This window comes from Afipia sp. GW822-FHT03D08 (assembly GCF_058801645.1).
This window is the reverse complement of sequence record NZ_JBXANK010000002.1, coordinates 800,145-857,352: the sequence shown is the minus strand read 5'-3', so window position 1 is coordinate 857,352 and position 57,208 is coordinate 800,145. Positions and strand designations below refer to the sequence as shown.

Genomic DNA, 57,208 nt, shown 5'->3' with positions numbered 1-57,208 from the left:
GCCTTGGCCCGCTTTTGTGCGGCCTTCGAATGCAGGGCATGCAGCAATCGCAGATTTTCTCATTACCCGCGCCGCCGTTGCGGGCATATCGAGCAACTACGACACGCTGATCGAGCGACGCGCTTGGGACTACGGCGCGGACTTCCGCGGCTCGCTCGACGGAGACGAAGCCACCGCCGATTCCATCCGTCAGGCACCCTTGTTGAAATTCCATGGCTGCTCCCACCGTGATCGGCAAGCCACGGTCTGGGCGCCTTCACAGCTCGACGATCCAACCATTTCGGGGCGCATTGCGCGAAGCAAAGTTTGGATGGCTGCCAACCTTCGGCAGAAGGACCTGCTCGTCGTCGGCTTCTGGTCTGACTGGCAATACCTCAACGCCGTTATCGGCGAAGCGCTGATCGACGTGCAGCCGTTGTCCGTGACTGTCATCGACCTCTCGCCGACAAACGCGCTCGAGCAGAAGGCCCCACAACTCTGGGAGATCGCGCACGCACAAAACGTGACGTTCGAACATGTTCAAGAGTCAGGGGCTGCGGCGCTCGACGAGCTGCGTCGAGCTTTCTCATCGAACTACCTGCGTCAGGTCCTGGACGCCGGACGAGCCGCCTTCGAGCAAGCTACCGGAGCTCAGTGTAACCCGGCTTGGCTAGACGTCGGAAATTTCGACAGCGAGGCCCTTTATGGTCTGAGGCGGGATGCCGAAGGCGTCTCGGCGGCAGAGCCGGCCAAGCTCCTGCGTCCAGCAAATCCAGAAGCCCTCGGCTTTTTCCACTTGCTGCTCCGTCAGGCTGGCGCCGTTCAACGCGCCGATGGTTATCATCTGAACGGCCGGAGCATCCGAGTCCTCAACGGGGCGCAATCCATTATCGGGACGCTACGTGGGAAGTTCCTCGAGCCGCCTGCCGCGATGCAGTCCGACATTGTCGTCGCGGTAGGCGCGACCGACTTGGGCGTGCCGGACAATGTCGTGCGCAGCGGACGCACCGGTGACGTCATTCGTCCAGACCCGGCAGGTGAATGGTACGACCTACCTGGGGCAAGAGCTGCGTTGGGCATCTGATGGACATCTTCACCCAAACCGAAATCCTCCTTCGCGACGCACAGTATGAAACCTGGACGTGGACCGGCTCGGCCGGCCCGGTGACCTGTTTCGAAAACGCGGCGCTGATGGGATTCGTCCACGTCTTCGACAGTGCAGACGCTCTCCTCGGCGCCTGGAAGGAGAACCAGAAAATCGCGCTCGCTCGGCATGCCACTTCGTTGCGCGGCGCCGGAGTAAAGGCGTGGAACGTGTATTCGGTCTTCCTGACCCCGGATCAGGATGCGCGCCGAGGGCGCGAGATCGAGCGCATCGAAGAGGATTTCTCTTTGACCCGAAAGATCGCGAGGGCCTCCATCACCACACCTGATGACGTTGAGAAGGCGCTGCTACCGCTACTGTCGATACGCTCCAAGCCGTTGCTCGGCGCGTCCAACTTCGAAACAAGACTGCGGACCAGGCTGAAGGACATCCCTCCGGATGCCGTTACCGCGTTTCTCAGCGAAACCACGCCGGCAGAGATCGCTCGCATCTTAGGGGCGACGTCATGAGGCTTGATTTCATCGAAGTATGCGGCTTTCGTGGCTTCAGGGATCTCGTCCGGATCAATTTCGGACGGGGCTTCACCGTCATCACCGGTCGCAACGGCGTGGGCAAGAGCACGCTGTGTGATGCGGTCGAGTTCGCGATCACAGGCTCGATCGACAAGTACGCCGTCGAAAAGGCCGCGAAGGAGAGCCTCAGCGACTACCTTTGGTGGCGCGGCGAAGGTGTTCCCAAAGCCCACTACGTGACAGCCTCTTTCATCGACGACAGCGGGAACCCATTCACCATCACGCGGACGCGGGAACGTGGCTCCGATCGCTCAGCGGAGGATATCCACGCCGCGCTTTGCCGTGGACCTGCACCAGACGACGCACTTCGGCAGCTCACCCGGACGTCGATCATCCGCGACGAATGGATCGCCGCGCTCAGCCTGGATCTCACTGAAACGGAGCGATTTGATCTCGTGCGCTCGGCGCTCGGTGCATTGGAAGGATCGGAAGCCGGTAGCAGAGCCAAGGAAATCGTGACTGCCGCCGAAGCCGCGCACACTAAAGACGAGGCCGCCTATGAGGCTGCCCGCTCGCGACTGGCCGACAGACTGACGCAGCAGTCCGAGACACAAGCCGCGTTCAGCCGATCAGGTGATGCGTCCGGCGCGCTTCAGGTGATCGCCGCCGCGGCGCCGGATGCGCCCACCGAGCTGACGGCACGTCTGGCTGCAGGTCGAAGCGCGCTCGCAAACGGACGAGCCAGATTGGGTCGGATGGGCGAAGCGCTTCAACTCGGTCGAGAGGTCGCGGCGGCGCAGGCGCTCTACAACGCTCCCGAGGCTGTGGCGAACCGCGAGGCCGCATCGGCAGCGCACGAAGCAGCGCAGCGCGAGCATGAGGCCGCACAGAAAGCCGTCTCGGAAGCCGAACTACGTCTCTCGCGGGAAGAAGAGATGGACGCGATGGCGACGTCGCTGAGTCTCCTCGTTGAACATGGCGAGCGCCTCGGGTTACACGACGATCATTGCCCGCTATGCGCAGCCCATCGAACATCGGACGAATTCGCTGCCGGTCTGGCCGCCGCGCGTCAACGGATTACAAAATTGGCGTCGGGCGTTCAGGCCGCCCGTGATGCTCTCGCCACCGCGAAACTGAACGCGCGACAACCCAGCCTCACGTTGCAGACAGCCACCGCCGTGATCCAAGCTCATGCGGACGAGCTGCGGCGTCTGCGCGACCAGGAAGCGGCGCACGTGGATTTCTACGATCAGTGGGGGCTCGATCACCGCTTCATCCCGGATCCTGACAGGCTGGAGCAGGCCATTTCTCCAGAACGCGACCGGTTGATCGACCTCGAGCGCGCGCTACTCGTGCTGGAGGCCTCGCAAGCGGTCTCGCGAATGTCGTCGATCGAAAGCAACATCTCGGCGCTGCGCGCTGAAATCGAAAAGCTGGCGCAGTCGGTCAGCCAGTCCCAAAATGCCGTCACAGCGGCCCGCGAAATCGAACGCTCTGTCCGACGTGTCAGCGCGGAAATCATCGACGAGCGCCTCGCTCAGATCAGTCCTCTGCTCAATGAGCTCTATCAACGCCTGCGACCGCACGCCGACTGGCGGACAATCGACTACAGCATCCGCGGTGACGTCCGACGTTTCCTGAGCCTCAAGGTCGGCGACGGGTTGAACCCGCAATTCGTCTTTAGCAGCGGCCAGCGTCGCGCCGCCGGTCTCGCCTTCCTTCTTTCGGTCCATCTTGCGCGGGCGTGGACACCGCTTAGGTCCCTTCTACTCGACGATCCCGTTCAGCACATCGACGATTTCAGAGCCCTTCACCTGGTCGAAGTGCTCGCCGCTCTGCGCTTGGACGGGCGCCAGATAATCTGCGCCGTCGAAGACCCCGCGCTGGCCGATCTGCTGTGCCGGCGCTTGGTGAGCACCTCGACGGAGGGAGGCCGGCGTCTCGACATCGACCTTGGTCCGCTCGGCGCCACAAGCGTGGTCATCGACCAGGAAATCAATCCGATGCCGGTCGGTGTTTTACGTGGTGTAGCCACTGCATGACGACTGAGAGCGCGCAGATCGAGCTTCCAGCGCCACGCGAACGCCGTGCGCACGGACCCTGGAGCGATCTGGCGCTCCACACCATCGGCTGGCGCGCGTTTCAGGATCTTTGTTCGCAGGTATGCGAGGTCGTGCTCGGCCGACCCGTAGAGATCTTCCGTGAAGCACAGGACGGCGGCCAGGACGCGGTCTTCCTCATCCCCTCGGGAACGGCCGCAACGCCCATCGGCACCGTCCAGTGCAAGCATACGTCCGATGCCATGAAGGCCTTGAAGCTCAGCGATCTCACCGCCGAGCTTGAGAATGTCGACGAACTGGTCAAAGCCGGTCAGGCGGACACCTACGCCTTTATGACGAACATGAGCGTAGATGCGCCTGTCGCGGCGGCGATGCGCGCCAGGCTTCGGGTGCTCGGCGTGCGCAGGCCGCACATTCTTGGTCGCCAGTATATTGTCCGGGTCATCAGAACCAGCGCCCGCCTGCGGGCCCTCGTCCCACAGGTCTACGGCCTGGGAGACCTCACGTCGATCGTTGATGAGCGTCTGAGCGAGCAGAGCCGGGCGCTCCTTGACAGTTGGATTCCAAAGCTCCGCACTTATGTGCCCACAAAAGCGCATCGCGACGCCGTCAACGCCATTTCCAACCACGGCGTGGTGCTGCTGTTGGGCAATCCATCAAGCGGCAAATCAGCGATCGGCGCGATCGTCTCGACGATCGCTTCGGAAAACCCGGACAACACCGTTCTAGCTTTGACCAGTCCGCGCGATTTCGAGGCCGGCTGGAATCCGAACGATCCGGGCCGCTTCTTCTGGATTGATGACGCCTTCGGCTCGAATGTGCTACGCGACGACTATGTGCAGGACTGGGCGTCGGCTTTCTCGAAGCTGCGGGCCGCGATCAAGCACGGCAACCGATTCCTCCTCACCTCCCGCAAGCATATCTATGAAGCGGCGCGGCGTCGGCTCGGACAACGCAACCTTGCCCAATTTGTCGATGGCAGCGCCGTCGTCGATGTCGGCGAGCTGACCTTCGAAGAGAAGGCGCAGATCCTCTATAACCATGTGAATTTCGGCGAGCAGAGCCAGAGCTGGCGATCAAGCGTCAAGCCACACCTGGCCGCAGTCGCCGCCGTACACGACTTTCTTCCTGGGATTGCGGAACGTCTTGGCGATCCGAACTTCACCAAGGGGCTCGCGCCTCGCGAAAGCTCCCTCGTTCGCTTCATGGAAGAACCGACAGAGCATTTGATCGATACGGTCAATGCCCTGGATGATCAGCTTCAAGCCGCGCTCATCTTGGTTTACGTCCATCAAGCCGGCTTCGATCCCAGCGACCACGATGTGTTGGCCGCGCAGGCGGTCGCGGAGCTGACGGGGTACAGCCTCGCTAAGGTCCAGGATTGTTTCGCCGAGCTGAAGGGCTCGTTCCTGAAACTTTCCGGATCAAAATGGACCTTCGCCCATCCGACGATATCCGACGCGCTGACGGAGATCCTGCGTCAGAAGCCGCATATGATGGCGGCGCTCATACGGGGCGCGACGATCGACACCATTCTCAACAGTTTCACGTGCGAGGGCTCGCCTCTGATTCGAGACGCACTTGTCATTCCGGCGACGCTCGACGATGCTCTGGTCGGTCGGCTCGGCCACACCCCCGATGAATGGCACCGCAATTGGATGCTGTTCCAGTTTTTGTCTTATCGCGCTAGCGATGAAGTATTAGCGAAGGCAATCGAGCAGTTTTCGGGTCTACTTCAGCGCTCATGCTGGCAAACTGAACTCGCCGGCAGCGATCCCCGATTGGCTACCCACGCCCGCGCCCATCGTATGGGTGTTCTGCCCGATGACCTTCGCATGGAGGCGGCCGATAGTCTCGAGTCCTCTGCGCTTGTGGATCTCGATGCTTCCTTCTTTGAGGAAGAGGAAATGCTCGCTCTCATTCCGCCGCTCCGTCTTGTCGGCTTAGGAATCTCGCTGCGGGCGAAGATTTTACCATCGCTTGAAGAGCGTATCGACGAAATTGCCACGGATGCTGACCTGGACGAAGAACCTGAGAGCCACTTCAAGAAGCTTCTTGGTGTACTTGATTGCCTGGAGGCGATTGGCATCGATGCGGACGCTGCGGCCTTAGTCAACGACGCGCGCAGTCAGGTGAAGCAATCTATCGAAGCTCTTGAAGAGCGCAAGCGTGAGCGGGATGAAGACACCGAAGACGAAACTGATTGGACGCACATCGTGACGCAGAGGAAAGAGGAGATTTTACCCTCTTCTACGGTTATGACGAAGCGTTCGGTGTTCGACGATGTTGACAAATAGCTAAGACTTGCACCGATCAAGAGGCCCGATTGAGGTCTTTTCTGAAAGGACAGGTCCCATAGGAAAGAAACTTGTGCTCGAATTTTGCAAATAAATTATAGAGGTCGTCAATCGAAGTGATGCGTTTATGAGCGACAATGAGATGTTAAAGAGAATTTCAACCTGGACGCCGCTTGTTTCGGGTGTCGCGTTGGCGACGCTTACTGTGTTCAATGTTGGGTACTTCTCAAAGATTGGAATTCATTTTCTCGGAGTCGTCGATTTTAGCAATGTTGTGTATTCGTTCGGTCTTGCTTTTGGTGTAGTGGGGATGCTTTTTCTTTTGATCGGATTCGATACGTTTGACTACGTACGCAAACCAATTGATTTCGAGAAGGCGTTTCCCTTTACGTTGGCGCTTAAAGTAATTGCAGCGATTGTCTTTCTTTCATTCTTGCTCGGGCTGGTCTTCGATTGGCAATATCTGAGAACTGACATTTATGGAGCGATAGCTTCATTCTTCACAGCTTTTTGTATTGGGCTTCATGGGTATGTTCGTTTAAGAGCGTCAGGAAATTTATTGCCAAGCGACTACATCCTGGCTTTTGCTACAGCCCTTATTGCTCTTCTATTTTCTGGTCGTGCTGTCGCTGAAGGCCAAATTGTGTATCGGTTGACGTACAACGTCACGACAACAGACAGGTCTTTAAATGACGTTCGGCTCGTAAGATCTTCTTCAATGGGCTTTATTATTGCTGAAGGAAGAAAAATACTTTTCATTCCAGCGTCACAAGTTAAGCAAATAGAGTCCAGAACGCCGGCCAATTGAAAAAGGGCATTGCGGTAGAGCTTCGGACAGAACGTCGCGATGTCCTTTTGAGAATGGATGAGGGCCGTGCGGATACTCAGGAATCTCAATGTCCAACGTCGGGAGGTCAGTTAACGACGGAGGCGTCATCGATATCGCCTGAGATTATGACTATGTGGGAGATACGATAGACATCAATCAATTTAAAAGTGTCAGGCTGCTGACAAGGAAAGTCGCCAATGGCGTCAGGCCCGGCTAGGGAAATGGAAGGACGCCCAATCCGTCTGGAAGTTCTCAAAGCGAGATAGTTGGCGGTCTATCCAATATATTCCTCTTCTGCGCGTGCGGGCGGCAAAGCCGGTCAGTTACTATGCCAAGGCCGACGTGATGCGAACAATTGGTCGACTGGAGTTGAGAAGGAACCGCCGGGGCGGTTGGCGGGTTGCTGATGCCGGGTCAGGCCAGGTCATCAGCCGTGATATGGAATTTAAGTAGGCGGCGAGCATTGAGAGGGCTTTCTTTGCCGATCAGGATGAGCGCTGCCTTGGCATTGTCGGCAATCGTTCCGTACGCGGGATCTTGCTGTCGAATTCCGTGAAAGCCCAATGCCGCGCCAATGACACGGCGAAGTCGCAACCCTTCTAGATTTTTGAACATGTTGTAATAGTCATCGACCGACAGGGTTGCGAGCAGCTTGGTGTCCGTCTGGCTCCAGCCGTGATTGAAGCCGATGCTGTGGAGGATTTCCTCCGGCGAGCGCTCCTCGCGAAACGTTTTCAGCTTCTCTGCAAACGCATGAAGTACGTCCGGGTCTTGGATGTTCTCGGTAAACGGATGCGACGCGAGGTCGTAAAAGTTATAATCCTCGTCCTGCCTTCGCTTGATAAAATGCGCCAGCACATATTTGGCGGCCCGTTCCCGTCCGAGGGTCTTCAGCAGACTCACGGCGCCGTTCAACTCAGACGGGGTCACGAATTTCGCGTGAAACTGCATCGCGCTGACCAGGGCGCGGACGATATCGCGGGTGTTGTCTTTGAATGACTCGTGGAAAAGCGCCCATGCGTCAGCGAAGGACTTTGTCGAGTCCATCTGCTTCAGTCGCTCATTCATTTCCTCGGCATTGCGCTTGATAAGGTCTTCGTCGAAAAAGCCACATTTGACACCGTCGAACAAAGCCAAATCGAAAGCGTCAGTTGAGGAATAACCGTAGTTATCGAGAAGCGTATCCCACTTGTGCTGTTCCGGCTGCTCGTCTGCATCATCAAACACACCGGCCATTTGGTCATCGCGGCGGGCCAAGATGAAGTCGATGAGGGCGTTGTCATCCGCCGCAGTCCTGGAGAAGTAGGCCCAGCCCAACAGTGTGAGGGTGGAGGCTGCCTGTTCGGCGACCTTTTCGTGATAGCCGTTCAGTACCGGCAGCACATCGGCGAACAATCGCTCAATCTTTTTGATGACGCGGATATTGGACACGCCTAGGGAAATGCACCGTTGAGAGAGCAGATGCGTCGTGGGTGCATCCTTGTCCAGCGCAATTCTGACGCTCTCCTCTTCGGTCGGAGCAAAGAGGAGCGACAGGTCGATGACCTTCTCCTGGTAGCGGGCAAGGTCTTTGGCGTCTGTGTCGGTTAATGCCTCATCGTTGAGGATCATAACGACCTTACATCCGCGGCGTTCGGTCAGGTATGACACAAGGCCAAGGACGTCGATGATCCGCAGATTGCTACCGCGGCGTTCCAGATCATCAATGCACACGATACGGTCGCGCACGGCGAGGAACGAAATCGCCTCCAGCGTGGCGGAAGCTCCTTTAAATCGCGAGATGACCGATATGAGCTGCGTGCCAAACGACTTCACGACGAAATCGGTGTTGGTCTGCAGCGTCTTCAACGAAGGCTCGATGCCAACATCCTTCGTGTCGATAGTGTTCTCGTAGATGGAATATTTTAGCTCGTTGAGATTCTGCAGGCCGAAGAGTGAGACATAGGCATACTTCTTGAGGCCGATGGTGGCCTTCGTCTGTTCAAGAAGCTTGTTCCAAAGATAGGTCTTGCCGACGCCCCATGCGCCCCTAAGAGCGAGCACCTCAGGCTTGGAAGATTCCAGGAAGCGGACAATCTCACGGGTTACCCGGTCGGTCGCCGTGCGTTCGATGTCGGTCAAGATTGGCCCCCGCTAGCCTTAAGCGGGCAAACACTAGCCGAACATGACCAAAACGGTATAGTGGAGCGTCCTGCCCAAGCGAGCACATCGCACAGGAAAGTCCGAAGTCGGAAAACGGTCACGGGGTTATCCGACATAGGCTATCCGGTCGGGGGCAAAACGACCGGGATGGGACGAGGCCACCGGTGTGCAACAACGGAGCCGATGAGGGGGCGCCAGGAGCAGCTTTGACCGTTTGTCCTTGCCGTCGCCCCCAAGTCGCCAAAACAAAAGGCCCCTTATCGGGGCCTTTGGAGTTTCAGCTTAATCGACGTAGCTGACGTGGGACTTGGTCTGCAGGAAGTTGTCCGCATCCGGGTTGGTCTTGGACTGGTGGAAGCCGGTAAACAGGCCCCCGGTGATGCGACTGCAAGGCTGAGTACAAAAGCTATGGTGGTTTCTTCTCGTTGATTTATATCCGCCTTAGGGCGTGATGGAATCATGACCCAAGCTTAGATTGCCGTCACTACGGCTTAAGCCACTGAAAACATGCGGATGACGTCCATGAAGCAGACGGACAGAGAGGGTGTGAACGCCGTTGAGGGCATTGTCCTTCGAGAATTGAAGTGGGTGTTTAGAGAGCAGCCGATTTCGGACTGGGGTATCGATGCCCATGTCGAGGTGACAAACCAGGACGAACCCATCGGCAGGCTGCTCGCCCTGCAGATCAAGAGCGGCAAGTCGTTCTTCCGGAAGCGCGGCAACAATTACGTATTCTACGGGGAGGGCCGCCACCTTCGCTATTGGCGCAACCATTCCCTTCCAGTGACCATAGTGCTGCATGACCCTGATACCGGTCTGACGCTTTGGCAGCGCGTCGAAGAGAGCCTGATCAAGTTTGGCAAAAACGACCGGTGGTCAATCGAGATACCGCCCGACCAAATCCTTAACGCCGACGCGAAAGAGGGCTTGGAGAAAGGCGTCTCGGACATCACCGCGCTTCGCAAGCTGAGGCTAACCTTCGATCTTCCGTTGATGAGGGAGTTCGCTTCGAAAGACGAGGTATATCTCGTTATTGATGAGTGGGTGAACAAGAGCCTCGGCTTTCGCGATGTAAGCGTCTTTTTCGACGCAGATAACATCGACGATGGCGAGCCCGACCATGTAATCGGCATGTGGTACCCGACCCATAGCATCGGCGAGTACATGGCCAACGTCTGGCCGTGGCTGTCATACGAGTACATCGACGAGGTGCCTGAATGCTCCGGGTACGAAGAGGTCGAAGCGCACAAAATCAATGTTGTGCTGAACGACATCGGCAAGGCTTTTCTGACGCTCGAAGATTATTATGCGAACGGTGCGGAGGTGATTGAACCCGAATATCCTGAGTCTGAGCTGGAATATGATGCGGACGCTGAAGAGTATTATGCCTGGATCGAGGAAGAGGAGCGGAAGGAAAAGGCTGGCGAGAAACCCCCGCTCGATCCCAAGGACGCCCCGTTTTGACGTAGTGTGGTGGGAAGCCGCTGATTCGTTAGGGATACCGTGAGCGACGCGTCCGAACAATCGATCGAGGAATTGTTGGCCACGTCAACGGCGCCGGCCATCATCCCATTTGAGCTGAAAGGCTTCGCTGACGAGGAGACAGCGAGAGCATTAGCCAATCGCACGACAACCTTCATCAGATTCATCGGCACCCGGATGAATCTGGAGAATCTGGTCGGCGTTACTGTCGCATATGACTACGCCAAGGCCCTGACTGAGATCGACCGCGGGTATGAAACCCGGCATGTCCTCACGCCTTCAACCGAGATCGCGCATGGGGTCGCGATGGCGCCCGGCGTATTCCGTGATGGCGTGCTCAAGACCTACCTGGCCTTCAACGCGAATGTCCTGATGCATCTGATGGAGGGGGAGGGCGAGAACTTCTCCCAGGTCTATTACCAACTCGCACACGAGTGCGGTCACGTCCACGACCGCACTGCATTCGATGTCGCGATACCGGGCCTTCTCCAGCGCCCTTATGACTTTGGGAATGAATTGGCCCGCATTAAGTTTAGTTTGGGCTGGGGAAGCTGGGGTGAGTACGCAGCGACCAGACTGAGCGCGTCGTTCTATCCTGAGCAGATCGTCCATTTCGAGGAGACATTCTTCGCCGCACTGGAAGGCCTCGATGAGCGCATTGATGCAGCGATGGATGCTTTCTGGTATGATGGCGATGGATGGAAATGCTTCAGGGCGGTCACTGGCGAGTACGACCGGTTTTTCACATTCACCTCTTATCTCATCGGACACATAAGTGGACTAGACGGTGAAGTTGACCGAGCGCCGAAGTTCAAAGAGTTCTTCCAGTCCGGCAACTGGCTCGCGCAATACCTCATTGAGTTGGACAAGGTGCTTGAGAGCATCTGGAGCAATTACGGGGATTGGAAGAGCTTCGAAGAGTTCAACGGGATAGGCGAGCTGATCGTGTTGATTGCAACTACGCACGGCGTTCACCTAACGGAAGATGGACTCGCCATCTACTGACCTGTTGCCAACATCAGCGGTGCTGTGCGCATAATCGGTTGTGCCTGCAAAAGCCGCCCGCAAGCCCGGACGTACGTTCGATTATCTCCCTGCATATTCTGACCAGGCCGCGAAGCTCTGCCGCCTTGGCGCCACGAATGCAGAAATTGGCGACTTCTTCGAGAAGGACGAGCGCACCATCAACAGATGGAAGACAGACCATCCCGAGTGTTGTCAGGCCCTAAAAGCAGGGAAGCGATTATTCTTCCAAAATGAGTGAAGGCCGCTGCACTGCCGCGCGGGTTCGCTTCCGAAATAAGCTCACGAATGAAATTCCATAACATCGGATGTGCGATCATGACCGGCTAATCCGCATTTCATGACATTCGATGGGCGAATCCTAATTCGGTTCAATGCTCTGCATCTTTGCTAAGAGGATGTCATTGTAAGCAGGTCCGTCTTTGCCTGCGTGGACTCTTCGATGGCAATTTGGGCATAGAGAAATAACAAATGCAGGATCGTCGGGCCCGCCGTCACTAACGCGCCGAATATGATGGGGCTCAAGATAGGGGCTACCGTTCTTCCGGATAAATGGCGCTGGAGAGTTGCATCCCTCACAGTTTGCGCCGGCGCGCATAAGCACGTAGTTTCGAACATCTCGGCTTCGTTGGTAAACATTTCGAGTGCCGGCAACTTGAGTTGGCGGAAAGATGCCGGCAGAAGCTTTCGCCAGGGCGCGAAGCTGCTCTAGGTCATTTTTGTCATCCAGAGGTGCATCCTCCGTGGCTTCGAATATCGCACCAAGTGGTCGAAGTTCAAAAACGATTGCATCACGTTCATTGTTCTCGCGATCGGGTGCTCGCTCAATGTGGTGTTTTTCGTAGACCATCTCGCTTACGAATCGGAGGCCTTCAGTGGTTTTGCGAAAAAGCAGCAGACCCTTTCCTTCGGCCGCATGTGTAGCAATCGCTAAATTTCCGCGCTGCAGCGCCATATCGCCGACTTGTCCTTCGCCGAAATACTCAAATGCGCCGTCAGCCCGCATGCGATCGGCATAGCCGTGTTCTAAACCTTCTTCGCCGGTAATGATGAACACGACTGGGTGCTGTGACGGTGTGATGATTCCCCCTTGCTGCTGACCACCAAATTTCGCATGGATATCGGCGCGCCGATTGTACACCTTATCTTCTTCGAAACCCCAGCTCATGAACCCGCCCCCCTACCATTCACCAGTAGAATGTTACTCAAGCAGCAGAGGTGAGCAATGGCCGAGAGGAACATTCCATAGGATCGGATCATATCCGCTTAGAAAATCGCTGTGCGGCGGTGATCCGATTGGAGAACAGATCAATGTTACGCTGGTAGATCTCGTCGCGTAAGAACTTGAGCTCATCAGCTTGGCTTGCTTCCGGAACATCGACATACCAAGCTTTGGGGCGGCCGTTGGACCCATCATTCCAGCGATACTTTCGCTTTTTCAGTATCTCACGGAGATCGAAAGGAGATTGCTCAGCCCATATACGTACCGTAGGCTTGCGAGCGGATTCGAGTAGCAGCGCAAGTGCCGTACTCTCACTCCCATTTGGCTTCATCGACATAATTTCTAGCAGTGCTTTGCAATCGTCGGCTGCTCGATGTGAATGATGAAAGTAACCGCATCCTGCCAAGAGATAGGCTAGCCGGGATCCTTCAAAACCCAGCTTGCGCCATTCGACCTGGGTTGCCGAGCAGGCCCAGTTCTTGTGCTCAAAGGTCGACCAATAGCGTTCGCTAAATTGGCGATCGAAGGCTGCATTGTGAGCGATGATGATCGCTGCGTCTGCGACGAAGCTGTTGACGTCATCGGCTGAAATTCTATGGCCGGCGACGAGTTCGTCAGTAATCCCTGTTAGCTCTACAATTTCGGATGGTATCGGCGTAGACGGCTCATTAAACGCCTCGAAAACATCGGTGATATGGGTGATTTCACCGGAGGGGAGATAGGCGAATTTCACCATCCCCAATTCAATAATCTCGTCCTTACTCGTGTCGAGACCGGTCGTCTCAACGTCGAGCGCCACGCCAACCCTAGTGTTTTCACTTTTATCGGGGACGCTCATCTCGCGTGGTTTTAGCCGGCGAAGGACGCGATAGTCCGGGCAGAGCGAGAGCTTTTCCGCCATGGCGTCGAGTTCGGAGTTTGATACAGTCATGGTTGTAGCGGTCCGGAATAAAGCACGTCGACTATGCGGGATGCCCATCATATTGAACTGGACGACGGATTTTTCCAAGGTTTGCCGGAATATTTTCGGGTAGGTTGGCTGGCAAGCACACTACGGGTCCGTTGATGCTGCCTTCTTCAATAGAGTGGAAGCGAATTCGCACGCAGGTTATTCAGCGGGATAACTTCAAATGCGTGGAGTGCGGGACTGTCGCGAAAAGCGCAGATATCGATGTGCATCATCTGCTGCCGAGGTCCGCAGGTGGTACTGACGATCCATCAAACTTGGTCACCCTCTGCGATGGTTGCCATGCGGCTCATCATCCAAAACTCGCAGGCGGGCTTGCTCGGCGCGCAATCGAGCGCTGGGCTGTTCGGTTGGCGCGTTGGCTGGACCGTGACGGAGAGGTGGTCGCAGAGAGTCAGGCCTTTGGTGCTGGGCTTCGCTTGTTCGGCCTCGATCGGTTCAAAGAAGGCCAGCTACCGATCATCCAGGCGGCTTTAGCCCGACAATCGTTGTTGGTTGTAAGTCCCACGGGCTTCGGCAAGACCTTATGTTTTCAGCTGCCTGCTGTTTTGCGGCAGAGCATTAGTGTTGTCGTCTCGCCGCTAAAGGTCTTGATGGGAGAGCAGGTTTCCTCGCTTCTTCGACGTAAGATTCCGGCAAGCTTCATCAATAGTGATCTCGATTCGGGCGAGAAGCGCCTGCGGTATCAACTTCTCTCACAAGGCAGCTTTAAGCTTCTTTATGCCGCGCCGGAGCGCTTCTTTGTACGAAGTGGAGCCGAGCAACAGGTGCTGCGCGCGATGCGCCCAAGTTTCTTGGTGATTGATGAGGCCCATTGTGTCGATCAATGGGGGCGAGATTTTCGGCCCGAATACGGGCGACTTAAGGAAGTGAGAGAGGCGCTGGGATCTCCTCCGATCCTGGCATTCACCGCAACCGCCGGAACAGAGATGCAGCAGCGCATTCTGCATTCTCTCGGAATTCCTGATGCGCGGGTGTTTGTCCGCGGCGTCGATCGGCCCAATATTGCGCTGCTGCGCTGGCAGGCGCCTGCCAAAGAAAGATCGGCGATCATCGCAGCTCTTTGCCGGCTTGCTCTTCCCGGGAGCGGCAAGTTGATGATTTTCGTGCCAACTCGCAAGATTGGTGAAGCTCTGCAGGCCCATCTCGCTCGTGAAGGGCTTGAGACGCCGTTCTATCATTCGCAGCTCGGTAATAGCTGGGAGCGAGAGCAATTGCTTAAGCGTTTTGTCGGCGACAGCAGACCTGTCGTTGACCGTATTATTTGCACGAGTGCTTTCGGAATGGGTCTCGACGTACCGAATGTGCGTATGGTTGTTCATTGGCAGCACCCCGGTTCGATCGAGGATTATCTCCAGGAGTTTGGCCGTGCTGGTCGCGATGGAGCGCCGTCTGTCGCCGTCCTGCTACAGGGAGGGGAGGTAAAAGAAGATATCGGCCTGTTGCGTTACATGGCCCAACGAGCAATCAACGGATCCAAGTTGAGCGATGAAGCGGCCATCGTGGCACTGCGGCACAAGCATGAGCAGATCGCCGTCATGGCCAGTATGGCGCGTAAGAGTGCCTGCTTCCGCAAAGCGTTGGTTGGCTATTTCGAGGGACCCGAGAAGGTGACGCGAAGGAGCATATCAACGCGCATTATGGAATGGGTCTTTGCCGACGCTAGGCGTAATCAGAGCCGAGTGGCTTGCTGTGATGGCTGCCATCAGGTCGAGATCGTCAAGAAAGGGAGATTGAACTTCATTCGCAAAGTGCTGGCTTCATAGCGGGGATAGAGAACTCGCGGCACCTTCCATTTTCTAGGTCGACGAAGCCCGCGTCCGGCGCGCGGGGGAGTTTTTTGTTCCATAACATCGGATGGGCGGCTCCGATCAAAACCCCAAGGTGCGGCATTGCCCAGACCAGGCCAAAGGCAGTGTCTTTGGAATCCGGGCCAGCGTGATGGTTGGCGGTTGATCACCCGTCAGAATGGCCTCGGTAATGGAAGGCGCCAGAAACGCATAGCGCAGCTCCTGCCGAACGACTTTCGGATGGAGTTTGACCGACGTGGCTATCGCCTCGACGCTGTCGAATTTGCCCAACTTTAGATCCCGCAGCCAGGCATGCGCACGAACAATTGCCTGCAAAAGCTTTGGATCTGGCTGATCGGCATAGTTCGAGGATGGCGCCAGTGCGGGACCGTTCTTCACTGAGGCTTGCCACGGAATCTCGATGGTTTGTGCATTGTCTGATTGCAGGCGGATCATGATCTTCTTGGGATGCACGACGACGTCAGCAACGGAATCCACGACAAGATGTCTGAGCTGATCATCGGGAGTCTGCACGTCCAGTGCGAGGTGCTCCCGGATCGCCGTGATGACCAGGTTCTCGATGGCCTGTGCTGGAATCCGGGCAACGGAGCCGGCTTGAGTTTTTCTGCCGCGCATAAGAGCGCGTGAAATATAGAACCGATAACGAATGCCGTTCTTGACCGTAAAGCTCGGGCTCATTCGGTTGCCACGATCATCGAGAATCTTGCCGGTGAGAAGCGCCCCGCTGGTTGATCGACGGGTTTGTGTGGTGACGCGGTTTTCGGCGAGCAGTGTCTGCACCTGATCGAAGCTCTTTTGATCGAGAATTGACTTGTGCTCAGCCGGATACCATTTGCCATCATGATGGACCTCGCCGAGGTAGACGCGGTTCTTCAGAAGATGGGCGAGGGGACCATAGGTGAAGGGGATGCCGCCACGAAATTTCGGGACCTTGGTGTCGCGCCGTTTGGTGACGATGCCGCGCTGGTCGAGATTCTGGACTAGGCGGCTGAAGGATTTCAGAGCGATATATTGCCTGAAGATGGTGCGGACGGTTTCGGCTTCCTTCAGATTTATAACGAGTTTCTTTTCTTTGGCCTCGTAGCCGAGGGGAACAGTCCCGCCGGTCCATTTGCCTTTGCGGCGGGAAGCGGCGACTTTGTCCCGGACGCGCTCGGACGCCAGTTCTCGCTCGAACTGGGCAAAGGACAGCAGCACATTCAATGTCAGCCGTCCCATAGACGAGGTGGTGTTGAACTGTTGGGTCACAGCGACGAATGAGATTGACTTCCGATCGAAGGTCTCGACCAGCTTGGCGAAGTCAGCGAGAGATCGGGTCAGGCGGTCAATCTTGTAGACGACAATGACGTCGATCAGACCGGCCTCGATGTCTGCCAGAAGCTGCTTCAGGGCAGGGCGATCGAGATTGCCGCCGGAGAACGCCGGATCATCATAAGGCTGAGGTAGAACACGCCATCCCTGTGAGGCCTGACTCTTGATATAGGCCTCACATGCTTCCCGTTGAGCATCGAGCGAATTGAACTCAAGTTCAAGACCGTGCTCAGTGGATTTACGGGTGTAGATGGCGCAGCGAACCGGTTTCATATTACTTGCGGCCACGGCAGGCTCCCTTTCTAACCCTTTTTGCCTGGACCGTCTTGCTTGCTTCTTTGCTTGCCGTCCGCAGCCCAAAGAACTTCGGGCCATTCCACCGCGTGCCGGTGATCCGATTGGCGATCTCCGAGAGGCTGGTGAAGACCTCCCCTTGGTAGGCGAAACCCTTGGCCAACACTGTGACCCTATGCGTTTGTTCGTTCCAAACCCGCACCAGTTCCGAACCGGGTTTAATCCGCTGCGGCATCTCAAGAGGGCCAGTCTTTCCGGAAGCTACCGATCGTACCAGTTGGCCGAGTAGCTTCTTCGCCTCCCCAGAAAAGCCGCCATAGGCTTTGTCCTGTACGCGCTGGGCAATACTCCGCCGCAGCAGGTCTGGCCCAAATGCCCGGGGAGGTTCGGACCGGATTAGCTCCCGATATCTGATCCGCAAGTTGGCAATAGACATGGAGCCGATCTGTTTTAGCTCGGCTTCCACCCTGGGATCGATTGGTCGCCCATTCGATGGGGAACGGGTGTGCATCACCTCGAGCCTGCAGGCTTGCCAATCCGGTAGCGGCGCTCGCCACCAACCTTGTCAGAGATCAGATTGAGCTTCAGTTTCTTGCGGACGACTCCCGCAAAGAATCCTCGCACTGAATGTTGCTGCCACTCGGTGGCTTTCATGATAGTGGCGATGGTGGTGCCGGACGGCGCGCGGAGCATGTCGAGGACCCTGTCCTGTTTGGACACGGCCGCATCTGGCGTCTTCAGAGTTACCGGCTTCTTCGGCGCGACAGGCGGCGGAGCCTTCAAAGCTGGTTTGGTCGATCGCTTTGGTGCCGGTCGGGATTTACGCGCCGTCTTGCGAGGTGGCTTACGATTGCTGGTGGGCATTCTGGTTCTCCTGCATGCATGACAGCATCCTGTGCCGCCACTGCTGCAAGCCCGTCGGTTGCCGACGGGCGGAGAATCCATGGATTCGAAGGGATCGATCTTATTTGAGCGACAACCGGTTGAGCAGTGAAGCCGCATCCTGCAAACGGCCGGTCTCATAGACGATCTGTTCGAGATCCATCGAGACTCTCACGCCTTCACTAATGCTTCCAGCGAGCGCGCAGGCTTCAGCAGCTTTGGCGATCCGAGTGGCCTCGCCGAGGCGAATGCCGATCTCGGTGAGGATCAGTCCAATTGCCTGTTCTGTGATTTTGCGGTCCATCATCTGCCTCCATTTACGGTGACAGTGACGCTCCACGTGTGAGGGAAGTCGAGCGGAAACGCAGCAATCTAGTGGCTCATATCAGCCGATCCGGATCATAAAATGATCAGGAAAACCCCTAAGCTGCGCGGCTTGGGACGCCACGGCCGCCAAAGCAGTGTTTGAGCAACTTCACGGGATCGAGGTCACAGGACCAACGATGCCTTGCAAGAATTGCGACTATCTTGATCAGCATGCGTTGCACGCACCCAACCACCTGAACTTGATGAATTCGCATGAGCCATCTTAGATACGATCTAATTTATTGTATTTGCGACAGAATTGCCGCCACGCTAACTGTTCACCCATTGATTGGAAGCGCGCGATTGCGTCGCTACGGGCTTATCGATGAGTGTGCGTACATTAGACCTTGCCGCTCTATACTCTTCGGAACGTGGACGTCTGCACCGGCTGATTAAGCGCATCGTCGGCAACCGCACCATCGCCGAGGACTTGACGCAGGATACTTATATCAAGCTCCACGCCCACCCTGTTGGCGCAGCCGATCGCGGCCTGCTGTTTCGGACCGCTCAAAACCTAGCACTGGATCATCTTCGCGGGCAGCGCGTGCGAGATGGTTATGCCCGGGCGGCCCAGATCGAACAGGATGCCGTCGATGAACACGCTCCCGAGCATGTTCTTGCGATGCGGGAGGAGTTGGAGGCGCTTCTGGCGGCGCTTGCGACGCTGCCCAAACGCACGCAGCAGATATTCCTGCTGAGCAAACTGGACGGCATGAGCCATCCCCAGATCGCCAAAGCACTCGGCATCTCCGTCAGCACAGTTGAAAAAGATATGGTCCGTGCGATTTCCTTCTGCCGTACTTGGCAGAGAAATCGTGATACGGAATGAGGGATTCCGGCGTTAGAATCGTTCTCTTACTGTCGGGTCTATAACGACGGGACGAGCGCGGTTCTCAGATGAACTCCGATTCAGAGAAGATACCGGATACCGAGAAACGGGAGCGCGAAGCTACCGCATGGTTCGTGCGTCTGAATGAGCCCGATGTCGCTGACCAAGAGCGCCGCGAGTTCCGGCGCTGGCTCGCTGAAGACCCCGCTCACCATCAAGCGTTCAACGACGTCAAGAGCCTTTGGAATAACCTGGATGCGCCCGCGGCAATCCTGGGCGAAGGAGGCTGGCACCGGCAAGGGTTGAAAAAGCCGAGGCCACTGTCTGCCCGGGGCGGGGCTGTCGGATCAGCTTTGGCCGCCTGCCTTCTGGTTGCGATTGGAGGGCTGATCTGGCGCGATCCGGGGTTTTTCGATCGCCTCCGGGCGGATCATGCGACGAGGCCCGGCGAACGGCGCAACGTCAGTTTGGCCGACGGCTCGCAGGTTTATCTCGATGGCGATACAGCCGTTACCGTCAAGTTTACGGCAGACGGAAGGTCAATCGAATTGCTGCGCGGGCGTGCGTGGTTCGATGTCGTCCACAATCCCAAGTCACCCTTCTCCGTGCACTCAGGTGTGGTTGAAACGCGTGTTCTCGGCACCGCTTTCTCCGTCGATCAAGAGCAGGGAGAAGTCGGCGTCACGGTCGAGCGCGGGCTGGTGGCCGTGTCGCGTTCGGGTGCCGACCGCGTTCAGGTTCCTGCCGGTAAGCATCTGTCCGTCGGAGGGGGGCGCATCGGACCGGTGGTTGAAGCCGACCCGGAGACTGCGCTTGCGTGGCGCAGGGGGCTGATCATCCTCGATCAGGCGCCGCTCGGCAGAGTGATCGACGAACTCGCGCGCATGCAGCCCGGCCGCGTGATGATGACTGACAACTCCCTGCGGCAGTTGAAGCTGACTGGCGTTTTCAAGGCGGATGATCCCGACGCTATCGTCGAGGCGTTGCGTTCTGCGCTTGGATTGCGAACCGTCACGGTTCCCGGTCTTGCTACGCTGGTTTTCCGCTGACATGGCCTGAGATTTTTTTTACGGGGTTCGCTCGTCTGAATCGTTGTCTGCATGTGGCCGTTAAGCATTTCGGCCGCTGAGTGGACTGAGGTTCGATGACGACGATCAAAAAGAGAGCGGATATCGCTCGGAGAAGCATCCCGGTTACGGTGCTGTTGATGGCATTCGCAGCAGTGCCGCAAGCGGTTGCGCAAACCGGTACTCAGCTGCGCGGAGCGCAGGCGGATCGCAGCTTCGCCTTCAATATTCCCTCGAAATCTTTGCTTGCTGCGCTTGCCGATTTTACAGCCGCAACGAACATTCAGGTCATCCGGCCCAGTTCTGAGGCTGTCACCGGCAAGTCGTCACCAGTATCCGGCAATCTCAGTGCAAATGCTGCACTTGGCAGGATTCTGGCTGGCACCGGGCTGACCTATCGCTTCACCAACGCCCGGACGGTGACGATTCAGCGATCCCAGGGTGAGACGTCAAATTTTGCGGTGTCCGATGGTTCGGTCGTGCTTGATCCGGTTGACGTATCGAGCGTAGGCGCTACGGCCGCCGATGCGCCGTATCTGACGCCGGGATCGGTGTCGAACATTTCCCGCCAGGAGTTGGATCGCATACCTCCGATATCGACGAGCGATGTTTTCCGCACGACGCCTGGCGTCATTTCGGCGGGAGGCCGCTCGGGCGTGTCCATCAATCCGAACATCCGTGGATTGCAGGGAATGGGGCGCGTCAATACGACCGTGGATGGCGCGAGGCAAACATCGAGCTCATACCGCGGTTACAGCGGCACCCGCGACGAGGTGTTCGTCGACCCGGACATGATCGGCGGCGTTGATATTTCCAAAGGTCCGAGCGACGGCGTAGGCACCGGCACCATCGGCGGTGCAATCAATTTTCGCACGCTTGAGGCCAGGGACATCGTCAAGGAAGGCAACGACTCGGGCATTCGTCTCAAGGCCAGCACAGGTTCGAACACGGTGACGCCCCGCGCTCCGGTTCAGTCGCCTGCGTCGGTCATCAACATGGCCAGCGAGGCACGCCCGGGTTTTCTCAATGGCGATATGTTTTCGGGAAATGTTGCCGTTGCATCTATCAAGGAACACTACGAGTTCGTCGCAGCGTATTCGAAACGCCAGCAAGGCAACTATTTCGTGGGCACGAATGTTCCGCCCGGCATTGTTTTCAGAAGGGGCGACTTCACATGGGACAGCAATAACGCCAATGCCCGCGTCCCGGCCGGGGGCGAAGCATTCAACACCTCGGAAAACGCCGACTCGTTTCTGGCAAAGGGCAAGATCAAATGGGGCGATGGGCAATCGCTCGAACTGAGCTATCTTTATTTCGGATCGATCTACGGAGAAATCAGCGAGTTCAACATCGCGCCATCCGGATTGCTGGATAATTACGGTCAAGTTGCGCTTCTGCGAACCCGTGTCGATACTTACACGGCCAAATACCGGCATAATCCATCTGACAATCCCTACCTCAATTTTCGCGCGAACCTGTGGTTCACCGATCTGAAGACTGATTTCAACACTGCTTTGCGAGGTGTTCGCACCCTTGGCGGCGATATCGGCAATGCATCGACATTCGCCACCCCGCTGGGTGAATTGGTCTGGGACAACGGCACCGAGATCGTCCGTGAAAGTGCGTTCGCCGATCAATATCCCACAACGATCACGGGAGCTGGCGGATGGATGACACTCGGCCCGACAGGCGAGCGGCTGTTGAGCGGCACGTTCAGCAAGGCGGCTCTCAAGCCGGTCGATTGGCTGACTGTGTCGGCGGGGGGCCGCTTCGATTATTACGATTCAGAGGGCGGGGGGTATCTTGCGAAATATCCTGAACGGTCCGGAAGCCGCTTCAGCCCCAATGCGGGCATCGTGCTGAGTCCCCTGGAAGGGCTCCAATTCTATGGACAATACAAGGAGGGCTACCGCCCTCCCAGCTTGCGCGAAAGCCACTGGCACTACGAAGGCCTTTTGGTCAACAATCCCAATCTGCGCCCCGAGATATCCAAGAACAAGGAAGTCGGCGTCAACCTGCTGCGCAAGGACGTATTCACAACCGGCGACAAGCTGCGCGCTAAACTGTCTTTCTTCGATAATCATTATGACGACTACATTTTCCGCGGCCTTCGCTCGTCGAGGGGCGGCCAGAATGTCTATCACTGGATCAACATGGACAGCGCCAACTATCGCGGGTTCGAGGTTTCCGGCGGATACGATGCTGGCGTGGCCTTCGTAGAAGGCGCCTACACGAACTATGATCGTGTCGAATATTGTCCGACTCCGACCACGTGCTCGGGACCGTCTGGTCTTAGAACGAACATCGGAGCCCCCCTCCAGACGCCGCAGCAGGCCGATTACGCCACGAACTATATCCCGCCGACCACATCGGGCAGTGTCACCGCGGGCGTGCGTCTTTTCGATCAGAGCATGACCATCGGCGGCAGGATGCACTTTGCATCGACCCGCTTTGGAAGCGTCTGGAATGGAGGCAGGGGCCAGATCGGCTACACGATGTCGCCTCCCGGCTATACGGTCTACGATGCTTTCGCCAGCTATAAGTTTTCGGACGACAGTGTTTTCAATCTCAGCATCGAGAACATCACAGACGAATACTATTTTGGCGCGATGACCGCGCTAGGGATGCCGTCGCCCGGTCGAACCGCGCGGCTGTCGTATACAACCACGCTGGGCGGCGCGAGACTGGTGTTACCCGATGTGCATTTGGGGAATGCATCGCACGGTGCGCCCGGAAGCGACTGGACGGGTCTTTATGCCGGCGGTTATCTTGGATACGGGCTCGGCCATGTCAGCGGATTCACAACCGCTTTGAACGGTGCTGTCACCCCCGTCGCGGCGTCGGAGTCCGCGGATATCGACCTCAATAACGTCACCAAGGGTCTTCAGGTCGGATTCAACTATCAGTTCGCAAGCGGCCTTGTGATCGGCATGGAGGCCGAACATACCTGGCTGAAACATGGCGAAACGCAGAAATCTCTTGCGATCGAAGGTGGCGCGGCGCTCATGGCTGGCGGATGGATGCAGGCCAGCACGCAATACGGCATGGACTGGATGATGGCATTGCGCGGCCGGGCAGGATTTGCGTTCGACCGGCTACTTGTTTTTGGAACGGGTGGTGTCGCCTGGCTGAAGGAAACCCAGGAGCGAGCGCAGTTTCAATCCAATTTTTCCACTTTGGCCCAGCCCGGCGGAACGAGCACGAGCGGACCAGAATTCAGCGAACGGACTTCTGTCATGCGGCAGGGTTGGACCGCGGGCGGAGGCGTCGAATATGCGCTCCTCAACAACTGGTCGCTAAAGGGCGAGTACTCGTACTCAGATTTCGGCGAGGACAATTTTCTCTTTCCCAGAGCGCGAGCTGGCGTGACGCAGTCTTATCAATATCAGGAGATCGTCGATTACCGACCAAACCCTCGGGGCGGTCCGCCCATACCGGTTTACGGACCAATGATTACAGTTCCCGGGAGTTATAGCACGGTCAATGGCCGCAAGGCCTCCAACCGTCTGGATATGCACGCGTTCAAGATCGGACTGAATTATCGGTTTTGATGCAAATTTTATGAGGGTATCTGCGAGCTTGCACACGCCTAATTTGAATGAGCGATTGATTTGCCGAAAGGTGTTTTAGTTGGAGCGATGGTGACAATCGAGTTCATTGCTATTCTTCATTGCCGTAGAGGCGCGATGGCAGTCGAGCAGAAACGCAGCAATCTAGTGGCTCATATCAGTCGTTCCTGATCATAAAATGATCAGGAAACACACCGAACCTACCCGGTTTACCTGGCCGAACGCTTTGACGCGGCTTTGGGAGAGCCTTTACCGCCGACGTAATCCTTAAACAGCTTCACGGGATCGGCGCCGAGGGCGCGGGCGATGGCCGTGAACTCGATGATGTCAAGGCGGCGCTCGCCGTTCTCATATTTGGCGACAAAGGATTGCGGGCGGCCGAGCTTCTTGGCCAAGGCTAGCTGGCGGATGTCCGCCGCCTTCCGCGCTGCGACAAGCTGGTCGATTAGCCGGGCATATTCCGCAGATTTGAGGGTCTTTTGCATGCGCCGCCAGAGCCGTGAATCGGCGGCGCATAATTTGATCCCAGAAACGGATTATCCCAAAATAGGATTATATTAACGGAGACTCACCATAGTAGCGCCCGACAGTCGGAGGTGCCGTGGACTTCTGCGCGGCGGGAAGCGATGTGCTGAGCCACCCACGCCGAGCCATCCTAAAGCGGCGGAAGGGACGTCGAACGCAAACTTGGAGAAGGTCCCATGAATATCGCAATCAAGGCGGCCTTGGGCTGCGCGCTTGGATTCATTGTCGTCGGAGCTCTGGTTGGCGGTGGTCGAAGCGCGGCCCCGCCCGTGCCGAGCGTACCTCTGCCATCTGACCAGACACGGTTCATAATGGCGATTACCCAGGCGCGATCCAAATTCAACGCGGCTCCCAATGAACTGGCCGCGGGTGGGTTCCGCAATACAAGACAGCAGGCGATCTGCAGCGCATTGAACGGTCAGAGCGCATCAGGTTGGATCGGCAAAGTCGCTCATCTCTCCACCAATGGCGATGGCAAGGGCGTAATCACGCTTGAACTTGCGCCGGGTTTGCAAGTTTCAACATGGAACAACGCTATATCGGACTATTCTGATAAGACCCTGATTGATCCGGATACGCAGTTCTTTAAATCTCTCGCCGCCATGAAACGCGGTGACACGGTGCGGTTTTCAGGAGGGTTCTTTCCCTCGAACGTGGATTGCGTGGGCGAACAGAGCGTAACCTTGGCAGGCTCGATGAAGAGCCCCGTCTTTACGATGCGGTTCTCATCAATCCGGAAGCTTTGATTACGGCAGTGGCGCTATATCTTTGCGCGCGCTGCTAGCTAATAGCTGTTTCCTCGACTCTGGCTTGTTTGAAGCGGTCGCCGAAGATCCGAACGGTCGAAGCTTTGAAATCTGACACGCGGGACACAGAGCTGTTGACCATTTCGGCGCGAGTCACCCTACCCAAGATAAAGTCGTATCATAGCCACCCTTGTATGAGAGTGCTTGGCTGAGGCTATCGACCTGATCATCGTGTTTGCCTTGCGGAAAAGTGAGAAGCTCGGCTTCGAGCTGAGCAAGGAATGGCGCTATCCGGGGAAACAGCACCAGCCCTGCTTCGAACTTGGCTTGATGCACGAACAGACGGCCCTGCTTATCCCGCTCGATGGGTACAGGTCTCACGCTGTAGATATCGCTTTGTTTAAGTTCCTGAGCCAGAGCGATCCCGGTTGATGCATCCTCGACCAGTATTTTGTGCGGATCGTATCGCTGCGCGAGCGCAATCGCCGTGGCGCGCAATTGAGGATACTCGTATCGCCCTCGCGTCACGTCCAGCAGATAAAAGTGCTTATCAACCAAAAGCCACGTGGTGCAGACCGACCAGTCATTCTGGCTGCCGACTTTTGCTGCAGTATCCCAGCTTTGAATGACTTTGGTTCGATATGTGCGCTCCGGCGGTTGATCATAGTATCGGATCCATTCGCGGTGGATCATCGCGCCGCCGTCAGGGACGGGCGACTGCTGATACTGGGCACTAAAAATGGCAGAGCCCATTTCAGTGCGGAGTTTTTCCAGTGTGGCGAGGGTCTCGTAGCGCGGATGGAGCGCTTCGCCGACCCGGCGCTTATGAAACTTGTCATCGCCGATCGGAATCGTCTCATCGGCCTCGGCGATCGCGGGTAAGCTCAGTACGGTCCAGTCCTTGGAATTATCAACGAGGAACCCTGTCAGGTCATGAAGGTGAACTCGTTGCATCACCAGAATAATGATGCCGGTCGCCTTGTTGTCGAGTCGCGACAGCAGAGTGTTTGTGAACCATTGATTGAGGGAATTACGCAGTGTGTCTGATTGCGCGTCGACCGGCTTCTGCGGGTCGTCAAGAATGATCATGTCGCCGCCAAGACCCGTCAGTGTGGCCGAAACGGAAGTCGAGCGACGAAAACCCCGCTTCGTGGTGAAAACGTCAGAATCGGCGATCCGATCGACACGCATGCTCGGAAACGCTTTGCGGTACCAATCAGATTTTACGATTGCCCGAAAATCTGCCGCATGCTTGGCCGAAAGATCGTTGCTGTAGCTAACGCCAAAAATCTTCATCCGTGGATCATGTCCGAGCAGGAAAGCCGGGAGTATCACCGACACCGTGAGCGACTTTAAGTATCGCGGTGGCATGTTGATGATCAGACGATTGACCTTGCCGTCTCGAATAAGCTGGAGCTGGTGAGCAATCGCCTTGATGTGCCAGTTCGGGATGTACTGAGCACCCGGATTGAGCATCAGAAAGCAACGGTGGAGGAAGCTCTCAAAGTCGCTGCGCAGGATGGAATCTAGAAGGTCTTGATCCTTCATCGCGCTTTCTCCTCTCTACCTAGCGAGGATTGGAAATTGCGTAGGTAGGCGTCGAGCACTGCCTTGTCGTCGCGACTTATCTCGGACTCGTTACCTCCGTCGGAAGTAATCGCGGCCAACTGATTTAACAGGAAGGTTGCGCTCTTGATATTGCCCTTTAAAGAGTCCTCCACCACCTTATGGAAGATGCCCTCCATGACTGTGATCTTGCGAGCCTTGCCATCCCGTCGCATTGTGATTTTGCTGTTGAGCAATTCGCGCAGGATAGTGTCACGGTTTTTGGCTCCCTTCGGGCGGCCTTTCGGATTGCCGCTTTGACCAGGCTTGAATCGACGGGAGCGAGGCGGTTTTCCGTAGCCGACGTCGTCATCGCTCGACTCCAGCCGCACACGTTTCCGGATGACCCGTTTGACTTTCGGTATCGATGCCATCATCAAATCCTTACGCGCTTGAGAGCAGGGGAGGCGGACCGCTCGGCGGCCACCTCGTCGAAGGTCTGGCCGGTGGCCAGCAGAATCGCGTCACGTTTGGTGAACTCCTGCCAGCGTCGGATGGCCACATCGACGTAGAGCGGGTCGATTTCAATGCCGTAGCCGCGCCGACCGACCTTTTCCGCGGCTAGAATGGTCGTGCCGGATCCCATGAAAGGATCGAGCACGATGTCGCCACGACGCGAACAGTCCCGCATTGCGTCGGCAACCAGGGCGACGGGCTTGACGGTCGGATGTACCGTCAATTCGGCAAGCCTGTCTTTGCGGAACGTATTGACGCCAGCGTACTCCCAGACGTTTGATCGGGAGCGGCCAAATTTGCCGAGTTCGATATTGTTCTGGTGGCGTCCGGTGCCGTTCTTGAATACAAGGATCAGCTCATGCTGGGAGCGGTAGAAACTGCCTTGCCCGGCATTGGTTTTGACCCAAGCGATGATATTCTTGAGCTCAGTGAAGGCATCTTCGCCGGCCGTAAGGCACTCACGAAGGTGCCGCCAATCCATGCAGCAGAAGACGATTGAACCGTCTTCTAAATAGCGAGCCGCTAAGCGCATCCAGCTGACAAGGAATTCCTTGAACTCGGCTCGGGACATCTCACCGGATGCGAAAGAAAACTCACGGTGCTTGATCTTGCCGCGCCCTTGAACCGAGCTAACTCGAACATTGTAAGGCGGATCGGAAAATACCATGAAGGCGCGGGCGGTGCCCATCAGCCTTTTGACATCCCCGGGTTCTCTCGAATCTCCACACAGCAGCCGATGTTTTGACAGCGTCCATAAGTCGCCAATTTGACTGACGGCCTTGGCTTCTACCTCTGGTACGACATCTGCAGGCTCACGTTCCGAATCGAGGTGATCGCTCATCAGGCTGTCGATCTCGGCAGCCTCAAAGCCGGATAGTTCGATATTGAGCTGACATTCGGGAAGCAGCACCGCGAGCTCGCCAAGCTCCGCCGCAAGAATTGGATAATCCCATCCCGCGTTCACCGAAATCTTGTTGTCCGCTATGGAGAGGAGGCGCTTCTTGGTGTCGCTTAGGCCCGACATGATTATTGTCGGTACTTCCTTCAGACCGAGCTCGAGCGCGGCGAGATAGCGGCCATAGCCGCAAATGATAACGCCGTCTTCGTCGATCAGGATCGGGTAGGTCCAACCGTAACAAAGGACTAGGTTTACGATCTGCCGAATTTGCTTCTTGGAGTGCGTTCTTGTCTTGCGTTTGGGCGCTCGCAATGAGCGTACAAGCGTCATGACGATGCGGTCGTGGGTCACAGTGAGCTCCATTCAAAACGAACGAAGCCACCAATATTCACATCATTTGCGCCGCGTCACTAAGCTCATCCAAGTTGAAATGTGGCTGAAAAGCGGTGTGCATTGAAGTCAAGATTTCGGTCTGCGTTTTGGCTTCCAAAATCCCGACAATGCTAGCGTGTCCGAAATCTTCTGTTCAGACGGAGATTTTTCATCCGGAAACAGCATCTCAAATTCTCCTTTGATATTCAGGAGTAAGAGGGGCTGTATCTCAATCTGAGCCAGTTTACCGAAGTCGATGAACTTTAATCCGCTCACGAACTTGCCGAATTCAACAGACTTGCCCCCAACATCAATAATCCGCTTGGCATCCTCCTCAGGCAATCCGTGACGGAAGGATCGATAGACGGCGCCTTCAATCTTGGCCACTGAAATGGCGGCATGGATGACTTTCTCATCTAAGGGGGTGAATTCATATGGAAGTCGAGCGGGTACAATCTCCACCGCGCGTAACGTGGTGCCATCTTGCAGCGTGACAACCGCATCATCTGACACCATACCTCCGTCTAACAAATCAGCAGCATACTCGCGGCGCTGGCCGGTCAAATTCTCAATTGCACGAAACATATTGCCTGATTGCAGGGGAATAAAAGCGCTCTCGTCGTGAAGCGACCTATATTCCAATACAACCAGATGAAAGTGCTTGCCGGTATTCAAATTCATTCGCCGAACATGCACCACGATTTGCGCACGCTCTGAAAGACCGTAGCTTTGCTCGACAATATAGATTGCCTCAGCGAGGGTTGTCGGTTTCCGTATCGGATCGTTTCTGGTCATGGAGGTGCTTCTAGTGAGCAATACAGACCGAAGGACAGGACTTCCTGTACTTTTAGCTGCCTTTTCATTTCTGCGCGAGCGAGATTCGCGGAATGAGCAGTTATGGAATCTTTATTCTTTATAGGCATGCGATGCATTGCAGCTGCCGCAACCGCCGCTCGCCGTCGTGGAAAACTCCTACGCGCTGTAGGTGAGCAGTAGAAGGGCAACGCTAACTTCTGGCCCATTACCGTCACGGATATGCCTACTTCGCTGACGCCTTGCAAGACATTGGAATGAAATCGCACTCTTCGAAGTTCTGCGTGTTGCGGCGCTGACTGATCTCATCATCGGCCGCCATCTATATAGTTGAAGGTCGTTCCGGGGCAGCCGCTGACGTGCAAGTTGTCGAAAGTCCTCAAAGTTCAAGCAATCATCCAAGCACATACATAATAAGTTGAAAAAATATCTGACCACGTTGCTGGGGGAGCAAAAGCTGTAAGAGTTTTGCTTGCGAGGTTATCCATATGGGAACATCTCAGAAAATCAATCAATCAACGCAGAGGATCGGTGCGCATTTACAATGCGCGCCTGCTGATCAGATTTCCTGAACATCAGAATCAGGCGATGTTGGTTTTCTACCATTTCTCTCTCTCATATTATTTGCAGGCAACCCGGAGCGAGTTGCTCCAAGGTTTCTGAGAGGGCGTCATATGCAGGAATTGCTTCTCGCGATGGTGCGGGATGAAACGATTGCTAAATCACCCTTAGAGCAGGCACATCGCATCGATGCGCCCACGTGGTGAGACGGATATAATGCGCGACGTATCGGTGGACATCAAAGGTCCGTCCAATTGTATCGAGGCTGTACCCGAAGAAGCCTGGAGGAATGTGAGCGGCTCACTTGCCGAGTCTTCGAAGAATTTGGCGAGATCCATAAAGGTTTGGAAAGTGCCGCCTCTTGTTTCTTCTGTCGGACCACGGCGTCGTCAGTACTATCGCCGGGATCGCGATCTGCGGTGGACGATTTATCTGCATAAGCGACTGAGGGGCATCGGCGTTCAGCCGAGAGCGCTTCGCTACGCATTTTAATTCGACGGTCCAAAATGGCGTTGATGCCGACCAAAATTACGATGACGCAGGGTAGACAACGAGCATGACAAATTCTGAACCGATTGTTCTTGATGCGCTGGTGCTGGGCGGCGGCTTTGGGGGCATACATATGCTCCATCAACTGCGCGAAATGGGATTGACGGTAGTTGCGCTCGAGGCCGGGACCGGGGTGGGAGGCGCGTGGTACTGGAATCGCTATCCTGGAGCCCGATGCGATATTGAGAGTCTCGTTTATTGTTACTCCTTCTCGCCCATCATCGACGACGAATGGAGCTGGACTGAACGCTATGCGACGCAGCCGGAAATCGTTCGTTACATAAATTTTGTCTGCGATCGGCTCGATCTTCGCAAGGATATTTGCTTCAACTCCCGCCTAGTCAAGGCGACGTTCGACGAAGAGGCCGGGTTCTGGACGTTACATACCGAGAACGGCGATGTCTATCGTGCGCGGCATTTCGTTTCCTCGGCGGGCCCCATCTCGGAGCCTATCTGGCCTGACATTCCTGGTCGCGAGAAGTTCAAGGGAGAAATCTACCATACAGCGAAGTGGCCTCAGCAAGAGCCGGATTTCAGAGGCAAGAGGGTGGGAGTTATCGGCACGGGATCGTCCGGAACCCAACTCATTCCTCTTGTCGCAGAGCAGGCCAAACACCTGACAGTATTCGTCAGAACGCCGAACTTTTATGCCAACGCCAACAATCGGCCGCTGACCGATTCCGATCAGGCATGGTGGATGCAAAACAGGACAAGAATTCGCGAGCGGCTGCGGACGTCGGAAATCGTAGGTTCAGGTGATGTCTTCATGAATGAAGAGATGCTTGCAACGCGACTTCGCAAGGGTGACGAATACAGCGAGAATGAGCGGCGCGAAATTCTTGAGAAGCGATGGCAGTTTGGTGGGGCGACGATGCCTCGCGCGTTCGTCGATATTTTGACCAATCATGAACTGAATGACGAAATTTCCGGTTTTCTGCGCGCAAAGATTGCGCACATTATCAAAGACCCTGCAACGGCCGAGATCATGACGCCGCGCAACATCTATTTTGGAACCAAGCGGATCTGTGTAGGCACAAATTTCTACGAGACATTCAATCGCCCCAACGTCACGGCTGTCGGCGTCAAGAAAACGCCCATCGAACGGTTCTCGGAAAAAGGACTCGTCGTTGATGGCAAGGAACATGAGTTCGATGTCATTATCTGCGCCTCTGGTTTTGATGCGCTAACGGGTGCGTTGACCGTTATCGACATCCATGGCGTCGATGGGAAAACCATCAAGGATGTCTGGTCAAAGGGATCCGACACCTACTTGGGTATCGGCGTTGCGGGGTTTCCAAACCTCCATCTCATCGGCGGACCTGGAAGTCCTTCCGTCCTGGTAAATGTCGTTATGGCGAATGAATATCAGGTCGGATGGATATCGCGGTGCATCAAGTACATGCGGGACCACGGGTTGACTCGTGTTGATGTTGATCCTGACTATCAGGCGAAATGGTCGCAAACCGTGAAGGATGTTATCCAGGGAACGGTGCTTGTCAGCGCCGACAGTTGGTACGTCGGCACGAACGTACCAGGCAAGGCCAAGGGCATCTTGGCCTATGCGGGAGGTATGGTGAACTACAAGCAAGCCTGCGATGCAGCGGCAGAGCGGAAGTACGAGGGATTCGTATTTTCCTGACGGCCTGCATTCGCGACACTAATGAATGCGGTTCACTGGTGGTTACGAATTGGGGCGGTCAGCATGATCGCTGCGTGTGCCAGTTTTCCAATCAACGTATTTGAATAACCGTCGTGCTGATAACGAAATGCGCGATGGCGTCGGGGGATATAAATGGATTTGGGTATCAAGGGACGTGTTGCGCTGATCACAGGTGGCGCAAGGGGATTAGGACTCGCCGAAGCCGAAGCATTAGCTACAGAAGGTGTCTCCATAGCTGTTAACGATGTTGATTGTGACGCAGCTGACCAAGCGGTTTCGCGTTTGAAGGAATTAGGCGTCAATGCGGCTGCGTTTATCGGCGATGCGGCCGATGAGGCTGTGGTCGTCAATTTGACGAAGCAGGTTGTTGGCGAACTCGGGCGTCTCGATATTCTGGTCAACAATGCCGGCATCGGCGCGCGTCCTTCGTATCGCGTCCAAGATATGCCAGCGGACGCCTGGGATCGAATGGTTCATATCCATATGCGAAGCACGTTCTTATGGACGCGCGAGGCGATACCCGCCATGAGGTCGCAGGGATGGGGGCGCATCATCAACACGTCATCGATGAACTATACGGGTGGCGGGCGAGCGGGTGTGTCCCACTATGTAGCCGCCAAGGCTGGTATCGCCGGTTTCACGCGGACGGTGGCCAAGGAGGTTGGCTCCTTTGGGATCACCTCTAACGCCATTGCGCCGGGATACGTGGAAACCGATCTCATTGGCGGCTTCACTTCAGAAATGCTCGCGGTCGTACGGGAGCAAAACCCGCTGCGGAGGCTATGCTCACCGCGTGAGATCGGGAGCGCCGTCGCGTTTCTGGCCTCGAGCAATAGTGGATTCATCAACGGCGAGTTGCTTTGTATCGATGGCGGACGGCGCGAATTTTATTGGGGCTAGCAGCATGCGTGGCGCAGTCTCGGAGAAACCGGGCGAACCCCTCGAAATCCGCGAATTGAGGCTCGCCAATCTCGCCTCAGACGATGTGATCGTACGCATACAAGCGACCAGCCTCTGTCATACAGACCTGGAAGCGGTTGACGGGCACCTCGATACGCCACTGCCATTCGTTCCCGGTCACGAAGCAGCGGGGATAGTGGAATGGACCGGATCATCCGTTTATCGGCTGTCAGTGGGTGATCATGTCGCTCTTTCCTGGAATCCGCATTGCGGGCATTGCTATTTCTGTTCCCATGAGCAGTTCATACTGTGCGAGCAGTATCGAGCGAATGGGGTCCGTTCGATGCACTTTGACGGTAAGGCGCGGATTTTCGACGGCAAACAGCCCGTTCATCAGTTGATGTACGCCGGCACTTTTGCGGAACTGGCAGTTGTCACTGAAGACTGCGCTGTCAGGATCCCGAAGAGCATGCCTTTCCACGTTGCCTGTCTGATCGGTTGTGGAGTAGCGACCGGGATTGGAGCGGTCAGCAATATAGCACGGGTTCAGCCTCGCAGCAGCGTTACCATCATCGGATGCGGTGCGGTCGGACTCTCGGCTATCCAAGGCGCACGTCTTGCCCAGGCGGAGACGATCATCGCGATTGATAGAGATGTGCGGAAGCTTCATATGGCGAAACGCCTTGGAGCCACGCACACTCTCCCTGTAGATGAGAACCTGATCCAGTCCCATGCCGCTCTCACGTGTGGGCGTGGCGCGGACTATGTTTTCGAAGCAGCCGGCAATGAAAGAGGATTCCAGACCAGCTTGGAGATCGTAAGGCCAGGAGGGCAGGTGGTCTGGCTCGGTAAGGTCGCACAGCAGCAGCTGGTAAGTTTTCGTTGGGGGTCGCTGATGGGTGAAAAGAATATCGTACGATCAAGTTATGGTGGAAGCCGGGCGCAGGAGTTCTTCCCTTCGCTTGCAGAAAAATACTTGAGCGGTGACCTTCTGTTGGATGATTACGTGACTAGCCGCATCTCTCTTGGTGAAGTCAACGCCGCTCTCGATCGGTTGCGAAAAGGACTCGATATTCGATCGGTTATCGAATTCTAATGTTTGAGTCCTTCCCGCAGTTTGTGGAGCCGGGATGGGGGCTATTTTCCTTATCCCGGCCACACAGCACGGTCAGAACGTGTTGACCTCACCCGACCCACCGTATGCCGACCATCCGCCGTCTACGAATAGCTCTGCGCCGGTGATGTAGGAGGCCCAGTCGGAAAGCAAAAATGCGGCTGCCTGAGCAATTTCTTCAGGTCGCGCCATGCGTCCCAATGGTGTTCTGTTCACGATGCGCATCACGTCAGTTGCACCGCTATTGATGATACCTTGAGCCATCGGTGTGAGAACATATCCCGGGCCAATCGCATTGACACGAATTCCCGATTTGCCCCACTCCGTTGCGAAAGACCGGGCGAGATGGCCGACGGCGGCCTTGGATGTGCCGTAGGCACTGCGCCGTGGCTGCCCGTTATAGCCTGCGATGGATGTTACAACGACCATAGCGCCCGAACCCTGAACTTCCATGTGCCGTGCGGCGAGGCTGCAGACAAGCTGGGTTCCGCGCACATTCACGTCCATCACACGTTGCCAGATATTAATGTCCTGCTCTGTCGCTTTGCCGATATGATGGATGCCCGCACAGTGGAAAAGCCCATCCAGGCCGCCAAGCTCGGCAACTGTTTCGCTGATTAGCCTTTCCGCCTGATCAGGGACAGAGACGTCAGCGGCGACATGGGCCCGGGCTCCAGTTTCTGCGGCGGCTTCCACTATTGCATCGGCTTTGACGTCCGAAAGACAAACGTTTGCTCCGAGATCGGTAAAGATTTTACAAGCAGCTTTTCCGATGCCGCTTGCGCCGCCGGTAACGAGTATTCGCTTTCCGGACAGTCCGAATGATGGTCCTGATGAAATTCCTTGCATGTCCTTGAATCCCTTTGCAGAACAAGTCCGTCTCTGACGGATTGCCCTGTCCGTTTTCTGGCGTGAACTGATTTGCCACGCCCTCCCAGGCAATCATAAGCCTTGCGATGGCGGTTCGGCCTAATTTCGGTTGATGTTGATCGTCAGCGAAGGTGAATGACTGGGATGACAGACGTGGCGGGGGCGTCTTCTTCCCTTCATCAGTTTTTCTGAAGTCAGGAGTCAGGCGATCTTGCTACCCTTTCATCTTTTGCTTCCCTACCTTGTACCTCAGATCACAAGCGCCGAAGAGACCGCTCTGAACCTGAAGTCAGGCCAGGAGCGGCCGAGAGAGCATCATGGTCCGGGTGGAAATTCCGATCTGGGGAGAGAAATATGCGCGATATTAAATTTTCCGCGAACCGCAGGCGTGCAATTAAGGCCGCTGGCGCGACCGCAGCTTTGGGCGTTTACGGTTTATTGGGTGCGCCGGCGATCGCGCAGACCACTCCGTTGCGAATAGGAATTCTTGCTCCTCGCGGAGGTATGGCTGGAACGGCCGGGGAGGGGGGAATTCGCGCTGTCGAGTGGTCTGTGGAGCAGCTGAATGCGGCCGACGGAATCGGAGGCCGGAAGGTCGAGCTCGTCTTTCAGGAAGAAACGACGCCAAAGGAAACCATCGACCGTTATCGAAAGCTGGTGTTGCAGGACAAGGTCGATGCCGTCCACGGCATAATCTCCTCCGCTGTGAGTCTCGCACTGGCGCCTGCAGCTGAGCAGTCGAAGATGCTGACGATGTTGTGGGATGGCACGACACAGGACGGCGTCAAGGAGATGATGCCCAATCCGCAGTATGTTTTCCGCTCCATCGACAATGAAGTCGATGCCGTAATGGCGTCGCTGCTCGCGATCCGGCATTTCAAAGGCAAATTTGCACGGATCGCTGGTATCAATCCCGACTATACGTACGGCCGTAACACCTGGACAACATTTACCGCGCTTCTCAAGAAGTTCGGTATTGAGCACACCGTTGTTGCCGAGCAATGGATAAAGCCCGGAACGATGGATCTAACATCCAACGTGGCGGCTTTGAAGGCGGCGGCGCCGGATTTGATCTTCACTTCGATGGTATTTGCCGATTTGCCTGTGTTCATGCGTCAGGCCCACAATATGGGACTAACGGATGGCGTAAAGTTTGTCATGCCGGCGGCGGGGTGGCAGCAAACCTCGCTCAAGAAGGAGTTCACGCCTGAGAACATCGTATTCGGTCACAGCACATTGTACTTCGCCAACCCGGCAGCTTCCCCACTGCAAAAAAGCTTTGTGAAGTGGTACTTTGATAAATACACAGACTATCCCCATTGGGAATGTGACCGCGCGTACTACTGCCTTCATCTGTATAAGGCAGCCGTCGAGAAGGCGATGGCGGCGAAGTCCGGATCGTGGCCGACGTCCCTTGAGATCGCGGAGGCCATGCCTGGTCTCACGGTGGAATCACTAGGTGGTCCTGCCTCCATGCGGCGCGATCACATTTCCGATCAGATCATTTTCCAGGGTCTTACGACTCATAAAAATGATTATGATTTCGTCACGCTCGCCACGACCGAGTCGATGTCGACGAAGGAAATTCAGAAGCCGCCCGGCGCGGATTTCTGGGAATGGCTGCAGACAGCTGACCTAAAAATCTAGTCGCGTACAGAGAAGGGGCGCCGACCGCATGTCGTGGCGGCGATATCATCTATGGCTACAGCGGCTAGCATACTAATCGCAGGGCTCTTTCACGGAGCCGCGCTTTTCTTGCTGACATCCGGACTGCAACTCAGTTTCGGTGTTCAAAGAATCGTCAATCTCGCATGCGGCTCGATATATGCCCTAGGTGCGTATCTGGGCGTATCCGTGACCACATGGGCGCTGGCGCAGGGGCTTCCGGTCCCGCTGTTTCCCCTTGTTTTGTTGGCGTCCGGGCTGGTGGCGGGATTGATAGGATTGCCACTGGAGCGTGTTTTGAGCACGATTTATCGTCGTCCTGAGTCATTCCAGTTGCTTTTGACTTTCTCGCTCATCCTGATTTTCCAGGATGTGCTTCGCTTCTTTTGGGGTGCGTATCCTCGCCAACTGCCGAACGTATCGATGGTCTACGGTTCGATCAACGTGGGTGGCGTGCAGATGCCTATGTACAATCTCTTTGTCATTCTTGCCGCCGTCGTTATCGGTGTGGGTCTGACGTGGTTCTTGAGTCATACGACTTCGGGGAAAGTATTGCGTGCTACCGCCGAGAATCGCGAGACGAGCGCCGCAATGGGAGTGAACGTTCGGCTGGTATATTTGCTGGTCTTCACATTAGGGACAACATTAAGCACGGTCGGTGGAGCGCTTGTTGTGCCGACGGCCGCGGCATCGCTACAAATGGGCGTCGAACTGGTCGTCGATGCATTTGCGGTCATAGTCATTGGCGGTCTCGGCAGCATGAAAGGCGCCGCAGTAGGTGCGGTTATCGTTGGTCTGATCCGCGCCGCAGCACTCTTCATCTATCCTGAAGTCGATATCCTGGCGACCTACGCGGTCGTGCTGATCGTTTTGATCTGGTGGCCGACCGGCCTATTTGGAAAGGCGTTGTAATGAAGCAAACCGCATCAGCGCTGGATATGTCGGTGGAATCGGACGGTACCCGCAGTCGATCCGGAATCACCGTGAAGGTGATGTTGTTTGTCGCCGTCGTGGCGCTTGCCGCGGCGCCTCACGTTACGAATATCTATTACGTCAGCCTCGGTATCCCGTTCATGGCATACGCAGTTGCCTTGCTCGGGTTCAACCTGCTGTTTGGATATGGCGGCCAATTGTCTTTCGGTCACGCGCTGTTTCTGGCCATCGGCGCATATTCGTCTGCTTTGGCAGTTCGGCTCACCGGCAACGCGGCATTCGAATTGATGCTGCTGTTCGCCGTGGCGGCTGCGTTAGCGATCTCCATCCCGTTGGCATGGATCGCAAGCCGGTTCTCCGGCATTTTTTTCGGCATGCTGACGCTTTCGTTTGGCATGCTATTCTATTCGTTCCTCAACAAATTTTATGATTTGACGGGCGGGGACAGCGGAATGAATGTTCCGCAGCCATCGCTTCTTGGCATCGACTTCTCGCAAGTTGACAAGATGGGATTTCTGACAGGCCCGTTCTACTATTATTGCCTGGCTTTGCTGATCGTGAGTGCGTGGATTATGTGGCGTATAGTCCGATCGCCTTACGGGCTACATCTTCAGGCCTCACGCGATAATGAAGTGAAAGCAAGTTATCTCGGAGTGAAGGTTCGCCAAGTACGCGCGGTCGCCTTTGTCATCTCCGCGATCTATGGTTCCGTTGGGGGTGCGATGCTTGCGATAAGCACCGGGCTCGCCGATCCCGAACTATCGTACTGGCAGCAATCCGGTCATCTCGTTTTCATGGCGATTCTTGGTGGCTATCAGGAGCTCATAGGACCTATCGCAGGAGCTTTGATATTCATTCTGCTTCAGGACGAGTTACAGGCTGCCACCCAGTATTGGCGATTTTTTCTGGGCGTCGTGCTGGCGCTGCTCGTGATCGGAATGCCGGGAGGTCTTTTGGGTACTGCGAAGCAGATTCTGGCCAGATGGAGGCGTTGATGTCCAGTGACCATCTGCTCGTCGCGCAGAACATCTCCAAATCGTACGGGAGTTTCGTCGCCATGCAGGGCGTCGATCTCAATCTGGCTAACGGCGAGTTTGTGTCCGTGGTCGGACCAAATGGTGCTGGCAAGACGACGCTCGTCAATGTTCTCACTGGATTGCATTCACCCACGGAGGGGAGCGTGCGATTTATGGGGCGCGACATAGCGGGACTTAGTCCCGTAGATCTTTCGACGCGAGGTCTCGCGCGCGCGTTTCAGCTGGTGAGCGTATTTCCCGATCTCACCGTAAGGCAAGCGCTCACCGTCGCATCCTGCTCACGTCTTGGTTTGCGATGGAAAATGTTCGCGGACGCTTCGCGCTATCGTGAAGTGCGAGAAGCCGTCGCGGCGATTGCCGCAGCATTTCGACTGACAGATTCGCTTGAAAGTTCTGCAAATTCGTTGCCGCATGGCAAGCGTAAGTTGCTTGACGTTGCTAGCGCTTTTGCATTGCGTCCGAAAGTAATTCTGCTGGACGAGCCAACGGCTGGCGTTTCAACGGCTGACAAGCATGGTGTGATGGAAACTTTGTTGTCTGCTGCGAGCCAGATGGGAATTGGTGCAATTCTCCTGATTGAGCATGATATGGATCTCGTGCGGCGTTATTCGTCCCGGATCATTGCCATGCAGGGCGGACGAAAGATCGCTGATCTACCTACTGAGAAGTTCTTTGCTGATGAAGCCGTTCTCTCTGTCGTGATCGGCAAGGAGGCACATGCATGACGCTTCAAATCGAGGGGCTGAATGTATCGATCATGAGAAACCGCGTACTGCACGGTGTCTCACTGCGTGTGTCTCCTGGAGAGTTGGTGTGTCTTGTCGGGCGCAATGGCGCGGGGAAGACTACCACGTTCAGGGCGATCATGGGATTCGAAGCGATCGGAGGTGGGCAAATCTTGTGGCGCGGTAAAGATTTGAACAAGCTCGCGACGCACCGCATTGCTGCGGCCGGACTAGGCTACACGCCGGAGGGTAGCGATGTGTTCGGAGATCTGACCGTTGAGGATAATATCGCGTTGCCGACCTGGACACGCAAATCAACCAAATCGGCGGATGAGCGGATCGAAGCGGCCTACGCGATATTTCCGAAGCTGAGATCATATGCGCACCGGGGAGGGCAGCAGCTATCCGGGGGGGAGCGCAAAATGGTTTCAATCGCCCGCGCACTTGCGCTGGATCCCGAGCTTCTTTTACTGGATGAAGCATTTGAAGGTCTTTCGCCCGCGATCTTGCCTACCATCAGCAATGGCCTGCGAAGCATTCTTGACCAGGGTCGCTCCGTATTGCTCGCTGAGTCGAACTTTTACCACCTGCCTCGTTTTGCGGACCGGCTCTACGTGATCGAACGTGGAGCGATTATTTTCGAGGGGACGCGGGAGCAAGTGGAGGCCGATGGGGCAACTATGAAAGTGATAAAGGGAGTTGAGTAGCCGGATGGAACATCCACCGCAGCCCACTCTTGACTCGTTGGCAGAGATCGACCGGTTACTCGCACCAAATGTTGTGCCGGTTATTGAAGCCATCCGTGCCGCGAACCAGTCAACGATGGATCCGGCGACTTTGCCACTCGCCGAGGCTCGTGCCCGGTATGAGGACGTTCAAAGGGGATGGCGGCCGACGCTTCCCTCCGACGTCGCTATCGAACGCTTTTCTATCCCGTGCGCACCGTCGGATCTGTCCGCGGTAAGGATAGTTCCGGCTCAGACCAGAGAGTTGGTGGGCCAAATGCTCTATCTGCACGGCGGCGGATGGGTGTTCGGATCGATAGATACTCATCTTTCTCCCATGGCTCACCTCGCCGCGCGAACCGGATTGGAAGTGATTGGAATCAACTATCGGCTTGCTCCCGAATTTCCGTTTCCGGATGCTTTGAACGATTCCCTGGCGGCATGGCGCTCACTATCTTCGACGTGGCCGGGCGCGCCTTCGCTGCGATTTATCGGGGGCGATTCTGTGGGAGCGAACCTCGCGGTAGGGCTGATGCTCAGCTTGCGAAACGCCGGATCGACGCTGCCGGACGCGGCCCTGCTATTTTACGGTGCCTATGCGGCCGACGAGGAGACGCTGTCTCATCGCACATTCGGCGATGGAAGCTACGGACTCTCCAGCAGCCGCATGGCATGGTTTCGGAAGCTGTATCTCGAGCGTTCGCTCCCGCCAGTTGCGGTCACCGATCCCCTTGTGGCTCCGCTGCACGCGGATCTTCGAGGTTTGCCTCCTCTCTTTGTGTTGTCCGCGCAGTGTGATGTTCTGTGCACCGAAGGCGATCTGTTTGCACAACGAGCGAAAGAAGCTGGTGTCTCGGTCCAGGATTCGATTCAGCCGGGTCTTATCCACGGCTTCCTTCAGATGGTGGGAATCGTACCTGAGGTCATGACTGCTATAGATGAGGCAGCTGCATTTGTGCGTTCGCAGCGGCGAGCGCCTAGTCATTCCGGTTGACGCGCGTGAGCGATCTTGCTGAGGCGTTACTCACGGTCTCTGCTGTTCAACCTTTGCGGCATCCGCCTTTTCAGCTCGGATGGGTCGACGCACCGCATTACTCGGTCAGCCTTGGTGACTTCCCGCTGGATTCCGGCGGTGTTATCGAGGATTTCTCGATATCTTTTGCCGTGCACGGTGATTCGCGCGACGACCGGCTGCCGATCGCACTTGCATTATGTGCGATTGGAAGCACGCACCATAGAATGGATTTTATGATTGGCACCGGGCAGGCACTCGACCCCTCCCGTCTGCGCATACTTGCTATTGACGCAATCGGAAATGGTCTGACGACGTCACCCTCCACATCGCGTAGCCAGCCCGGATATTTGTTCCCGCAATTTACAATTGGCGACATGGTGCGCAGCCAAGCGTCTCTGGTGAAGCGGCTGGGTATTGAAAAACTTGATCTCGTTGCCGGTGCATCGATGGGCGGTATGCAATCGCTCGCTTGGGGTGTCATGTATCCGGAGGCTATGCGTCGGATCGTGGCTCTGACCCCTATGGCGAAAACGACACCCTGGGCCCGCCTCGTAAATCTATTGGCGCGCTCGACATTGGAGCGGGGGATGTGCCACGAATTGGGTGGCGAGCCGGCCACCGATCCCTGGTATGATTGGGTACCTCTCATGCTCGCCCTGTCGATGCGCACTCCGAGTCAATTCGATGCCGAGATTCTGGATTTCTGTCGAAGCCCGGGAAAATCTGATCCCTGCCCATGGCTTGACCTCCGAAGATCTTGGTGGCGATCCCAGGGCTTCGAGTCGATAGACTGGATCTATCAGTCAAGAGCTTACGACCTTCATGATGTGGGGAAACTGGGTTCATTCAACGGAGACACGGTCGCTGCCCTGAACTCAGTGCGTGCCCCGACCTTTATAGCTGCGCCGTCGTTGGATCTTTATAATCCAGCAGATGCAGCGGTTTGGGCGTCGCGCCATATTCCGGAATGCCATTACATGGAGATCAACAGCGTGTATGGCCACATGGCCGCGAGTGGCCTTGATCAAAGCGCATCTCGTGCTTTGAATGATGCTGTCGCCAGATTCATAGCGTAGAATCTCGCGCGATAGAGCGCCCATAGAACGAGGCGTGAAAGTTTCAAGGGTGGAGGATCTGAATGGATATCCGTCTCATACACTATTTTATGAGTGTCTATGAGGAGCGCAGCTTTGTTAAGGCTGCTGAGCGCATGCATGTCGTGCCATCGGCCCTAAGCATGCAGATTCGCAATCTCGAAGAAGAACTGGGCACGTCCGTATTCGACCGGACAAAAAAGGGCGTTGAGGCGACTGTAGCTGGGCGGCGATTCTATGAACTTTGTCAGCCGATAGCTCGTACCCTGGCTTTCGCAAAGCAGGAGATGCGCGACCTGGTTCAGGGCAATAGCGTATCCGGTTCACTTCGCGTGGGGATGCCTTCGGCAACCAGCTTCGGGATCCTTGGCGACTTGCTGCAAGAATTCACAAGTTTGTATCCTAACGTTGATCTGACCGTCGTTGAAGCATTTAGCCGCTATGTCACCGAACAAGTACAATCCGGCTTTCTCGATGTCGCGCTGGGTGCGCTGCCTGTCGATCATAGCGGATTAGCCTGTAGGCCAGCTTATCGAGATCACTTTGTGCTGATCTCGGGACGACCTATCAACGGTCCCCAATTCAGTCCCATTGATCTGTCGGCAATGAAAGAACTCAAACTTGTCGTGCCGTCAGAGCGTCATTTAATGGGCGCAACCCTGCTTGACTACATCACTGGTGGTCAAATCGTTGCAAGCCGCGTCATGAAGGTGGACGGGTTTGTGGGAACTATCGAGAGTATCAGGCGCTCAGATTGGGGCGCAGTATGTCAGGCTATCGGTGTCATGCAGTACCTGGACAGAAAGGATCTATTTATTTATCCGATCTTTAAGCCAGTCATGCATCTTGAGTCGTATTTCTTACATCATCCTAGTCGCCCACTGACGTTAGCGGCGCGCTGCTTTGTCGAAATGCTCGAACGAAGATTGCTCGATGTATGTACCGCATGGGAGAGGATTTATTGTTGGAAATAAAACGGCGCTAAGTCTCGTTTGTTTTCCTTCACAAGCCGTCTTTCACCATAGGCTCTGTACTACGAAGACGAATCTCAGAGGCTGCGCAGAAACTCGTGTCGGCGTAAGCTTGATGCGAAAACAGCAACTCCGGGAACGGCATGCCGAGGCCGTTCACACGTCATTACTTCCATCGCTGCTACCGCCTAGAGTGTTGGAAAGCCGCTGGCTGAGCTTGGAATACAAGTTCAGAATGGGCTAGCTCAGTCGTCAGCAAGTGTTCGCCGTCATCACCCTTGAGACAAAATGAGGCTTCACGAAGAGAGGGTTTCTAATTCATCGTAGCCGCAAGGAGCGAGGAGGAAGCAGAAGTCCTTACTCGGCAAAGCGCCCGCAATGCAGGCACTGACTTTAAACTTCGGACCTGGCGTAAACCTTCCCGCTCCAGCAGAGGTCAAGTTACCAGACAGAAATGGAAAGGAATTTGCGGAAGGCGGTTGCGTGACGTGTCATGGGCTTCACCGTGTCGTTGCTGCGAAGCGATCGCCGCAGGAGTGGAGAAGTGTCGTTCATCGGATGGTTTTTCTGGGTTCCGCACTCCCGGACGATGACGTTGCCGCTGCGATGGATTACTTAAACGTCAATTACGGTTCCCCAGAGGCCACTTCTCTAGGGCAGAGGCCTTAATGACGCGCCGCTAGCGTGAACATGCACGGCCTATATCAGTGATCTAATGTATGTTCGCGAGGGGCTGCATTGAGCGCGGGCTAGATCATAGGCCGCCACCGTCGGGCGTGCCTACTCGGATTTCAGGAATACCGTACGTTCACGCAGAATATCAGCCGCGTTTCGATTTATCAGACGCTTGTCGCGGCAGCTCGGTGCCGTGGAAAATGCGCTATTAGGCTATATAGCATATCCCTGTTAGCGTCCGCACTTTCCCTGATGTCTTGAAGATATTTCCCTGTTAGTTCCGTAAGCGATTGTTCAAGAAGTACCTGCGGCGCAGTCGTTTTACTTGGAATTTTGGCTTGTCAAAATCAGTGATTGCAAATTTTCCTTGTAAAATTCCCTGTTTGCAGGGAATTGACGCAGAGACTGGTGCTATTAGCACTGTATCGCCAGCCAGCCAGTCCGGCTTTTGGAGAATACTATTTTTCTGAGGCAGAAATGCCCGCAAATGGCGGGCTTTTCATGCGTTACGAGTCTCTGTGGAGACTAATGTTCGTGCCAATTCTTCCAAATATTCCCGAAAGTCTCCATGTATCTGTTGAAGAATTCCCGTTTTCTCGAGATTCGCCTCAGAGACCGGAGAATAAAACCACTGTGTGATGACGGGGCAGTCTGTCTCGGACGTATTCAACAAAAAGGCGAGCAGCACGAGCGCGCGCTGAATGCGTTCGACAAGCGTCAGCTTGTTCTCTCCATCTGCAACCATGACACCGGCACGTTGTGTTGCTCCGGATATCAATGGGTGTCGCTGCGCTAAATGCGAGAGACTCTTGCCATCCAGCGCGAACTTTTCCATCGATTTTGATCGAGCTAATAGGATGCCTGATATCGCAGCCGATTTTCCATGCTGGACTTTTGGCAAGAATTTTGGTGGGCCGCGTGTGTTGCAGCCCGAGCTCTTTTAGTTTTTGCAATGAGTTGGGCGGGGTAGCACTACGAGCCGCAACTTTTGTGTTCAAAGGGAACTCAGAAGCCGTTCTTCTCTTGTTCACCGCTCGCGAGTCGTGCAGAATCGATGGATATCATTTCTTGGTTGTAAGCACTTTTGTTTTTGAATGATGCAGCATGGTTATTCGGCGTATTGCCACATTTCTTGGGCGGCGAGGTAAGAAGCGTCCCGCCACCACCCGCGAGTCCGGCCCGCCCCCTGCACCGAATGCGGCACCGATTGTGCCGCAGCGCGCCGGGCCGCCACTTATTATTTGGGAATCCGAGCTTCGCGCCATTGCGATTGAGACCGCCGCTTGGTCCATCGAAACCGGCGGAGACCTCTTTGGTCGCTGGCAAGGCACGCCCATCGTTTTCCTCGCCACGAAGGCCGGCCCCAACGCGCAACGAAGCAATGCGCATTTCCGACTTGATGTAGATTATCTGCGGAAGCTGAGTGGCCCCCTCGCGGAGGATTGGGCGCTTCGATACTTCGGCGACTGGCATTCGCATCACCGGCTCGGGCTCCTCGAACCGAGCTCAGGGGACCGCCGTCGCATTCGGCAGCTCGGGCAGCGAAACCAGTTTCCGGGAATGGTGGAGATAATCGTCACAACGGAGGGATCGGAAAACGCACCGATCATTCGTATCCATCCCTGGTTCTACGACCTGTCTTCCGCAGAGGGGCCAGTTGCCATGAACGTGACGGTTCTGGCTGGATGCAGTCCCATTCGCCAAGCACTTCTGACGCGCAATGCCTTCCCCGAACAGGAACTGAAAGCGTGGGAGCAGGTGTCGCTCGACCGGCTGCGCATTGGACGCGATGGCAATCCCCCAACCACCGACAAGGCACCTGAAATTGACGCCACCACGCGCGACCGAACACTTACGCATTTAGCTGAAGCGCTGACGAACGCTAGCGGTGAGCCGATTGAACAACACAAGACCGCGTTCGGACAAATTCTCGTTGCGAAGCTGGTGCAGCAACAGCACCTCGCGTTCGCCATCGATGCCAAATGGCCGATGATTGTGCTGGAAGTTCACCAGATTAATCGAACCGACGGCACGACCGAAGTGCTCAGCACGCCCGACGGTCTTCTGGCCTCCGACATTGCGGGAGTGATCAGCGCGTTTCACGCCACTAAATTGCGTTCGGGGGTATGACCGATGTGGACACAAGGACAGCGTCAGCGCCTCGCAACAGAGCATCAAATTCTTCAGAACGAGGGGTTCACTCAGTTTTCTGTCTGGCATCATTCTGCGTCTGACACCTACACCGCCTCTGGCTTCGCGACCTCTAGCGCGGGAAAAAACTATCATCTTTGGATGCCGATCCCATCCGGCTTTCCTACGCAGCGCCCACCGCTTTACGTCATTAATCCGCACCCACTGCGTAAAGCGAACGGCACGTCAATTTCTACACTTGGGGTCTCGCATGCGATGCACACCTTGCAGCCGCACGACAATGGATACGTCCAGATTTGCCACTGGCGGGATGCTCGCTGGCACTCGGGAATCGTTTTGCAAAAGGTGTTCCTGAAAGGCCACCTTTGGATTGAAGCGTACGAGCAGCATCTCGCTACTGGGCGCGACTTGGCCGATTTCGTTCGCACGATGGCGGAGAATGCATGACAACCAACCCTGTCCAAAGCCAGATGATCCGCGAAGCGATGCAAGCCATCGCCGAGCGCAAACCGGGCAAATCAAAGCTCGTCTACGACAAGACGAAGCGAACGATCGTCGCCGTCGCCGAGGGCGCACAGACACCGAAAGCGCTGAACATTACGGCTGACGATGCCGACATGTTCGCTGTTGTAACTCTGTCGGCCGAATGGCTTCGCAGCCATTGGTCTGCGTTAAAGAAAACCGGCCGGTTGCGCATTTCGTTCAGTTCTTGGGACGGCGGTGATGCGTTGACCCAATCGGAGCTGTGTGTGCAGCCAAGCTCCAGCCGCGTCGAGGGGTGGCTCCAGATCACCGGACAGCCCAGTTCTGAGGTCAACATCACCCTCTCGCCTGTCGATGCCGGTGCGTCGCAGCGAGCGGCGTTTGTAGCGCCCGACGGGACAGCCTATCGCGCGAAAGCCGCCTCACAAAATGGACAACCGCTCGACGTTGAGTTTGCCGACGTGGAACCGCAGCTGGATTTGCGTCGCGCCGGCATCCTTGAAACGGCTGTACTCAAGGACAAAACGGCGCTTTGCATTGGACTCGGAACCGGAGGCGCATTCGTCGCGGTCGAGCTCGCGAAGTGTGGGGTCGGGCGTTTCGTGCTCGTGGATCGCGATCGGCTTTCGGTCGGCAATGTGGTGCGACACCCCGGTGGCATCTCTCACGTTGGGCGTTCGAAGGTAAACGTCCTGCGCGATCTTATCTTGGAGAAGAACCCGAAGGCGGAAGTCGAGAGTCATGCCATTGCGGTTGGATTCGATACGCGAGATGCAATCGCGCAGATGGTGAAAGGCGCTGATGTCGTGATTTGCGGCACCGACAATCGCCAAAGCAAGCTTTTAATCAACGAGCTGTGCGTCGATGCCGACATCCCTGCTGTGTACGGCGGCGCATTTCGCCGCGCGTATGGCGGGCAGGTTCTGCGCGTTAGGCCGAAGCAATCCCCCTGCCAGCAATGCTTTGTTTCAGCTCTGCCCGATGAGGCTGCCGACGTAGAGATTTCGACAGAGGCTGACGCAGGGGAGATCGCCTATTCGGATCAGCCGGTTGCCGTCGAGCCGGGCTTGTCGCTCGATGTCCTGCCAATAGCTAATTTACTTGCCAAACTCGCGCTGCTTGAGTTGCTGGCCGATAAGTCTTCCACGCTAAACGCACTGCGCCGAGATTTCGACGCGCCTTGGTATCTCTGGCTCAATCGGCCCGAGCCGGGTACCCAATACGCCACCATGCCGCCGCTCAGCGAAAGCAGCGACGAGATGACCATCAACCGCTGGTACGGCGTTTATTTCGATCGCGATGATTCCTGCCCAGTATGTGGTGACTTCCTTGCCGGAATTGCGGCTTCATACGGGCTTGATCCAGCGAAGTTGCCAGCACTCCCGGAAGGGAGCTGACAGCGTGGAGCTTAATGGCAGTTTCAGCACCTATCTTAGCTCAATTGAGCCAGACGAGGACGCGGTCTCGAAGGCCAAGTCTGCCCATGAGAAAGTTCGCGAAAAGCTCAAGAGCGACGACGAAGCAAAGGACGCGCATAAGGACACGTTCTTATCGGGCTCGTACGCGCGGCATACCGCGATCCACAACATCAACGATGTCGACGTGATATGCTTGGTCGACATTGACCACACCATCACCGAGCCGGAGGTGGTATTGAGTTGGTTGAAGGGCGTGCTTTCAAAATACTACAGTGAAACGCGGCTCCAGGGGCGTTCGATCGGGGCAAGCGCAGCCAAGGGTGTGTGGCTTGACATTGTTCCGGGCACACCGATGTCTGCCGATGATGGCCCTCTCTGGATTCCGGATCGCGACGCAAAGGAGTGGGTGCAGGCCCATCCTAAGGGCCAGCTCGCTGCGTCAACGAGCAGGAACAAAGCGACAGACGGCTACTACGTTCCGACGGCTAAATTGCTCAAGTCATGGCGCGACCGGCTGCCGACCGAGAAGTCGAAGCCGAAGTCATACATTCTGGAAACGCTGATCCATCAGGCCATAGGAAATCCGATTTCCTATGCTTGTGCTGTCGTGAACGTGCTTGAAGGCATCCACAATAGTTACAGCTGGTACCGCGGAACGAATATGGTGCCCCAAATGCCCGATCCGGGCTATCCGTCGGTCAACGTGGCAAAGCGATGGTCGAGCGGTGACTTCGACGCGTTTCTCGACCAAGTGAAGTCGGCTGCTCAAACAGCTCGCCAAGCCCTTGACGCGATCGATGAGGCGGAAAGCAAGAAGCTCTGGCGTAAGCTGTTTGGCTCTACTTTCGGGCAATAGGTCAACACGATGGCGAAAGCACCATTAAATCCAGGCTCTCTCGTCACCCCGTCTGCCATGGGCGGTATCGTGGGAGGCAAGGGCTTTGATTTTCAGACGCGCTACACGGTGTGCCACTTACCTGTTTGGCTGACTCAAGGCGGCTTCCAGCAGATATTTTCCGAAGGTACCGGCGACATCGATGTGCGGTACGTCGCCGATGGAAAGTCAACGCGGCAGCACATCCAAACGAAGGATCATGATGTTACGCCGAGCGAGTTCAAGGAGGTTGTCGATACCTTCATGACAAGCGACGCGGGCATGCCCGGCGTGTATGAGCGTTTCACGCTAGCCTGTCCGTCACTTTCTCAGCAGCTTCGTCCGGTCGAGACAGGGCTCGCGCGGTTGCGCAATGCGAGCCCATTTTATGACGATGCGCCTTCCGCCCTAGCACCGACGAAAGAAGATGTGGATGCGCGTATGCGCAGCCATGCTTTGAACGATGCGCAGATCCAATTTATTCACGATAAAGTTTTTATCGAAGTTGGCCATGGTGACCTTGCGCATGATGAGCGTGCTCTTGACATTTTCATTGCGCGCCTCCTGAAGCATCCAGAGTTTGCCGACAAAATCCGCGCGATGGTGCAGCCGGCTTACGCCGAGATGATCCGCTATGTCAGTGCAAGCAAGGGAAATGTTCTTGATCGCTCGTCGATCGAGGGTTTCCTTCGTGCTGCCGTCCTATCCAGCTTGTCTTCCGAAGCGAGGGTGACGCTTTGGCTTCAGAATTGGACGAAAGAGGCTTTCGATCCGCCAGCGGACTACGAGTTAGACTGGACCGCGCATTTTGACCGGCAGTCCCGCCGGGTTCCGACCGCTGATGTTTGGAATTCAGACCTGATCCCGCAGATCAATGCCCTTAAGTCCAAAATTCTCGCGGCAGGCGCTGTTCGGAGCATTCGCCTTCGAGGCAAATGTGCGTTGTCGACCGGAGTTGCGCTCGGCGCGGCTTTTCCGAATGTGGGAGGCTGGACATTTGAGATACCCCAGCCGCCCGCCAAGGAGCCGTGGCGATCCGATGCAACGCCAACCCCGAACTATCGATTGGAAGAAGAAATCATCGAGGGACAACCAACCGGCGCTGACCTAGTGCTTGGCCTGAACATTCGCGGCGATGGGCGCGAGGACGTTTTGCGCTATGTTCAATCAACCGGGCAGATACCGCAAGCGTATGTCTTTCTTTCTCCGTCAAGCCAAGGAGCCCTATCCATCGGCGGAGCCGAGGATGCAATTGCGATGGCATCAGCCATTCGTGAACGGCTCGGAGTTCTTCTGAAGGCGCGTCAAGTGCGGACAACGCGACTGTTCTTCTACGGACCCTTTGCGCTTTCCGTGTTTGTCGGGCAACAGCTGACGTCCATTGGTGAGGTTCAGCTGTTTGAGTACCAAGACCCCAGCTATGTTCCGAGCGCCTTGCTTCGAACGTAATCCACGTGAGGGCGAAACTCGCATGCTTACGACCGAACAGCTCCTCAACGGGCTACCACCAGACCTGACGCTGCGGTTCTTCGCCAAATTCGCCCGAATGGAATTCGCGTTGAAGCAGCGTCGCCTGCTCCGCTTCACGGCGGAGGGGGAGGTGGCGCAGATTGGTCAGCCGAGCCTTGTCGTCCGCCTCGGAGCTGAATTCTTTGCGGCCGTTCATTCTGCGCAGATGGCTGAGACTTTGATCGCAATCCCGCCGAAGCACTTTCTCGTCGGTGGCAACGGCGGCGTGGAATTCGGTGCGCAGCCCGCTGCCATCGAGACGACCTCCGATTTGATCGGCGCGACTTGGCGTGTCCGCAACAATCTCTTTCACGGCAACAAGCTGTTTCCGGCAAACCGCGAGCGAGACGAGCGTTTGATGACGGATGCGTTGGCCGTGCTCGACATGATTCTGCAGGCGCTGCCCGATGTATCGTCAGCCTTTCAGGAACCTCAGCAATACTTTTGAGCCAAGTTTTTTCACAATCCATTGGAGTAAAAGCCTTAGCTCTGACACCAAAGAGGAATTTGCGGATGAACCTTCAAGAATTTGAAGCCGCAGTTGACGCGTGCCCTGACGAGATCACTCCAAAACTAGATAGCTTGGAAGCACTCTACGAGTATGTCGGACTGCCGGTCGAAAGTTCCTTTTCGCGAAACGAAGCGGCGCAAGAACTTTACCGGAAAATCGTCTTGGCTTTTCCCGCCGGCCGGCAGACCGTTTGGAAGCGTTGCCGTGACCTTCTTGAAGAGCTCATTCAGGATCACGTGCTCGACGGGAAGCCGCTCGATCCGTATTTCGAGGTTCTGGAGCACCTACGAGATGCCGTTCGCGCAGAAGGCGCAACTCCCGGCGATATCAAAGGCGATTGGAACGCGGCAATCCGGCATGCGTTCGATCACACGCGCGTAAGCAACTGGGACACGAGCGCGACGCGCGAGAACACCCACACCCGCGAGTTCGAACTGGCAAGGGCCGCTAGACGCTTGCGCGAAGCGGGCTGCAAGCTGCTGCGAACAGGGCATTACCTGAGCCTGGCACCAGAGTCCGAAATGCTCTTAGTTGAAAGGCTCGAAGCAGCCATAGCGCAGATTGGCGGACTGAACGCTGCACGCCGTGTCTTTGCTCAGATCACGCCGCTCTATCGCGAGGTGTACGAACGGTATGATCTGGTCAAGCGGCCTAGCATGATGGGTGGTGGGAAGCCCCAGATACCGTTTGGCTATATCCTTATGCTTGCGGCGAAGCACTTCATTGGGAAGAAGCCAAACCAAGACACCGATGCGAACTGGTTAAGTATGCTTCGTTTGGCAAGTGACTACGCCGCCGTGTTCGACGTGCAGGAATACGCACCGAGCGTCTGGCGGAACATAGATGCAGCCGAACTCATTGTGTATCTCCGTGAGGTCGCGCAATTCGACACGCTCTTTCGCCTTCCGCAAATCCGAGCCTCCGATATGGACACCATTATTCGAGGCATCCTCCGTGACCTTGATTTCGACGAGAAGCGGGGCGGCGGCTGGACCCTGAACGACCTGCTGACGATCCTTCAGGTATTGCTGGACGGCTCCAAGGCAAAGCGGGGACCTCACTGGTTCGATACCGACAAGATTTTAACCGCGCAGTCAGGCCTTGATCTCATCACCGTCACGGCCGCTCTTAACGAGGTGTTCAGTCATCCAAAAACGGGGGCAAATCCGAATTTCTCGAAACCGACGGACGGGCCGACGGACGATCCGGGTGGCCGAGAACTCGGTCACAATTTTTACACACGTCCTCTACTTACCGCGGATGAGAAAACGTATTGGCTGCTGGATCGGTCGATGTGTTCAACGTCTTGCTTTGAAGCCATTCTAGGAGCAGCGCGAAGCACCGAGCAGAAGCTGGACCAGAAGCTTGGCGCTACGATCGAGGCGTTCTTGCGCGATAAGTTTCACGACCATCAGATTACGACAGTGTCGGGCGACTATGATGTCGATCGTGAGCACGGCGAATGCGATATCGTCGTCGAGACGGAAGAAGTGATCGTCTTCTTTGAAATCAAGAAGAAGCCATTCACCCGTCGCGCTCAAGCCGGGTCAGATGCGCACGTTCTGCTTGACCTTGCCGAAAGCCTTGTTTCCGCGCAAGTTCAGGCGGGGTGGCACGAGGTGCGCTTGCGGAAGTACGGTTATATTGACCTCGATGAGAAGGGCCAAAAGTATAGGTTGGAGTTGAAAGGTCGGCACATCGAGCGCATTGCAGTCTCGCTACTTCAATATGGAAGCTTTCAAGACCGGATTTTCCTTAAGCAACTCCTCGAAGGAATAATGAACGCGTCTTTTACAAGCCCTGACCCCTTGGTGAACAAGAAGATGACGGCCCTCAACGCCTCGTTGAATGAATTGCGCGACCAGTTTGCGGCGCTTCACCCGGGACAAATGGAAGTCAGAGCGCCTTTTTTCCATTGCTGGTTCTTGAGCGTTCCGCAATTGCTTGCTCTGCTCGATGGCGTGACGGGGCCCGCCGAGTTCAAAAGAACGCTGTGGCAGACGAGGGGTGTGGTTACGGGAACAGCGGACTTCTATTACGAACTTGCCTTCATGCAGCGGTAACTCCGCGGATGCCTTCACCCGGCGAAATCCGGCGAAAACGCACTTTGCCAACTGCCCTTTCAATGTCGAAAGTGCAGGGGCATGTGCAGTCTCTACAGTACCTGTCGCGACAGCTTGCCCTCGACGAGGGGCGCGACAACGATATCGTGCGCGTTGATTGATGCTGTCTTAAATATGAAGCGGTTTGGCACGTGTCGTTCCGGTCATGAAACGCTGAGAGTTAAAGGCCTGATCAGAAGCCCAAAGCCTGGTATTGGTCGCGCCATGTAAGCGGCAGAGTCTTCGGGATCAGCACCAAGGACAACGTCGCTGGCTGATCTCCGTTAAAGATAGCGCCGGCGATATTCGGCGACAAAAACGCATAACGCAGCTCCTGGCGTACCAACTTTGGGTGCAGGTTAACAGAAGCCGCTAGCGCCTCGACGGTGTCGAAGCTGTTGTTCTGCAGATCACGTAGCCATGCATGGGCTCGAACAATGGCTTGAACCAGTTTTGCATCGGGCTGCCGTTCGCCGTTCTCCTCAATGATAGTTGCCGAACTCGGTTGGAACATCTGCCAAGGGATCGAGAATTTGTTCGATCGAATCTTTGCTGCTGGCGTGGCGGTAATTTTGATAGCGCGGCTACTTAGTTCGGCACGTGACACAAAGCTCCCAACAATATCCGCATTCGTCACGGCCTGACCGATCTTCAACCTTTCCCGCAAGGCATTGATCAGCGCCTGTTCGATATCGGAAGCCGGGACGCGTGCGACCGATCCGGCATCGGCTTTGCGGCCGCGCAGTAGGGCTGAGCTGACATAGAAACGATAGCGGGCACCATTCTTCGACGAAAAGCTCGGGCTCATGGCATTTCCGCGATCATCAAAGAGTTTGCCCATCAGGAGAGCACCGCTTTCAGATCGTTTCACCTTCCTTTTAGTCTTGCTCGACGCCAACAGTTCTTGAACCTTGTCGAAGGTTTTGCGGTCGATGATCGCCTTATGCTCGCCGGGATACCATTTGCCGCCGTGACCAGTCTCACCGATGTAAACTCGGTTTTTCAGGAAATGAGCAAGGGGGCCGTAGGTGAACGGGATGCCGCCGTTGAACTTCTTGACCTTGGTGTTCCGCCGCTTGGTCACGATGCCACGCTTGTCGAGATCGGTTACAAGGCGGCTAAACGATTGCAAATCGATGTAACGCCGAAAGATGATGCGGACGGTTTCTGCTTCGGTGGGATCGATGACGAGTTTCTTGTCCTTGGCCACATAACCGAGCGGCACCGTGCCGCCAGTCCATTTTCCTTTCCTACGGGAGGCTGCCACCTTGTCCCGGACGCGCTCCGAGGACAGCTCGCGCTCGAATTGGGCGAACGACAGCAGGACGTTCAGTGTGAGCCGTCCCATCGAGGTGGTGGTATTAAACTGCTGGGTCACGGCCACGAAAGAGATCGATCTGGCGTCGAACGCCTCGACCAGTTTGGCGAAATCAGCCAGTGAACGGGTGAGGCGGTCGATCTTGTAGACGACGACCACATCGACCTTGCCGGCGTCGATATCCTTCAAAAGTTGCTGGAGGGCAGGGCGTTCAAGGTTGCCGCCGGAGAATGCCGGGTCGTCATAGGGCTGCTTGATGACCTTCCAGCCGAGCGATGCCTGGCTCTTTATATACGCCTCGCAAGCCTCCCGTTGGGCATCGAGCGAATTGAATTCCAGCTCGAGGCCATGCTCGGTCGATTTGCGCGTATAGATCGCGCAGCGGAGGGTTTTGGGAACGCTACTTGCCATCTGCGGCACCTTGAGACTTGGACCGTAGCCCGAAGAACCGCGGTCCATTCCAGTTGGTCCCGGCAATCAAGGATGCGATCTCGGAGAGGCCTGCATAGGTTTTGCCCTCATAGGCAAAGCCGTCCGGACGAACCACGACGCGGTAGGTCTTTCCCTTCCATGTCCGAACCAGCTCGGAGCCGGGCTTGATCCGGCGCGGTAAATCGAGCTTTCCGTTGGGCTTAGCGGCCATGGCTTTCACGAGCTGGTCTAGGAGGCGCTTGGTCGGACCGGGCAGTCGGCCATAGGCCTTTTCCTGAATCCGATGGGCGATGCTGCGCCGGAGCAGATCCGGACCGAACGCTTTTGGCGGATCCGTTCGCAGTACTTCCCGGTAACGTTTGCGCAGTTCGACAATAGGAGCTGTTGCCAGCCGATCCAGTTCGGCTTCCACCGCCGGATCGGCTGACTTCATGGGTAAGGAGGCTCGGATCATTTCGCGGTGCCCGGTTTTGTGATCCGGTACACGCGCTGGCCATCAGTTTTCGCTGACGTCAGGTTTAGCTTGAGCTTCTTCCGCACGGCTCCAGCGAAGAAGCCGCGCACTGAATGTTGCTGCCAATCAGTTGCTTTCATGATGGCGGCGACGGTAGTTCCGGACGGGGCGCGGAGCATCTCAATCACCTTGTCCTGTTTGGACACGACCACCTTCGGCGACTTCGGCGTTACCGGCTTCTTCGGCGCGGGCGACTGAGCTTTCGGAGCAGATTTCGCCGATCGCTTTGCTGCCGGTGTGGATCGTCCGGTCTTGCGAGGGGGCTTTCGATTGCTGGTGGCCATTTCAGTTCTCCTGCGTGCATGACAGCATCATGTGCCGCCACTGCCGCAAGCCCGTCGGTTGCCGACGGGCCGAGAACCTTTCAGTTGGAGAGAGCTTTACTCGCTCGACAACCGGTTGAGTAGCGAAGCTGCATCCTGCAAGCGGCCGGTCTCATAGAATATCTGTTCGAGATCCATCGAAACTCTTACGCCTTCAGCTACGCTGCCAGCCAGCGCGCAGGCCTCGGCGGCCTTGGCAATCCGCGCGGCCTCGCCAAGGCGAATACCGATCTCGGTAAGGATTAGGCCAATTGCCTGTTCTGTAATTTTGCGATCCATCATTCTGCCTCCGGTTCACGGCGACAGTGACGCTCCACGTGCCAGCGAAGTCGAGCAGAAACGCAGCAATCTAGTGGCTCTTATCAGCCGGTCCGGATCACAAAATGATCCAACAGGATACCTAAGCTGCACGGCCTATTTGGCCGGGCGCTTGGCCGCGGCCTTGGGTGCGCCTTTTCCGCCAACGTAGTCTTTGAACAGTTTGACCGGATCGGCGCCAAGCGCGCGCGCAATGGCCGTGAACTCGATGATATCAAGGCGGCGTTCGCCGTTCTCATACTTGGCGACAAAGGATTGAGGTCGGCCGAGTTTCCTGGCCAAGGCTTGTTGCCGGATGTCCGCTGATTTTCGCACTGCGACAAGCAGGTCGATTAACCGGGCATAATCCGCGGATTTGAGGGTCTTTTGCATACGCCGCCCGGGCCGTGAATCGGCGGCGAGCAATTTGATCCTGAAAATGGATTATCCCAAAATAGGATTATATTAACTGAGGTTGGCGATAGTGGCACCGATGGCCCTAGTCCTCGTGGACTTCTACCCCACGGGAAGCGATGTGCTGACCCACCCAAGTCGGGCTTTCGAGGCGCGGCGGACGGGCACACGAAGCAAAAGTTGGGAGTTGTTGATGAATATTGTGATCAAGGCGGCCTTGGGCTGCGCACTGGGATTTATCGTCGTCGGAGCACTTGTCGGCGGTGGCCGGAGTGCGGTGCCACCGGCTCCGAGCGTCCCTCTGCCATCCGATCAGGCCCGCTTCATAGCCGCCATCACGCAGGCACGATCCAAGTTCACATCGGCTCCGAATGAATTGGCCGCAGGCGGAATGCGCAATGCCAGGCAGAAGACGATTTGTAGCGCTCTCCAAGGCCAGAGCGCCTCGGGATGGATCGGTAAAGTCGCCTATCTCTCTACCAACGGCGATGGCAAAGGCGTGATCACCCTTGAACTTGCGCCCGGCTTGCAAGTTTCAACCTGGAATAACGCCATATCGGACTATTCTGATAAGACCCTGATTGACCCAGATACCCAGTTTTTCAAGTCTCTCGCCGCAATGAAGCGTGGCGACACCGTGAGGTTCTCGGGCGGGTTCTTTCCGTCGAACCTCGACTGCGTGGGAGAGCAAAGCGTGACTATCGCTGGATCGATGAAGAGCCCGGTCTTCACCATGCGTTTCTCATCGATCCGCAAGCTCTAGTCGCACAACCTCGCCCTCCTCGCGCTACGAGCGAGCGATGTTCGTATCGATTCGCGCCTTCCTAGAAGGCGGACTCTGTTGGGCGCTAATCAGCTTGATGCAACATCGAACATCGCGTTGCTGCGCATATCAACCATTTGATCGCGCATTCACCCCACCCAAGATAGCGTCGTATCATAGCCGCCCTTGTACGAAAGCGCTTGGCTGAGACTATCGACCTGATCATCGTGTTTGCCCTGCGGGAAGGTCAGAAGCTCGGTTTCGAGCTGCGCCAAGAAAGGCGCTTTCCGGGGAAACAGCACGAGACCACCTTCAAACTTGGCTTGGTGCACGAACAGGCGGCCTTGCTTATCGCGCTCGATGGGCACGGGCATGACCGTGTAGATACCGCTTTGCTTAAGCTCTTGAGCCAGAGCGATACCGGTTGATGCATCCTCAACCAG

51 protein-coding genes and 1 pseudogene (2 of these 52 only partly in view) are annotated in these 57,208 nt (G+C 56.0%); 31 read left to right on the top strand and 21 right to left on the bottom strand.

From position 1 onward, the window contains the following. The 5 genes from AC1RM7_RS18955 to AC1RM7_RS18935 all read left to right on the top strand — a co-directional run. Positions 1-1,063: the 3' portion of an SIR2 family protein gene (locus AC1RM7_RS18955; protein ID WP_082512525.1), read on the top strand. It extends 257 nt beyond the left edge of the window; only the last 1,063 of its 1,320 coding nucleotides appear in the window; its start codon lies beyond the left edge, outside the window; the stop codon is at positions 1,061-1,063. Further along, positions 1,063-1,593 carry a hypothetical protein gene (locus AC1RM7_RS18950; protein WP_056296689.1) on the top strand — a complete coding sequence of 177 codons (531 nt, stop codon included), beginning with the start codon at positions 1,063-1,065 and terminating at the stop codon, positions 1,591-1,593. The genes AC1RM7_RS18955 and AC1RM7_RS18950 overlap by 1 nt, the downstream gene beginning before the upstream one ends. After that, complete coding sequence (locus AC1RM7_RS18945) at positions 1,590-3,638, top strand: ATP-binding protein (protein WP_056296686.1); 2,049 nt, start codon at positions 1,590-1,592, stop codon at positions 3,636-3,638. The genes AC1RM7_RS18950 and AC1RM7_RS18945 overlap by 4 nt, the downstream gene beginning before the upstream one ends. After that, positions 3,635-5,953, top strand: coding sequence for an nSTAND3 domain-containing NTPase (locus AC1RM7_RS18940; RefSeq protein WP_056296683.1), 2,319 nt, complete (start codon positions 3,635-3,637; stop codon positions 5,951-5,953). Before AC1RM7_RS18945 ends, AC1RM7_RS18940 begins: the two co-directional genes overlap by 4 nt. 127 nt (positions 5,954-6,080) lie before the next feature. After that, positions 6,081-6,761 (top strand): hypothetical protein, encoded by a 681-nt coding sequence (locus AC1RM7_RS18935; protein WP_056296680.1) that lies wholly within the window; start codon positions 6,081-6,083, stop codon positions 6,759-6,761. 435 nt (positions 6,762-7,196) lie between these two features. Here the strand turns inward: AC1RM7_RS18935 and AC1RM7_RS18930 are convergent, their stop codons facing one another. Next, on the bottom strand, positions 7,197-8,903 hold the full coding sequence (locus tag AC1RM7_RS18930; protein ID WP_056296679.1) for a P-loop NTPase fold protein: 1,707 nt from the start codon (positions 8,901-8,903) through the stop codon (positions 7,197-7,199). A gap of 543 nt (positions 8,904-9,446) precedes the next feature. Between AC1RM7_RS18930 and AC1RM7_RS18925 the strand changes: the two genes are divergently transcribed. Together AC1RM7_RS18925 and AC1RM7_RS18920 are read left to right on the top strand one after the other, a co-directional pair. Next, positions 9,447-10,388: a DUF4365 domain-containing protein gene (locus AC1RM7_RS18925; RefSeq protein ID WP_162244593.1), complete on the top strand. Its 942-nt coding sequence runs from the start codon at positions 9,447-9,449 to the stop codon at positions 10,386-10,388. 39 nt (positions 10,389-10,427) lie between these two features. Further along, positions 10,428-11,411 (top strand): hypothetical protein, encoded by a 984-nt coding sequence (locus AC1RM7_RS18920; protein WP_056296673.1) that lies wholly within the window; start codon positions 10,428-10,430, stop codon positions 11,409-11,411. 379 nt (positions 11,412-11,790) lie between these two features. Here AC1RM7_RS18920 and AC1RM7_RS18915 read toward each other — a convergent pair whose 3' ends face one another. Together AC1RM7_RS18915 and AC1RM7_RS18910 are read right to left on the bottom strand one after the other, a co-directional pair. Continuing rightward, positions 11,791-12,597: an HNH endonuclease gene (locus AC1RM7_RS18915; protein WP_056296668.1), complete on the bottom strand. Its 807-nt coding sequence runs from the start codon at positions 12,595-12,597 to the stop codon at positions 11,791-11,793. 88 nt (positions 12,598-12,685) lie between these two features. Continuing rightward, positions 12,686-13,582, bottom strand: a complete 897-nt coding sequence (locus AC1RM7_RS18910) for a 3'-5' exonuclease (protein ID WP_056298723.1) — start codon at positions 13,580-13,582, stop codon at positions 12,686-12,688. 134 nt (positions 13,583-13,716) lie between these two features. Between AC1RM7_RS18910 and AC1RM7_RS18905 the strand changes: the two genes are divergently transcribed. Continuing rightward, positions 13,717-15,384 (top strand): RecQ family ATP-dependent DNA helicase, encoded by a 1,668-nt coding sequence (locus tag AC1RM7_RS18905; RefSeq protein ID WP_082512608.1) that lies wholly within the window; start codon positions 13,717-13,719, stop codon positions 15,382-15,384. 105 nt (positions 15,385-15,489) lie between these two features. Here the strand turns inward: AC1RM7_RS18905 and AC1RM7_RS18900 are convergent, their stop codons facing one another. The 4 genes from AC1RM7_RS18900 to AC1RM7_RS18885 form a co-directional block, all read right to left on the bottom strand. After that, on the bottom strand, positions 15,490-17,028 hold the full coding sequence (locus tag AC1RM7_RS18900; protein ID WP_056296662.1) for a recombinase family protein: 1,539 nt from the start codon (positions 17,026-17,028) through the stop codon (positions 15,490-15,492). Continuing rightward, complete coding sequence (locus AC1RM7_RS18895; protein WP_056296659.1) at positions 17,015-17,545, bottom strand: DUF2924 domain-containing protein; 531 nt, start codon at positions 17,543-17,545, stop codon at positions 17,015-17,017. Before AC1RM7_RS18895 ends, AC1RM7_RS18900 begins: the two co-directional genes overlap by 14 nt. Then, a complete protein-coding gene (locus tag AC1RM7_RS18890) occupies positions 17,545-17,898 on the bottom strand; it encodes a DUF3489 domain-containing protein (protein WP_056296656.1) in 354 nt (117 codons plus the stop codon). Before AC1RM7_RS18890 ends, AC1RM7_RS18895 begins: the two co-directional genes overlap by 1 nt. 100 nt (positions 17,899-17,998) lie before the next feature. After that, positions 17,999-18,220, bottom strand: a complete 222-nt coding sequence (locus tag AC1RM7_RS18885; RefSeq protein WP_056296653.1) for a hypothetical protein — start codon at positions 18,218-18,220, stop codon at positions 17,999-18,001. A 387-nt stretch (positions 18,221-18,607) separates the two neighbouring features. Between AC1RM7_RS18885 and AC1RM7_RS18880 the strand changes: the two genes are divergently transcribed. The 3 genes from AC1RM7_RS18880 (at position 18,608) to AC1RM7_RS18870 (ending at position 23,729) form a co-directional block, all read left to right on the top strand. After that, complete coding sequence (locus AC1RM7_RS18880; protein ID WP_056296650.1) at positions 18,608-19,111, top strand: RNA polymerase sigma factor; 504 nt, start codon at positions 18,608-18,610, stop codon at positions 19,109-19,111. 68 nt (positions 19,112-19,179) lie between these two features. Continuing rightward, entirely contained in the window at positions 19,180-20,160 is a 981-nt protein-coding gene (locus tag AC1RM7_RS18875; protein WP_056296647.1) for a FecR family protein, read from the top strand. Between the two features lie 158 nt (positions 20,161-20,318). Beyond that, a complete protein-coding gene (locus AC1RM7_RS18870) occupies positions 20,319-23,729 on the top strand; it encodes a TonB-dependent receptor domain-containing protein (RefSeq protein WP_162244592.1) in 3,411 nt (1,136 codons plus the stop codon). Between the two features lie 227 nt (positions 23,730-23,956). Here the strand turns inward: AC1RM7_RS18870 and AC1RM7_RS18865 are convergent, their stop codons facing one another. After that, positions 23,957-24,232: a helix-turn-helix domain-containing protein gene (locus tag AC1RM7_RS18865; protein ID WP_056296639.1), complete on the bottom strand. Its 276-nt coding sequence runs from the start codon at positions 24,230-24,232 to the stop codon at positions 23,957-23,959. A gap of 216 nt (positions 24,233-24,448) precedes the next feature. On the opposite strand from AC1RM7_RS18865, the gene AC1RM7_RS18860 reads away from it, so the two are divergent. Beyond that, positions 24,449-25,018, top strand: a complete 570-nt coding sequence (locus AC1RM7_RS18860; RefSeq protein WP_056296636.1) for a hypothetical protein — start codon at positions 24,449-24,451, stop codon at positions 25,016-25,018. A 153-nt stretch (positions 25,019-25,171) separates the two neighbouring features. Here AC1RM7_RS18860 and terL (AC1RM7_RS18855) read toward each other — a convergent pair whose 3' ends face one another. From terL (AC1RM7_RS18855) to AC1RM7_RS18835, 5 genes and pseudogenes are all read right to left on the bottom strand, one after another. Beyond that, positions 25,172-26,566 carry a phage terminase large subunit gene (gene terL, locus AC1RM7_RS18855; protein WP_492838830.1) on the bottom strand — a complete coding sequence of 465 codons (1,395 nt, stop codon included), beginning with the start codon at positions 26,564-26,566 and terminating at the stop codon, positions 25,172-25,174. Beyond that, positions 26,563-26,997 (bottom strand): DUF5681 domain-containing protein, encoded by a 435-nt coding sequence (locus tag AC1RM7_RS18850; RefSeq protein ID WP_235101436.1) that lies wholly within the window; start codon positions 26,995-26,997, stop codon positions 26,563-26,565. The genes terL (AC1RM7_RS18855) and AC1RM7_RS18850 overlap by 4 nt, the downstream gene beginning before the upstream one ends. A 2-nt stretch (positions 26,998-26,999) precedes the next feature. Continuing rightward, the gene (locus AC1RM7_RS18845; RefSeq protein WP_082512607.1) at positions 27,000-28,328 is read right to left on the bottom strand and encodes a site-specific DNA-methyltransferase; all 1,329 of its coding nucleotides are present in this window, start codon (positions 28,326-28,328) and stop codon (positions 27,000-27,002) included. A gap of 108 nt (positions 28,329-28,436) precedes the next feature. Continuing rightward, positions 28,437-29,144, bottom strand: a complete 708-nt coding sequence (locus tag AC1RM7_RS18840) for a hypothetical protein (RefSeq protein ID WP_082512524.1) — start codon at positions 29,142-29,144, stop codon at positions 28,437-28,439. Between the two features lie 131 nt (positions 29,145-29,275). Continuing rightward, positions 29,276-29,570: pseudogene (locus AC1RM7_RS18835) on the bottom strand (alpha-hydroxy-acid oxidizing protein); the annotation flags it as partial. A 709-nt stretch (positions 29,571-30,279) separates the two neighbouring features. Between AC1RM7_RS18835 and AC1RM7_RS18830 the strand changes: the two are divergent. The 3 genes from AC1RM7_RS18830 to AC1RM7_RS18820 all read left to right on the top strand — a co-directional run bounded on the left by AC1RM7_RS18830 (position 30,280) and on the right by AC1RM7_RS18820 (position 33,928). Further along, complete coding sequence (locus AC1RM7_RS18830; RefSeq protein ID WP_235101435.1) at positions 30,280-31,911, top strand: flavin-containing monooxygenase; 1,632 nt, start codon at positions 30,280-30,282, stop codon at positions 31,909-31,911. Positions 31,912-32,064: 153 nt separating this feature from the next. Beyond that, positions 32,065-32,832, top strand: coding sequence for an SDR family NAD(P)-dependent oxidoreductase (locus AC1RM7_RS18825; protein ID WP_056296622.1), 768 nt, complete (start codon positions 32,065-32,067; stop codon positions 32,830-32,832). 4 nt (positions 32,833-32,836) lie between these two features. Next, positions 32,837-33,928 carry a zinc-binding dehydrogenase gene (locus AC1RM7_RS18820; protein WP_056298716.1) on the top strand — a complete coding sequence of 364 codons (1,092 nt, stop codon included), beginning with the start codon at positions 32,837-32,839 and terminating at the stop codon, positions 33,926-33,928. 72 nt (positions 33,929-34,000) lie between these two features. On the opposite strand, the gene AC1RM7_RS18815 is transcribed toward AC1RM7_RS18820, so the two are convergent. After that, on the bottom strand, positions 34,001-34,795 hold the full coding sequence (locus AC1RM7_RS18815; RefSeq protein WP_056296619.1) for an SDR family NAD(P)-dependent oxidoreductase: 795 nt from the start codon (positions 34,793-34,795) through the stop codon (positions 34,001-34,003). 375 nt (positions 34,796-35,170) lie between these two features. Between AC1RM7_RS18815 and AC1RM7_RS18810 the strand changes: the two genes are divergently transcribed. The 8 genes from AC1RM7_RS18810 to AC1RM7_RS18775 all read left to right on the top strand — a co-directional run bounded on the left by AC1RM7_RS18810 (position 35,171) and on the right by AC1RM7_RS18775 (position 42,984). Continuing rightward, positions 35,171-36,463 (top strand): ABC transporter substrate-binding protein, encoded by a 1,293-nt coding sequence (locus AC1RM7_RS18810; protein ID WP_056296618.1) that lies wholly within the window; start codon positions 35,171-35,173, stop codon positions 36,461-36,463. Between the two features lie 51 nt (positions 36,464-36,514). After that, positions 36,515-37,393, top strand: coding sequence for a branched-chain amino acid ABC transporter permease (locus tag AC1RM7_RS18805; RefSeq protein WP_056296615.1), 879 nt, complete (start codon positions 36,515-36,517; stop codon positions 37,391-37,393). Continuing rightward, positions 37,393-38,409 carry a branched-chain amino acid ABC transporter permease gene (locus tag AC1RM7_RS18800; RefSeq protein ID WP_056296614.1) on the top strand — a complete coding sequence of 339 codons (1,017 nt, stop codon included), beginning with the start codon at positions 37,393-37,395 and terminating at the stop codon, positions 38,407-38,409. Before AC1RM7_RS18805 ends, AC1RM7_RS18800 begins: the two co-directional genes overlap by 1 nt. Further along, complete coding sequence (locus tag AC1RM7_RS18795) at positions 38,409-39,176, top strand: ABC transporter ATP-binding protein (RefSeq protein ID WP_244487248.1); 768 nt, start codon at positions 38,409-38,411, stop codon at positions 39,174-39,176. The genes AC1RM7_RS18800 and AC1RM7_RS18795 overlap by 1 nt, the downstream gene beginning before the upstream one ends. Further along, on the top strand, positions 39,173-39,883 hold the full coding sequence (locus tag AC1RM7_RS18790) for an ABC transporter ATP-binding protein (RefSeq protein ID WP_056296612.1): 711 nt from the start codon (positions 39,173-39,175) through the stop codon (positions 39,881-39,883). Before AC1RM7_RS18795 ends, AC1RM7_RS18790 begins: the two co-directional genes overlap by 4 nt. A gap of 37 nt (positions 39,884-39,920) precedes the next feature. After that, positions 39,921-40,895 (top strand): alpha/beta hydrolase, encoded by a 975-nt coding sequence (locus tag AC1RM7_RS18785; RefSeq protein WP_162244591.1) that lies wholly within the window; start codon positions 39,921-39,923, stop codon positions 40,893-40,895. A gap of 5 nt (positions 40,896-40,900) precedes the next feature. Next, entirely contained in the window at positions 40,901-41,992 is a 1,092-nt protein-coding gene (locus tag AC1RM7_RS18780) for an alpha/beta fold hydrolase (RefSeq protein WP_200941184.1), read from the top strand. A 62-nt stretch (positions 41,993-42,054) separates the two neighbouring features. Continuing rightward, entirely contained in the window at positions 42,055-42,984 is a 930-nt protein-coding gene (locus AC1RM7_RS18775) for a LysR family transcriptional regulator (protein WP_056296606.1), read from the top strand. 1,171 nt (positions 42,985-44,155) lie between these two features. On the opposite strand, the gene AC1RM7_RS18770 is transcribed toward AC1RM7_RS18775, so the two are convergent. Next, a complete protein-coding gene (locus AC1RM7_RS18770) occupies positions 44,156-44,491 on the bottom strand; it encodes a hypothetical protein (RefSeq protein ID WP_425991824.1) in 336 nt (111 codons plus the stop codon). A 269-nt stretch (positions 44,492-44,760) separates the two neighbouring features. On the opposite strand from AC1RM7_RS18770, the gene AC1RM7_RS18765 reads away from it, so the two are divergent. From AC1RM7_RS18765 to AC1RM7_RS18735, 7 genes are all read left to right on the top strand, one after another. Beyond that, entirely contained in the window at positions 44,761-45,786 is a 1,026-nt protein-coding gene (locus AC1RM7_RS18765; protein ID WP_492838839.1) for a hypothetical protein, read from the top strand. A 3-nt stretch (positions 45,787-45,789) separates the two neighbouring features. Beyond that, positions 45,790-46,254, top strand: a complete 465-nt coding sequence (locus AC1RM7_RS18760) for a hypothetical protein (protein WP_425991820.1) — start codon at positions 45,790-45,792, stop codon at positions 46,252-46,254. Beyond that, on the top strand, positions 46,251-47,687 hold the full coding sequence (locus AC1RM7_RS18755; RefSeq protein WP_425991818.1) for a HesA/MoeB/ThiF family protein: 1,437 nt from the start codon (positions 46,251-46,253) through the stop codon (positions 47,685-47,687). Before AC1RM7_RS18760 ends, AC1RM7_RS18755 begins: the two co-directional genes overlap by 4 nt. 4 nt (positions 47,688-47,691) lie before the next feature. After that, complete coding sequence (locus AC1RM7_RS18750) at positions 47,692-48,564, top strand: SMODS domain-containing nucleotidyltransferase (RefSeq protein ID WP_492838842.1); 873 nt, start codon at positions 47,692-47,694, stop codon at positions 48,562-48,564. Positions 48,565-48,573: 9 nt separating this feature from the next. Beyond that, positions 48,574-50,031 (top strand): SAVED domain-containing protein, encoded by a 1,458-nt coding sequence (locus AC1RM7_RS18745; RefSeq protein ID WP_425991814.1) that lies wholly within the window; start codon positions 48,574-48,576, stop codon positions 50,029-50,031. Continuing rightward, positions 49,982-50,539: a hypothetical protein gene (locus AC1RM7_RS18740; protein ID WP_492838844.1), complete on the top strand. Its 558-nt coding sequence runs from the start codon at positions 49,982-49,984 to the stop codon at positions 50,537-50,539. Before AC1RM7_RS18745 ends, AC1RM7_RS18740 begins: the two co-directional genes overlap by 50 nt. Positions 50,540-50,604: 65 nt before the next feature. Beyond that, positions 50,605-52,665 (top strand): hypothetical protein, encoded by a 2,061-nt coding sequence (locus AC1RM7_RS18735; protein ID WP_492838845.1) that lies wholly within the window; start codon positions 50,605-50,607, stop codon positions 52,663-52,665. A gap of 232 nt (positions 52,666-52,897) precedes the next feature. On the opposite strand, the gene AC1RM7_RS18730 is transcribed toward AC1RM7_RS18735, so the two are convergent. The 5 genes from AC1RM7_RS18730 to AC1RM7_RS18710 all read right to left on the bottom strand — a co-directional run bounded on the left by AC1RM7_RS18730 (position 52,898) and on the right by AC1RM7_RS18710 (position 55,981). Beyond that, positions 52,898-54,433 carry a recombinase family protein gene (locus AC1RM7_RS18730; protein WP_425992941.1) on the bottom strand — a complete coding sequence of 512 codons (1,536 nt, stop codon included), beginning with the start codon at positions 54,431-54,433 and terminating at the stop codon, positions 52,898-52,900. Continuing rightward, positions 54,423-54,866, bottom strand: a complete 444-nt coding sequence (locus AC1RM7_RS18725) for a DUF2924 domain-containing protein (protein ID WP_492838847.1) — start codon at positions 54,864-54,866, stop codon at positions 54,423-54,425. Before AC1RM7_RS18725 ends, AC1RM7_RS18730 begins: the two co-directional genes overlap by 11 nt. A 38-nt stretch (positions 54,867-54,904) precedes the next feature. Then, entirely contained in the window at positions 54,905-55,252 is a 348-nt protein-coding gene (locus AC1RM7_RS18720; protein WP_425991807.1) for a DUF3489 domain-containing protein, read from the bottom strand. 96 nt (positions 55,253-55,348) lie between these two features. After that, complete coding sequence (locus tag AC1RM7_RS18715) at positions 55,349-55,570, bottom strand: hypothetical protein (RefSeq protein WP_425992939.1); 222 nt, start codon at positions 55,568-55,570, stop codon at positions 55,349-55,351. Between the two features lie 135 nt (positions 55,571-55,705). After that, a complete protein-coding gene (locus AC1RM7_RS18710) occupies positions 55,706-55,981 on the bottom strand; it encodes a helix-turn-helix domain-containing protein (protein WP_425992937.1) in 276 nt (91 codons plus the stop codon). A 214-nt stretch (positions 55,982-56,195) separates the two neighbouring features. On the opposite strand from AC1RM7_RS18710, the gene AC1RM7_RS18705 reads away from it, so the two are divergent. Then, complete coding sequence (locus AC1RM7_RS18705) at positions 56,196-56,765, top strand: hypothetical protein (RefSeq protein WP_425991805.1); 570 nt, start codon at positions 56,196-56,198, stop codon at positions 56,763-56,765. A gap of 149 nt (positions 56,766-56,914) precedes the next feature. Here AC1RM7_RS18705 and terL (AC1RM7_RS18700) read toward each other — a convergent pair whose 3' ends face one another. Then, positions 56,915-57,208: the end of a phage terminase large subunit gene (terL, locus tag AC1RM7_RS18700; RefSeq protein ID WP_425991803.1), read on the bottom strand. Its footprint extends 1,101 nt past the window's final position; 294 of the gene's 1,395 nt are visible here — the last part of the coding sequence; its start codon lies off the right edge, out of view; the stop codon is at positions 56,915-56,917.

What these genes read in the sequence shown, in the direction of transcription:
- AC1RM7_RS18950 (WP_056296689.1), top strand. Translation starts at nt 1,063, where the DNA reads ATGGACATCTTCACCCAAACCGAAATCCTCCTTCGCGACGCACAGTAT.
- AC1RM7_RS18945 (WP_056296686.1), top strand. Translation starts at nt 1,590, where the DNA reads ATGAGGCTTGATTTCATCGAAGTATGCGGCTTTCGTGGCTTCAGGGAT.
- AC1RM7_RS18940 (WP_056296683.1), top strand. Translation starts at nt 3,635, where the DNA reads ATGACGACTGAGAGCGCGCAGATCGAGCTTCCAGCGCCACGCGAACGC.
- AC1RM7_RS18935 (WP_056296680.1), top strand. Translation starts at nt 6,081, where the DNA reads ATGAGCGACAATGAGATGTTAAAGAGAATTTCAACCTGGACGCCGCTT.
- AC1RM7_RS18925 (WP_162244593.1), top strand. Translation starts at nt 9,447, where the DNA reads ATGAAGCAGACGGACAGAGAGGGTGTGAACGCCGTTGAGGGCATTGTC.
- AC1RM7_RS18915 (WP_056296668.1), bottom strand. Translation starts at nt 12,597, where the DNA reads ATGAGCTGGGGTTTCGAAGAAGATAAGGTGTACAATCGGCGCGCCGAT.
- AC1RM7_RS18910 (WP_056298723.1), bottom strand. Translation starts at nt 13,582, where the DNA reads ATGACTGTATCAAACTCCGAACTCGACGCCATGGCGGAAAAGCTCTCG.
- AC1RM7_RS18905 (WP_082512608.1), top strand. Translation starts at nt 13,717, where the DNA reads ATGCTGCCTTCTTCAATAGAGTGGAAGCGAATTCGCACGCAGGTTATT.
- AC1RM7_RS18895 (WP_056296659.1), bottom strand. Translation starts at nt 17,545, where the DNA reads ATGCACACCCGTTCCCCATCGAATGGGCGACCAATCGATCCCAGGGTG.
- AC1RM7_RS18890 (WP_056296656.1), bottom strand. Translation starts at nt 17,898, where the DNA reads ATGCCCACCAGCAATCGTAAGCCACCTCGCAAGACGGCGCGTAAATCC.
- AC1RM7_RS18885 (WP_056296653.1), bottom strand. Translation starts at nt 18,220, where the DNA reads ATGGACCGCAAAATCACAGAACAGGCAATTGGACTGATCCTCACCGAG.
- AC1RM7_RS18880 (WP_056296650.1), top strand. Translation starts at nt 18,608, where the DNA reads ATGAGTGTGCGTACATTAGACCTTGCCGCTCTATACTCTTCGGAACGT.
- AC1RM7_RS18875 (WP_056296647.1), top strand. Translation starts at nt 19,180, where the DNA reads ATGAACTCCGATTCAGAGAAGATACCGGATACCGAGAAACGGGAGCGC.
- AC1RM7_RS18870 (WP_162244592.1), top strand. Translation starts at nt 20,319, where the DNA reads ATGGCATTCGCAGCAGTGCCGCAAGCGGTTGCGCAAACCGGTACTCAG.
- AC1RM7_RS18865 (WP_056296639.1), bottom strand. Translation starts at nt 24,232, where the DNA reads ATGCAAAAGACCCTCAAATCTGCGGAATATGCCCGGCTAATCGACCAG.
- AC1RM7_RS18860 (WP_056296636.1), top strand. Translation starts at nt 24,449, where the DNA reads ATGAATATCGCAATCAAGGCGGCCTTGGGCTGCGCGCTTGGATTCATT.
- terL (WP_492838830.1), bottom strand. Translation starts at nt 26,566, where the DNA reads ATGAAGGATCAAGACCTTCTAGATTCCATCCTGCGCAGCGACTTTGAG.
- AC1RM7_RS18850 (WP_235101436.1), bottom strand. Translation starts at nt 26,997, where the DNA reads ATGGCATCGATACCGAAAGTCAAACGGGTCATCCGGAAACGTGTGCGG.
- AC1RM7_RS18840 (WP_082512524.1), bottom strand. Translation starts at nt 29,144, where the DNA reads ATGACCAGAAACGATCCGATACGGAAACCGACAACCCTCGCTGAGGCA.
- AC1RM7_RS18830 (WP_235101435.1), top strand. Translation starts at nt 30,280, where the DNA reads ATGACAAATTCTGAACCGATTGTTCTTGATGCGCTGGTGCTGGGCGGC.
- AC1RM7_RS18825 (WP_056296622.1), top strand. Translation starts at nt 32,065, where the DNA reads ATGGATTTGGGTATCAAGGGACGTGTTGCGCTGATCACAGGTGGCGCA.
- AC1RM7_RS18820 (WP_056298716.1), top strand. Translation starts at nt 32,837, where the DNA reads ATGCGTGGCGCAGTCTCGGAGAAACCGGGCGAACCCCTCGAAATCCGC.
- AC1RM7_RS18815 (WP_056296619.1), bottom strand. Translation starts at nt 34,795, where the DNA reads ATGCAAGGAATTTCATCAGGACCATCATTCGGACTGTCCGGAAAGCGA.
- AC1RM7_RS18810 (WP_056296618.1), top strand. Translation starts at nt 35,171, where the DNA reads ATGCGCGATATTAAATTTTCCGCGAACCGCAGGCGTGCAATTAAGGCC.
- AC1RM7_RS18805 (WP_056296615.1), top strand. Translation starts at nt 36,515, where the DNA reads ATGGCTACAGCGGCTAGCATACTAATCGCAGGGCTCTTTCACGGAGCC.
- AC1RM7_RS18800 (WP_056296614.1), top strand. Translation starts at nt 37,393, where the DNA reads ATGAAGCAAACCGCATCAGCGCTGGATATGTCGGTGGAATCGGACGGT.
- AC1RM7_RS18795 (WP_244487248.1), top strand. Translation starts at nt 38,409, where the DNA reads ATGTCCAGTGACCATCTGCTCGTCGCGCAGAACATCTCCAAATCGTAC.
- AC1RM7_RS18790 (WP_056296612.1), top strand. Translation starts at nt 39,173, where the DNA reads ATGACGCTTCAAATCGAGGGGCTGAATGTATCGATCATGAGAAACCGC.
- AC1RM7_RS18775 (WP_056296606.1), top strand. Translation starts at nt 42,055, where the DNA reads ATGGATATCCGTCTCATACACTATTTTATGAGTGTCTATGAGGAGCGC.
- AC1RM7_RS18770 (WP_425991824.1), bottom strand. Translation starts at nt 44,491, where the DNA reads ATGGAAAAGTTCGCGCTGGATGGCAAGAGTCTCTCGCATTTAGCGCAG.
- AC1RM7_RS18765 (WP_492838839.1), top strand. Translation starts at nt 44,761, where the DNA reads ATGGTTATTCGGCGTATTGCCACATTTCTTGGGCGGCGAGGTAAGAAG.
- AC1RM7_RS18760 (WP_425991820.1), top strand. Translation starts at nt 45,790, where the DNA reads ATGTGGACACAAGGACAGCGTCAGCGCCTCGCAACAGAGCATCAAATT.
- AC1RM7_RS18755 (WP_425991818.1), top strand. Translation starts at nt 46,251, where the DNA reads ATGACAACCAACCCTGTCCAAAGCCAGATGATCCGCGAAGCGATGCAA.
- AC1RM7_RS18745 (WP_425991814.1), top strand. Translation starts at nt 48,574, where the DNA reads ATGGCGAAAGCACCATTAAATCCAGGCTCTCTCGTCACCCCGTCTGCC.
- AC1RM7_RS18735 (WP_492838845.1), top strand. Translation starts at nt 50,605, where the DNA reads ATGAACCTTCAAGAATTTGAAGCCGCAGTTGACGCGTGCCCTGACGAG.
- AC1RM7_RS18730 (WP_425992941.1), bottom strand. Translation starts at nt 54,433, where the DNA reads ATGGCAAGTAGCGTTCCCAAAACCCTCCGCTGCGCGATCTATACGCGC.
- AC1RM7_RS18720 (WP_425991807.1), bottom strand. Translation starts at nt 55,252, where the DNA reads ATGGCCACCAGCAATCGAAAGCCCCCTCGCAAGACCGGACGATCCACA.
- AC1RM7_RS18715 (WP_425992939.1), bottom strand. Translation starts at nt 55,570, where the DNA reads ATGGATCGCAAAATTACAGAACAGGCAATTGGCCTAATCCTTACCGAG.
- AC1RM7_RS18710 (WP_425992937.1), bottom strand. Translation starts at nt 55,981, where the DNA reads ATGCAAAAGACCCTCAAATCCGCGGATTATGCCCGGTTAATCGACCTG.
- AC1RM7_RS18705 (WP_425991805.1), top strand. Translation starts at nt 56,196, where the DNA reads ATGAATATTGTGATCAAGGCGGCCTTGGGCTGCGCACTGGGATTTATC.